This window comes from Hominimerdicola intestinalis (assembly GCF_054655215.1).
The window spans coordinates 173,014-230,684 of the sequence record NZ_BAAHNZ010000003.1; the positions used below are offsets into that span (position 1 = coordinate 173,014).

General features: G+C 43.8%; 53 protein-coding genes, 2 tRNA genes and 1 other annotated feature (2 of these 56 only partly in view). Of the genes, 27 read left to right on the forward strand and 28 right to left on the reverse strand.

Annotated elements, in window-relative coordinates:
- From ACYQ0H_RS05025 to polA, 11 genes are all read left to right on the forward strand, one after another.
- Positions 1-1,193: the 3' portion of an MBOAT family O-acyltransferase gene (locus ACYQ0H_RS05025; protein WP_459811748.1), read on the forward strand. 223 nt of this gene lie to the left of the window's left edge; the window shows 1,193 of its 1,416 coding nt (coding positions 224-1,416); its start codon lies off the left edge, out of view; its stop codon occupies positions 1,191-1,193.
- Between the two features lie 12 nt (positions 1,194-1,205).
- A complete protein-coding gene (locus ACYQ0H_RS05030; protein ID WP_459811749.1) occupies positions 1,206-2,408 on the forward strand; it encodes a DHHW family protein in 1,203 nt (400 codons plus the stop codon).
- 397 nt (positions 2,409-2,805) lie between these two features.
- The gene (recQ, locus tag ACYQ0H_RS05035; protein ID WP_459811750.1) at positions 2,806-5,085 is read left to right on the forward strand and encodes a DNA helicase RecQ; all 2,280 of its coding nucleotides are present in this window, start codon (positions 2,806-2,808) and stop codon (positions 5,083-5,085) included.
- Positions 5,086-5,096: 11 nt separating this feature from the next.
- On the forward strand, positions 5,097-6,074 hold the full coding sequence (dusB, locus tag ACYQ0H_RS05040; protein ID WP_459811751.1) for a tRNA dihydrouridine synthase DusB: 978 nt from the start codon (positions 5,097-5,099) through the stop codon (positions 6,072-6,074).
- A gap of 2 nt (positions 6,075-6,076) precedes the next feature.
- Positions 6,077-6,907, forward strand: a complete 831-nt coding sequence (rsmI, locus tag ACYQ0H_RS05045; protein ID WP_459811752.1) for a 16S rRNA (cytidine(1402)-2'-O)-methyltransferase — start codon at positions 6,077-6,079, stop codon at positions 6,905-6,907.
- An 83-nt stretch (positions 6,908-6,990) separates the two neighbouring features.
- Positions 6,991-7,338, forward strand: coding sequence for a TIGR04076 family protein (locus tag ACYQ0H_RS05050; RefSeq protein WP_459811753.1), 348 nt, complete (start codon positions 6,991-6,993; stop codon positions 7,336-7,338).
- 60 nt (positions 7,339-7,398) lie between these two features.
- On the forward strand, positions 7,399-7,845 hold the full coding sequence (gene rimI / locus ACYQ0H_RS05055) for a ribosomal protein S18-alanine N-acetyltransferase (protein ID WP_459811754.1): 447 nt from the start codon (positions 7,399-7,401) through the stop codon (positions 7,843-7,845).
- The gene (locus tag ACYQ0H_RS05060; RefSeq protein ID WP_459811755.1) at positions 7,842-8,546 is read left to right on the forward strand and encodes a tRNA1(Val) (adenine(37)-N6)-methyltransferase; all 705 of its coding nucleotides are present in this window, start codon (positions 7,842-7,844) and stop codon (positions 8,544-8,546) included. Before rimI ends, ACYQ0H_RS05060 begins: the two co-directional genes overlap by 4 nt.
- Before the next feature lie 15 nt (positions 8,547-8,561).
- On the forward strand, positions 8,562-9,029 hold the full coding sequence (locus ACYQ0H_RS05065) for a hypothetical protein (protein WP_459811756.1): 468 nt from the start codon (positions 8,562-8,564) through the stop codon (positions 9,027-9,029).
- A gap of 4 nt (positions 9,030-9,033) precedes the next feature.
- Positions 9,034-10,053: a tRNA (adenosine(37)-N6)-threonylcarbamoyltransferase complex transferase subunit TsaD gene (gene tsaD, locus ACYQ0H_RS05070; protein WP_459811757.1), complete on the forward strand. Its 1,020-nt coding sequence runs from the start codon at positions 9,034-9,036 to the stop codon at positions 10,051-10,053.
- 39 nt (positions 10,054-10,092) lie between these two features.
- On the forward strand, positions 10,093-12,645 hold the full coding sequence (gene polA, locus ACYQ0H_RS05075) for a DNA polymerase I (protein WP_459811758.1): 2,553 nt from the start codon (positions 10,093-10,095) through the stop codon (positions 12,643-12,645).
- Positions 12,646-12,676: 31 nt separating this feature from the next.
- Here polA and ACYQ0H_RS05080 read toward each other — a convergent pair whose 3' ends face one another.
- Positions 12,677-13,210, reverse strand: coding sequence for a hypothetical protein (locus ACYQ0H_RS05080; protein WP_459811759.1), 534 nt, complete (start codon positions 13,208-13,210; stop codon positions 12,677-12,679).
- Positions 13,194-13,592, reverse strand: coding sequence for a hypothetical protein (locus ACYQ0H_RS05085; RefSeq protein ID WP_459811760.1), 399 nt, complete (start codon positions 13,590-13,592; stop codon positions 13,194-13,196). The genes ACYQ0H_RS05080 and ACYQ0H_RS05085 overlap by 17 nt, the downstream gene beginning before the upstream one ends.
- Positions 13,593-13,797: 205 nt before the next feature.
- Between ACYQ0H_RS05085 and ACYQ0H_RS05090 the strand changes: the two genes are divergently transcribed.
- Both ACYQ0H_RS05090 and ACYQ0H_RS05095 read left to right on the forward strand, forming a co-directional pair.
- Entirely contained in the window at positions 13,798-14,427 is a 630-nt protein-coding gene (locus tag ACYQ0H_RS05090) for an orotate phosphoribosyltransferase (protein WP_459811761.1), read from the forward strand.
- 69 nt (positions 14,428-14,496) lie between these two features.
- Positions 14,497-15,276 (forward strand): DUF4261 domain-containing protein, encoded by a 780-nt coding sequence (locus ACYQ0H_RS05095; RefSeq protein ID WP_459811762.1) that lies wholly within the window; start codon positions 14,497-14,499, stop codon positions 15,274-15,276.
- A 41-nt stretch (positions 15,277-15,317) separates the two neighbouring features.
- On the opposite strand, the gene ACYQ0H_RS05100 is transcribed toward ACYQ0H_RS05095, so the two are convergent.
- The 7 genes from ACYQ0H_RS05100 to ACYQ0H_RS05130 form a co-directional block, all read right to left on the reverse strand.
- On the reverse strand, positions 15,318-17,087 hold the full coding sequence (locus ACYQ0H_RS05100) for a dynamin family protein (protein WP_459811763.1): 1,770 nt from the start codon (positions 17,085-17,087) through the stop codon (positions 15,318-15,320).
- A 1-nt stretch (position 17,088) separates the two neighbouring features.
- Positions 17,089-18,066, reverse strand: a complete 978-nt coding sequence (locus ACYQ0H_RS05105; RefSeq protein WP_459811764.1) for a M48 family metalloprotease — start codon at positions 18,064-18,066, stop codon at positions 17,089-17,091.
- Between the two features lie 56 nt (positions 18,067-18,122).
- Complete coding sequence (locus ACYQ0H_RS05110) at positions 18,123-20,174, reverse strand: dynamin family protein (RefSeq protein ID WP_459811765.1); 2,052 nt, start codon at positions 20,172-20,174, stop codon at positions 18,123-18,125.
- 392 nt (positions 20,175-20,566) lie between these two features.
- Positions 20,567-21,703 (reverse strand): GGDEF domain-containing protein, encoded by a 1,137-nt coding sequence (locus ACYQ0H_RS05115; protein WP_459811766.1) that lies wholly within the window; start codon positions 21,701-21,703, stop codon positions 20,567-20,569.
- A 276-nt stretch (positions 21,704-21,979) separates the two neighbouring features.
- Positions 21,980-22,624 carry a redox-sensing transcriptional repressor Rex gene (locus tag ACYQ0H_RS05120; RefSeq protein ID WP_459811767.1) on the reverse strand — a complete coding sequence of 215 codons (645 nt, stop codon included), beginning with the start codon at positions 22,622-22,624 and terminating at the stop codon, positions 21,980-21,982.
- A 92-nt stretch (positions 22,625-22,716) separates the two neighbouring features.
- Entirely contained in the window at positions 22,717-23,928 is a 1,212-nt protein-coding gene (locus tag ACYQ0H_RS05125) for an NADP-dependent isocitrate dehydrogenase (RefSeq protein WP_459811768.1), read from the reverse strand.
- A 732-nt stretch (positions 23,929-24,660) separates the two neighbouring features.
- Positions 24,661-26,598 carry an aconitate hydratase gene (locus tag ACYQ0H_RS05130; protein ID WP_459811769.1) on the reverse strand — a complete coding sequence of 646 codons (1,938 nt, stop codon included), beginning with the start codon at positions 26,596-26,598 and terminating at the stop codon, positions 24,661-24,663.
- Between the two features lie 345 nt (positions 26,599-26,943).
- On the opposite strand from ACYQ0H_RS05130, the gene ACYQ0H_RS05135 reads away from it, so the two are divergent.
- A complete protein-coding gene (locus ACYQ0H_RS05135; protein ID WP_459811770.1) occupies positions 26,944-27,600 on the forward strand; it encodes a DUF4352 domain-containing protein in 657 nt (218 codons plus the stop codon).
- Positions 27,601-27,805: 205 nt separating this feature from the next.
- Here ACYQ0H_RS05135 and ACYQ0H_RS05140 read toward each other — a convergent pair whose 3' ends face one another.
- The 13 genes from ACYQ0H_RS05140 to ACYQ0H_RS05200 form a co-directional block, all read right to left on the reverse strand.
- Positions 27,806-29,611, reverse strand: coding sequence for an ammonium transporter (locus ACYQ0H_RS05140; protein ID WP_459811771.1), 1,806 nt, complete (start codon positions 29,609-29,611; stop codon positions 27,806-27,808).
- A gap of 181 nt (positions 29,612-29,792) precedes the next feature.
- Positions 29,793-31,871: a glutamine synthetase III family protein gene (locus ACYQ0H_RS05145; protein WP_459811772.1), complete on the reverse strand. Its 2,079-nt coding sequence runs from the start codon at positions 31,869-31,871 to the stop codon at positions 29,793-29,795.
- 274 nt (positions 31,872-32,145) lie between these two features.
- Complete coding sequence (locus ACYQ0H_RS05150) at positions 32,146-32,739, reverse strand: HdeD family acid-resistance protein (RefSeq protein ID WP_459811773.1); 594 nt, start codon at positions 32,737-32,739, stop codon at positions 32,146-32,148.
- On the reverse strand, positions 32,736-33,386 hold the full coding sequence (locus ACYQ0H_RS05155; RefSeq protein WP_459811774.1) for a V-type ATP synthase subunit D: 651 nt from the start codon (positions 33,384-33,386) through the stop codon (positions 32,736-32,738). The genes ACYQ0H_RS05150 and ACYQ0H_RS05155 overlap by 4 nt, the downstream gene beginning before the upstream one ends.
- Before the next feature lie 32 nt (positions 33,387-33,418).
- Positions 33,419-33,610, reverse strand: a complete 192-nt coding sequence (locus tag ACYQ0H_RS05160; protein ID WP_459811775.1) for a hypothetical protein — start codon at positions 33,608-33,610, stop codon at positions 33,419-33,421.
- 25 nt (positions 33,611-33,635) lie between these two features.
- A complete protein-coding gene (locus ACYQ0H_RS05165; RefSeq protein WP_459811776.1) occupies positions 33,636-35,033 on the reverse strand; it encodes a V-type ATP synthase subunit B in 1,398 nt (465 codons plus the stop codon).
- On the reverse strand, positions 35,034-36,791 hold the full coding sequence (locus ACYQ0H_RS05170) for a V-type ATP synthase subunit A (protein WP_459811777.1): 1,758 nt from the start codon (positions 36,789-36,791) through the stop codon (positions 35,034-35,036). It abuts the gene before it with no gap.
- 15 nt (positions 36,792-36,806) lie between these two features.
- The gene (locus ACYQ0H_RS05175; protein ID WP_459811778.1) at positions 36,807-37,403 is read right to left on the reverse strand and encodes a V-type ATP synthase subunit E; all 597 of its coding nucleotides are present in this window, start codon (positions 37,401-37,403) and stop codon (positions 36,807-36,809) included.
- Positions 37,404-37,446: 43 nt separating this feature from the next.
- Positions 37,447-37,755: a V-type ATP synthase subunit F gene (locus ACYQ0H_RS05180; protein ID WP_459811779.1), complete on the reverse strand. Its 309-nt coding sequence runs from the start codon at positions 37,753-37,755 to the stop codon at positions 37,447-37,449.
- Between the two features lie 59 nt (positions 37,756-37,814).
- The gene (locus tag ACYQ0H_RS05185) at positions 37,815-38,267 is read right to left on the reverse strand and encodes an ATP synthase subunit C (RefSeq protein WP_459811780.1); all 453 of its coding nucleotides are present in this window, start codon (positions 38,265-38,267) and stop codon (positions 37,815-37,817) included.
- A 36-nt stretch (positions 38,268-38,303) separates the two neighbouring features.
- Positions 38,304-40,256 (reverse strand): V-type ATP synthase subunit I, encoded by a 1,953-nt coding sequence (locus tag ACYQ0H_RS05190; protein ID WP_459811781.1) that lies wholly within the window; start codon positions 40,254-40,256, stop codon positions 38,304-38,306.
- Positions 40,257-40,307: 51 nt separating this feature from the next.
- Positions 40,308-41,345 (reverse strand): V-type ATPase subunit, encoded by a 1,038-nt coding sequence (locus ACYQ0H_RS05195; RefSeq protein ID WP_459811782.1) that lies wholly within the window; start codon positions 41,343-41,345, stop codon positions 40,308-40,310.
- A 35-nt stretch (positions 41,346-41,380) separates the two neighbouring features.
- A complete protein-coding gene (locus tag ACYQ0H_RS05200; RefSeq protein ID WP_459811783.1) occupies positions 41,381-41,695 on the reverse strand; it encodes a hypothetical protein in 315 nt (104 codons plus the stop codon).
- 331 nt (positions 41,696-42,026) lie between these two features.
- Between ACYQ0H_RS05200 and ACYQ0H_RS05205 the strand changes: the two genes are divergently transcribed.
- The 9 genes from ACYQ0H_RS05205 to ACYQ0H_RS05245 all read left to right on the forward strand — a co-directional run bounded on the left by ACYQ0H_RS05205 (position 42,027) and on the right by ACYQ0H_RS05245 (position 50,521).
- Positions 42,027-42,473: an ACT domain-containing protein gene (locus ACYQ0H_RS05205; protein WP_459811784.1), complete on the forward strand. Its 447-nt coding sequence runs from the start codon at positions 42,027-42,029 to the stop codon at positions 42,471-42,473.
- A gap of 78 nt (positions 42,474-42,551) precedes the next feature.
- A complete protein-coding gene (locus ACYQ0H_RS05210) occupies positions 42,552-43,790 on the forward strand; it encodes a homoserine dehydrogenase (RefSeq protein WP_459811785.1) in 1,239 nt (412 codons plus the stop codon).
- A 29-nt stretch (positions 43,791-43,819) separates the two neighbouring features.
- Positions 43,820-44,947 carry a hypothetical protein gene (locus ACYQ0H_RS05215; RefSeq protein WP_459811786.1) on the forward strand — a complete coding sequence of 376 codons (1,128 nt, stop codon included), beginning with the start codon at positions 43,820-43,822 and terminating at the stop codon, positions 44,945-44,947.
- A gap of 105 nt (positions 44,948-45,052) precedes the next feature.
- Positions 45,053-45,952 carry a homoserine kinase gene (thrB, locus tag ACYQ0H_RS05220; protein ID WP_459811787.1) on the forward strand — a complete coding sequence of 300 codons (900 nt, stop codon included), beginning with the start codon at positions 45,053-45,055 and terminating at the stop codon, positions 45,950-45,952.
- Positions 45,953-46,447: 495 nt separating this feature from the next.
- Positions 46,448-47,968: an L-aspartate oxidase gene (locus ACYQ0H_RS05225; RefSeq protein WP_459811832.1), complete on the forward strand. Its 1,521-nt coding sequence runs from the start codon at positions 46,448-46,450 to the stop codon at positions 47,966-47,968.
- Between the two features lie 42 nt (positions 47,969-48,010).
- Positions 48,011-48,850, forward strand: a complete 840-nt coding sequence (gene nadC / locus ACYQ0H_RS05230; protein ID WP_459811788.1) for a carboxylating nicotinate-nucleotide diphosphorylase — start codon at positions 48,011-48,013, stop codon at positions 48,848-48,850.
- Positions 48,851-48,908: 58 nt separating this feature from the next.
- The gene (locus tag ACYQ0H_RS05235; RefSeq protein ID WP_459811789.1) at positions 48,909-49,166 is read left to right on the forward strand and encodes a hypothetical protein; all 258 of its coding nucleotides are present in this window, start codon (positions 48,909-48,911) and stop codon (positions 49,164-49,166) included.
- A gap of 18 nt (positions 49,167-49,184) precedes the next feature.
- A complete protein-coding gene (locus ACYQ0H_RS05240; protein ID WP_459811790.1) occupies positions 49,185-49,712 on the forward strand; it encodes a DUF3592 domain-containing protein in 528 nt (175 codons plus the stop codon).
- Between the two features lie 14 nt (positions 49,713-49,726).
- A complete protein-coding gene (locus tag ACYQ0H_RS05245; protein ID WP_459811791.1) occupies positions 49,727-50,521 on the forward strand; it encodes a nucleoside phosphorylase in 795 nt (264 codons plus the stop codon).
- Positions 50,522-50,597: 76 nt separating this feature from the next.
- Here the strand turns inward: ACYQ0H_RS05245 and tyrS are convergent, their stop codons facing one another.
- From tyrS to mscL, 5 genes are all read right to left on the reverse strand, one after another.
- Positions 50,598-51,815 (reverse strand): tyrosine--tRNA ligase, encoded by a 1,218-nt coding sequence (gene tyrS, locus ACYQ0H_RS05250; RefSeq protein ID WP_459811792.1) that lies wholly within the window; start codon positions 51,813-51,815, stop codon positions 50,598-50,600.
- A 23-nt stretch (positions 51,816-51,838) separates the two neighbouring features.
- Complete coding sequence (locus ACYQ0H_RS05255; RefSeq protein ID WP_459811793.1) at positions 51,839-52,717, reverse strand: carbon-nitrogen hydrolase family protein; 879 nt, start codon at positions 52,715-52,717, stop codon at positions 51,839-51,841.
- Between the two features lie 58 nt (positions 52,718-52,775).
- Complete coding sequence (locus tag ACYQ0H_RS05260; protein WP_459811794.1) at positions 52,776-53,264, reverse strand: GNAT family N-acetyltransferase; 489 nt, start codon at positions 53,262-53,264, stop codon at positions 52,776-52,778.
- Positions 53,265-53,374: 110 nt separating this feature from the next.
- Positions 53,375-54,259 carry an SPL family radical SAM protein gene (locus ACYQ0H_RS05265; protein WP_459811795.1) on the reverse strand — a complete coding sequence of 295 codons (885 nt, stop codon included), beginning with the start codon at positions 54,257-54,259 and terminating at the stop codon, positions 53,375-53,377.
- Between the two features lie 166 nt (positions 54,260-54,425).
- Positions 54,426-54,674 (reverse strand) — a binding site (T-box leader).
- Positions 54,675-54,738: 64 nt separating this feature from the next.
- Positions 54,739-55,188: a large conductance mechanosensitive channel protein MscL gene (gene mscL, locus ACYQ0H_RS05270; protein ID WP_459811796.1), complete on the reverse strand. Its 450-nt coding sequence runs from the start codon at positions 55,186-55,188 to the stop codon at positions 54,739-54,741.
- Between the two features lie 174 nt (positions 55,189-55,362).
- Between mscL and ACYQ0H_RS05275 the strand changes: the two genes are divergently transcribed.
- From ACYQ0H_RS05275 to ACYQ0H_RS05285, 3 genes are all read left to right on the forward strand, one after another.
- Complete coding sequence (locus tag ACYQ0H_RS05275) at positions 55,363-55,638, forward strand: hypothetical protein (RefSeq protein WP_459811797.1); 276 nt, start codon at positions 55,363-55,365, stop codon at positions 55,636-55,638.
- Between the two features lie 165 nt (positions 55,639-55,803).
- Positions 55,804-55,879, forward strand: a tRNA-Gln gene (locus ACYQ0H_RS05280).
- Between the two features lie 19 nt (positions 55,880-55,898).
- A tRNA-Gln gene (locus ACYQ0H_RS05285) sits at positions 55,899-55,974 on the forward strand.
- A gap of 244 nt (positions 55,975-56,218) precedes the next feature.
- Here ACYQ0H_RS05285 and ACYQ0H_RS05290 read toward each other — a convergent pair.
- Positions 56,219-57,076 (reverse strand): AraC family transcriptional regulator, encoded by an 858-nt coding sequence (locus ACYQ0H_RS05290; RefSeq protein ID WP_459811798.1) that lies wholly within the window; start codon positions 57,074-57,076, stop codon positions 56,219-56,221.
- 291 nt (positions 57,077-57,367) lie between these two features.
- Here ACYQ0H_RS05290 and ACYQ0H_RS05295 point away from each other — a divergent pair, with 291 nt between their 5' ends.
- Positions 57,368-57,671 carry the beginning of an ABC transporter substrate-binding protein gene (locus ACYQ0H_RS05295; protein WP_459811799.1) on the forward strand. It continues 1,109 nt past the right edge of the window, so the window shows 304 of its 1,413 coding nt (coding positions 1-304); the start codon lies at positions 57,368-57,370; its stop codon lies off the right edge, out of view.

Consider the following 57,671-nt stretch of genomic DNA (forward strand, 5'->3'; position numbering starts at 1 on the left):
AAACGGCTTTTATATCTATGCTGTTCGCAGTTATATGGAATATCGGACTTCTTTTGTTCTTCAAGTACACCGATTTCTTCATTGTAAATGCCAACAGCCTGTTTAATTCAAGCTTTAAGGTTCTGGGGCTTACTCTTCCGATAGGGATTTCATTCTACAGCTTTCAGACCCTCTCGTATGTTATCGACGTTTACAGGGGCGAGGTAAGGTCGCAGAAAAATTTTCTTAATCTTGCGACCTATGTTTCTCTTTTTCCGCAGCTTATCGCAGGTCCTATCGTGCGTTATCAGACTATCGAGGATCAGCTCAACTACCGTAAGGAATCGCTCTCCCAGTTTTCTCAGGGTATCAAGCGCTTCGCCGTAGGACTCGGAAAAAAGGTTATTCTCGCCAACAATATAGGCGCGCTTTTTGCTGAGATCTCAGCAGCGCCGCAGTCAGAGCTGAGCGTAGCCGCAAGCTGGCTGGGAATACTTGCCTATACCTTCCAGATATACTTTGATTTCAGCGGCTATTCCGATATGGCTATAGGTCTCGGGAAGATGTTCGGCTTTGATTTTCTTGAAAACTTCAATTACCCCTATATTTCAAAATCAATAACCGAATTCTGGAGAAGATGGCATATCTCCCTTTCCACATGGTTCAGAGATTACGTTTATATACCTCTCGGCGGAAACCGCAAGGGAAAGCTGAGGCAGTGCGTAAATATAATGATCGTATGGTTTCTTACCGGCTTCTGGCACGGAGCTGACTGGAACTTTATCTGCTGGGGAATTTACTTCGGAATAATTCTTCTCTGCGAAAAGCTGTTTCTCGGCAAAGCGCTCCGAAAAACTCCTTCAATTGTCCAGCATATCTACGCTCTTTTGTTTATCATTATCGGCTGGGGAATTTTCGCCTTTGAGGATACCTCCAAGCTTATTCAGAATTTCAAAAATCTATTCGGTTTCGGAGGACTTGAGCTTTTCAACACCAAGACCTTCTTCTGGCTGGCAAATTACGCCATGACTTTTATTATTCTTATTATCGCGTCTACTCCTCTGTTCAGGAAGCTCGGGCAGAAGCTTACCGAAAAAGCCCCTGTTATTTACTGCTGCGTACTTGAACCTGCGGCGGTAGTAATACTCCTGACTGTTTCGACCGCATATCTTGCAAGCAACTCGTTTAATCCGTTTTTATATTTCAGATTTTAGGAGGCTGCTGAAATGAATGAAAAATCAAATAAGATCAATGAAATAGGATCTGATGGCAGGACAAGCGCTTCCTCTCAAAGCCGGAGGACTGCAAAGGCTTCAGATATCGTTATGTTCTCGGTTTTTATCGTGTTTATATTCGGCTTTTCAATAGCCGCCCTTATTACAAAGGACAGGGATTTTTCCGAGATGGAGAACAGAAACCTTGCGCAGAAGCCTGAATTTTCCTTTAAGAACCTCAAAGAAGGCAAATTTACCAGCGATCTTGAAAGCTATATCTCCGACCAGATGTTTTTAAAGGACGCTCTTGTATCTTTAAAGACCGACTGCGACAGGGCGGCTCTTAAAACCAGTCTTAACGGAATTTATTTTGCAGAAGACGGCTATCTTATCCAGCAGTACACTCAGAATATGGATCGGATCAAAGAAAATATCGGCTATATAAACGACTGGGCTGAAAATATAGACTGCCCTGTTGATTTTCTTCTGATCCCAAACGCAGTTTCCGTACTGAATGAAAAGCTTCCGGCAAGCGCCGTAAATGATGACCAGCTGGGCAGTATGGCGGCGGCAGCTCAGCTTCTGAGTCCTAAGATAAACCTATACACTCCGTTTCAGGAGCTTAAAGCTTTGTCAGACAGCGGCATTCAGGCGTTCTACAGAACCGACCATCACTGGACAAGCGAGGGTGCAAAGGCTGTTTACGACTGGTATATGCAGACCTCCGGACAAGCTGTTCCGATAGTTGATTACGATATTGAAACCATAGAAGATTTTTACGGCACTCTGTACTCAAAAGCGCCCAGTGCATTTGTAAAGCCGGATAAAATGCATCTTTACAGCAATCCAAACGGAAAATACACCATCGAGCGCACAACTGAAGCAGCTGTGACTGACAGTCTCTACGACCGTTCATTTCTCGGCAAAAAGGATAAGTACTCTGCTTTTATGGGCGGAAACTTCGCAGAGGTAAAGATAAGCACCAACGCTCAGAACAAGGAAAAGGTACTGGTGCTGAAAGATTCCTATGCAAACGCATTTATGCCGTTTCTGGCCGACAGCTATTCGGAGATAACAATGATAGACCTGCGCTACTATCACTTTGCCGAAAATACGGTATCCGAGCTTATTGAGAAAAACGGCATTGACCGTGTAATACTACTCTACAACATGGATTTCATTAACTCTGACCAAAACTTCATCTGGCTGTCTTAGGTCCCGGCGCAGACGGCGCAGTTAGCGCAGTCGCTCCTGCGGACGGTAGCTTTTATGCCGCAGTTATGGTTTGCAAAAAAATATCGAAAAAAGTTATTTTGATTACGGTTAAATCAGTGCCTGCAATAAATTATAAACGTTCTTCTGACCATATCTGATGTTCAAGTATTATTGGCATAATGCATATAATTTGCATGATAATTTTGTGCATTAATATGAATTTAAATTTGATTTAGACATATCTCGTTAATAGTTGCACATTTGCATGCAACTTTACCCCCTTTTTCGCCTATTAGTGAGGGGGTATAATTTATTTGTACGTCAGGCTTCCTCCCTGCCGGACTGTATTGCAAGTTTGATTTAACCTCCGACGATAACTTTCAGAAAGGAAATAAGCATGGACAAGTACAGGATCCTAAAAGAATATTTCGGCCACGATTCCTTCCGCGAGGGTCAGGAAGCTCTTATTGATTCTGTGCTTTCAGGACGTGATGTTCTCGGAATAATGCCTACCGGAGCAGGAAAGTCAATGTGCTATCAGATACCCGGTCTGATGATGGAGGGCGTAACGGTAGTAATATCCCCGCTTATTTCCCTGATGAAAGATCAGGTAAATTCTCTTATTCAGTCTGGAGTTAAAGCCGCCTATCTCAACAGCTCTCTTACCTCCGCTCAGTATGAAACCGCTTTGAGAAACGCAGTAAAGGGTATGTACAAGATAATCTATGTCGCTCCTGAAAGGCTCTGCACCCAAGGCTTTCTGTATTTTGCCCAGCGTGTTAAGATCGCGGTTCTGGCAGTTGACGAGGCTCACTGCGTTTCACAGTGGGGGCAGGATTTTCGGCCGTCCTACATAAAAATACCGGAATTTATATCTCAGCTTTCCTACCGCCCCGTTATCGCCGCCTTTACCGCTACCGCAACTCAGGACGTAAAAGAAGATATTGAAAAGCTTCTGACCCTTAAAGAGCCTTTTACGTTGACCACAGGCTTTGACCGTGAAAACCTGTATTTTGAAGTACGAAGGCCGCAGGACAAATTTGCTGAGGTGCTTGAGATACTACGCCGCAATAAGGACAAAAGCGGAATAATCTACTGCTCTACACGTAAAAATGTCGAAGATGTCTGTCGGCGCTTAAATGACGAGGGATTCCCCTGCACCCGCTATCATGCAGGACTTTCCGACGAGGAACGCAGAACCAATCAGGACGATTTTACCTGCGACCGAGTACAGCTCATAACCGCAACCAACGCTTTCGGAATGGGAATAGATAAATCAAACGTTTCGTTCGTTATACACTATAATATGCCGAAGAATATAGAAAGCTATTATCAGGAAGCAGGCAGGGCGGGCCGCGACGGAGAACCGGCAGAATGCATTCTGCTGTATAACGGTCAGGACGTCCGTACAAACAGATTTCTTATCGAAAACTCCGACGACAATCCCGAACTTGACGAGGAAACTGCTGCCGATATACGCTCCCGGGATCTTGAACGGCTTAAACAGATGACATTTTACTGTACGACCTCCGGCTGTCTGCGGGAATTTATGCTGCGCTATTTCGGTGAAACCTCCAAAGGCTTCTGTTCAAACTGCTCCAACTGCAATACCAATTTTGAAGATGTCGATATAACCGTTGAAAGCCAGAAGATACTGTCCTGTATTTACAGGCTTTCACAGCGGCATCTGGCATTCGGAGCGGCAGTTATCTCAGCTGTTCTGAAAGGCTCAAAAAACGCCAAGATAACTCAGTTCGGACTTCAGGACCTTTCGACCTACGGAATAATGAGCGGCGCTTCAACCGTCAGAATAAGACGAATCACAGATTTTCTTGAAGAAAACGGATATATCCGCCGAATCGGAGATTATTCCGTGCTTGCGCTTACCTCAAAGGCAAGAGAGATACTTTTTGAAAAAAAGACTGTTACAATGAAAATGCCAAAAGAAGCTCCGAAAAGCCACTCCCAGCAGACCGCAGGCGGAGTTTACGCACTGGATCCCGAGCTGTTTAGCCGTCTTAAAAAGCTTCGCCAAAAACTTGCCGCCGAAGCCAAAATGCCTGCATACATTATTTTTACAGATACCGCTCTGAGAGATATGTGCGTTAAGCTTCCCACAACTGCGCAGAAGCTGCTCGAATGCTCGGGAATAGGAAAAACCAAGCAGGAGCGTTACGGCAGTCAGGTTATTGAGGTAATAAAAGGCTATCTTGCCGAAAACCCCTCCGCCGCCTCAAGCAGCCCGAATGCATATCTTGAACGGCTTAAGGCAGGTAATACCGATGGGAATTTAATGTTCGGAATGATCTGCGATAACTGCTCAAAGCTTAAAGGCAAAGCTGAGGAAATGAGCCTCAGTCGTCTGTGCGACTGTATTTTTGAACAGCTTGGTATAAATGCAGATAAGGCTGTGCTGAAAACAGCTATTGAAAGCTGGCTAATAAATAACGGCTATCTTGCAAGAAAAAGCCCGAAGGCGGCAAATCTCTCACTTACTATACTGTCTGAGGAAGCGGGAATAATTGAAGCTCAGACAGTTTCAAAACTGGGAACTGCATATACTGCCGTCAAATTTCCGAAAGCGGCTCAGGAATTTATATATGAAAATCTGCCTGAAATATGCAGAAGCAAGCAAAGCAGACCTGCTGCAGCTGTCGGCTCGGGAATAGATCGCTGATAAGGAGTACTATGAAAACTATACATATCGGAAACGTTGAAATAGAACAAACCGCCGCACTGGCGCCTATGGCGTCGGTAGCCGACAAATCGTACCGCCTTATGTGCAAGGAATTCGGAGCGGCGTATCTTGTAAGCGAAATGATCTCCTCCAAGGGACTTTGTTTCGGAGATAAAAAGACCGCGCGGCTTTGCGAAATAGAGGACTGTGAACGTCCTATGGCTTTGCAGCTTTTCGGAGAAGATCCTGTCTATATGGGAAAGGCAGCGTATCTGCTTAACAGCTTCAAGCCTGATATAATTGATATTAATATGGGCTGTCCCGTTCCGAAAATTGCAGGAAACGGCAGCGGCTCAGCGCTTATGAAAACGCCTGAAACCGCATTCAAGATTGCAAAAGCCGCAGTTGAAAACGCCTGCTGTCCGGTAACGGTAAAAATAAGGGCAGGCTGGGACGAAAACAGCGTCAACGCACCTGAGTTTGCAAAACGCCTTGAGCAGGCGGGAATTTCCGCAATAGCCGTTCACGGCAGGACCAGAAATCAGTTTTACAGCGGAAAAGCCGACTGGAATATTATCGCTCAGGTAAAAAAATCGGTGAATATACCCGTTATCGGAAACGGCGACGTGACCTCTCCTTCGGACTGCAAAGCAATGTATGAGCAAACCGGCTGCGATCTTGTTATGGTCGGCAGAGGCTCTTACGGCAGACCGTGGATATTTGACGAGATCCGAACCTATATCGAAACAGGAATTCTTTCGGAGGAAATATCCTTAGAAGAAAAAATGAAGCTGATGCTGCGTCATGCCAAGCTGCTTTGCAAATACAAGGGCGAAACTCAGGGCATGAAAGAAATGCGAAAGAACGTAGCGTGGTATGTAAAGGGACTGCCCGGCTCGGCGAAAATACGGGGCGAATGTGGAAATCTTTCCGCCTATGCTGATCTGGAAAGAACTGCCGAAGCGATCCTGTCAGGAAAGGGTGAGTAAAAATGGGGATACTTTACGTTGTCGGAACTCCTATCGGAAATCTGGGAGATATGACCTACAGAGCGGTTGAAACACTGAAAAGCGTGGATTTTATCTGCGCCGAAGACACAAGAGTGACCGCAAAGCTGCTGAATTATTTTGAAATAAAAAAGCCGTCGGTAAGCTATCACCGTCACAGCGGAGAAGAAGCCGCAATGCGGATAGTTTCAAGAATAGCGGCAGGAGAAAACTGCGCCGTTGTTACCGACGCAGGAATGCCCTGTATATCAGACCCCGGAGAGGATCTTGTAAGACTCTGCGCCGAAAACGGGATCAGAACGGAGGTCGTTCCCGGTCCTACCGCAGTCTGCTCTGCCCTTGCTGTAAGCGGACTTTCAACCTCACGCTTCTGCTTCGAGGGCTTCCTTTCAACGACCAAACGTCTGCGCTGTGAACATCTTGCCGCAGTTAAAGACGAGGAACGCACTCTTGTATTCTATGAAGCGCCGCACAAGCTTATCTATACCCTCAAAGATATGCTGGAATATTTCGGCGACAGAAAAATTTCACTCTGCCGCGAGCTTACCAAACTGCATGAGGAAATAATGCGGACTACGCTTTCTCAGGCTTTGGAATACTATTCATCGGTTACGCCGAAGGGCGAATTTGTTCTGGTTATTGAGGGAGCCAAAGAATCGGAAAACGATACCGCCGAAACCATAGAGGACGCGCTTTTGCAGGTAAAGAGCCTTATAGCAAAGGGCATGAGAGGCGCTGACGCCTGCAAACAGATCGCCAAAGCGACAGGCTTTTCCAAGGGCGAGCTGTATTCAATGCTGGTTTCGGAAGAATAAAATTTTGCCTGCCGTTTTTGAAAGGAAATATATATGCCTTCGGAAAGCTCAGAGCACAAAACAATATATACGGAGGAGTACATATGAAAAAGGTAAAAATCACAGTGCTAAAAACCACATTGGACAAAGAACTTGCCGCTGAGTACGGCGCTGAAAATCTGGGGCCCTGCCCGATGATGACCGAGGGGCAGGTATTCTACGCAGATTACGCCAAGCCGGAAGGACTGTGCGACGAGGCATGGAAAGCTATCTACCAGTACGTTTTCGCCCTTGCCCACGGAGCAGAAACAGGTCTTTTCTACTACGGCGACTGGATAAGAAAGCCCGGCGTAGCGATCTGCTCCTGCAACGACGGACTCCGCCCGGTTATCTTCAAGCTTGAAACAACAGATACTGAGGCTGAAATCAGCTATATACCTGTCAAAAGATAAAATACTTTTTAAAGTATATAAATTATATCTGAAATACATCATACGGTATTTGGAGGGAATATGAATATACTTATCAGAAAGGCGCTTGAAAACGACTGCCCTGAGATACTTAATATAGAAAACGCCTGTTTTTCAGATCCGTGGAGTGAAGATTACTTTTTGAGAGAGCTTAGAAATCCGCTTTGCACAATACTTGCGGCTTTTGACGGAGATACAGCCGCAGCCTTTATAAACGTCTGGTATGTTGCCGGCGAGCTGACAATAAACAATATTGCGGTTATTGAAAGCTACAGACGTCGGGGGATCGCCGAAAGGCTGATAAATGCGGCATTCACGCTGTATCCGCAGGCAGAGCTTGCTTTGCTTGAGGTCCGTACTTCAAATACCGCAGCACAAAAGCTGTACAAGAAACTGGACTTTATTCAAACGGGCATAAGAAAAAGCTATTACTCAGACCCGACAGAGGATGCTTTGCTTATGACTAAAACGCTGGGAGGAAAGCAATGAACGGCTTTACATTTGAACGGCTTAGTGATACAATAGAAATATGCATATCCGCCGAGCATCGCTTCGGCACCGACGCTTTTCTGCTTGCCGACTTCGCAGCCCCCAGACATAAGGATCTGGTATGCGATTTCTGTACCGGAAGCGGAATAATTGCCCTGCTTATGTACAGAAACTTTCAGCCTGCTCATATCGACGCAGTTGAGATACAGGATATAGCTCACCGGCAGCTTAAGCTTACGCTTGAACGCTCTGAAATAAGCTGTATAACTACGATACTGGGCGATCTGAAGAACTACCGCTCTGAAAAGGAGCTTGACCTTATTACCTGCAACCCTCCCTACAAGCTTGACGGAACAGGTGCAAAAAACGACAGCAGGGCGGTTTCGATAGCTCGTCACGAAATGCTCTGTACCATAGACGATGTATGCTCGGCGGCTAAAAGAAACCTTAAATACGGCGGCAGGCTCTGCATATGCAACCGACCCGAAAGGCTGTGCGATATAATGGTTTCAATGCGCCAAAACGGAATAGAGCCTAAGCGGGTAAGGTTTGTATCCAAAAATCCGTACACTGCCCCATGGCTTGTAATGGCTGAGGGAAGAAAGGGCGGAAACCCGTTCCTGAAGGTCGAGCCTCAGCTTTACACCACCGATGAAAACGGCGGATATACAGATGAAATGAAAAGGATATACAGACTGTGATAAGTAGGTGGAAAAATGAGCCTTGGCTTTTCCTATACAGGGTTGATATTTATAATTATGCTTTTTGTTCCCAATATACTATGGACTAAAAACAAGCCTAAGGATCACGATAAGTATTTACTTAAAGAAAATAAGCTTCTTCTGACGCTTGAAAGAACAGGTGAAGTTGCCGTAACCGCTTTAAGCGTGATCTGTTCCGACTTTAATCTGCGGAAGCTCTCTTCTTGGTCATTATGGCTTGCCGCCGCAGCAATATTTATGATAATGTATGAGGTATGGTGGATAAAATATTTCAGAAGCGATAAAGAAATGAAAGATTTTTACAGCTCTTTCTTAGGAATACCCGTTGCAGGCGCAAGTCTGCCAGTAACCGCATTTTTATTGCTGGGGATCTACGGAAAAAATATTCTGCTTATAATCTCAACGGTAATTTTAGGTATCGGACATATCGGAATCCATCTCAGCCACAAAAAGGAGTGTTAATAAAATGAAGATCTTAGCCATAGAAAGCTCCTGCGACGAAACTGCCTGCGCAGTTGTGGAGGACGGAGTAAATGTGCTTTCAAATATAGTTGCAACGCAGATCGCCGAGCATAGATTATACGGAGGCGTCGTGCCGGAAATAGCCTCCCGCCGCCATGCAGAAAATATCTGGGGGGTAGTCAGTGCGGCGCTTGAGGAAGCAGACTGCTCCGTTTCGGAAATTGACGCAATTGCTGTAACCTACGCTCCCGGACTTATCGGCGCTCTGCTGGTAGGTATAAGCTTTGCCAAAGGACTTGCAATGTCGGCAGGAAAACCTCTTGTTCCTGTTCATCATATTGCGGGTCACATTGCGGCAAACTATATTTCTCACCCGGATCTTAAACCTCCTTATCTGTGCCTTGTGGTTTCGGGAGGACATTCCCATATCGTAGAGGTGCTTGACTACACAAAATACCGCGTAATAGGCAGAACTCACGACGACGCCGCAGGTGAATGCTTTGACAAAGCGGCTCGTACTCTCGGCTACGAATATCCGGGAGGAAAATTTATAGACGAAGCCGCAAAGCTCGGCGATCCCGAAGCCTATAAGCTTCCTCACCCTAAGGTAGCAGGGTGCGAATATGATTTTTCATTTTCTGGACTGAAAACTGCGGTAATAAATCTCGTACATAACGCCGAGCAGAAAGGCGTGAAAATAAACCGTGAAGATATGGCGGCTTCTTTCCAGAAAACAATGTCAGAAATACTTGTGGGAAAAACAATGAAAGCGGCTGAAGCTCTTGGGTATACTACTATCGGACTTGCCGGAGGAGTTTCGGCAAATTCAGGAGTCCGCAGAGCATTGCAGGAAGCCTGCGATAAAAGTGGCTGTAAGCTTTATATGCCGGAATTTAAATACTGCGGCGATAATGCGGCAATGATAGGCTGTCAGGGATATTTTGATTATCTTGCAGGAAAAAGAGCCGACGAAAGCCTTAACGGCATAGCAACGCTCTCGCTGGACAAGTTATGTGAAGAGTGACTTAAACCAAAAATAAGAAAACTGATCTGAGGTACAAAAATGAAATTACTTGCAATCGACGGAAACAGCATAATGAACAGGGCGTTCTACGGAATAAGGATACTGTCAAATTCAAAGGGACAGTTTACAAACGCAATTACAGGATTTATGAATATATATTTGAAGGAGCTGGGGGAGGTAAATCCCGACTGCGCTGCGGTAGCCTTCGACCTTAAAGCCCCTACTTTCAGGCATAAGGCAAATGCGTCTTATAAAGCCAACCGCAAGGGAATGCCCGACGAGCTTGCCCAGCAGATGCCGGTAATAAAAAAGCTGCTGACCTCAATGGGAATAAAAATAGTAGAATGCGAAGGTTATGAAGCAGACGATATTTTAGGAACTCTGTCCCGTATTTTCGCCGAATCAGGGAACGAATGTTATATTCTTACAGGCGACAGGGACAGCTTTCAGCTTATAAACGATAAGGTAACAGTCCGCCTTGCTACAACAAAGGAAACTAAAATATATACTCCACAGCGTATTATGGACGAATACGGCGTTTCTCCGAAGCAGATGATCGAAGTAAAGGCGCTTATGGGGGATTCCTCTGACAATATTTCAGGCGTTAAGGGGATCGGCGAAAAAACCGCTCTTTCTCTTATCCAGCAGTGCGGAAGCGTAGATGAACTGTACAAAAATTTGGATAGTCTGACCTTGACCAGATCAGTAAGGGCAAAGCTTGAAGACGGTCGTCAGGACGCATTAGACAGCCGGTTTCTCGCCGAGATCTGCCTTGACGCTCCAATAGACGGAGTTCCCGAAAGCTATAAGCCGGCTGAGGGAAATCCGCAGGAAACCAAAGAACTGCTGACCGAGCTTGAAATGCTCAAGCTTATGGAAAGACTGAAGCTTACGGGAGAAGCTGCGGCTGCAAACCCTGTATCCTCCGAAGAAGAAAAGCTGAAATTAAAGGATCTTCCTAGGTTTGATATATCCGAATTAACTTCGGAAAGCCTTGACGAAATTTCCGTCGCTGCCTCATGCTTTGTATACGACGGAAAAAAGCTTGAAATACAATGCAAAAGCAATATTTTCTATACAGAAGACCTGAAGCTTTCTCTCGATTATTTTGAAAGCAAAGGAGAAAAAACCTGCTTTGAGGGTAAAACCGCCTACAGAACGGCGTTTGAAAACGGCAGGACGCTTAAAAACCTGGTTTTCGCCTGCGATCTTGCCGGTTATCTGCTCAATTCCCAGACAAGCGAATACACAATTGAAAATCTTTGCTCCGCATATAAGGTAATGTACCGTTCGGATATAGAAAATTACAGCTCAATAGCCAGCCTTGAGGCTTTAAGTGCCTGTCTGAAAAATCAGCTGGAGCTTACTGAAACTGACAGGCTTTATTATGACATAGAACTGCCGCTGTGCGAAGTCCTCGGCTCTATGGAGGCGGTTGGCGTAAAAGCGGATACCGAAGGAATAAAGGCTTTCGGCATACAGCTTTCCGCCGATATAGCTCAGCTTACCGCTCAGATATACGATTACGCAGGGCAGGAATTTAACATCGGCTCTCCGAAACAGCTTGGGAAGGTGCTGTTTGAGGATCTCGGACTTCCTGCAAAGAAAAAGACCAAAAGCGGCTATTCCACCAATGCGGAAGTTCTGGAAGGTCTTGCGGACAAGCACCCTATAATTCCTCTTATTCTCGAATACCGAACACTTACAAAGCTCAATTCAACCTATGTCGACGGACTTCTCAAAGAGGTAAAGCCTGACGGAAGAGTCCATTCTGTTTTCAAGCAGACCGAAACCCGTACAGGAAGAATATCCTCCACTGAACCGAATATGCAGAATATTCCCGTAAGAAAAGAGATCGGCAGAAATATGCGGAAATTTTTTGTAGCCGAGAATGGAAACACCCTCCTTGACGCCGACTACAGCCAGATAGAACTGAGAGTTCTGGCTTCGGTATGCGGCGATAAAAATATGCAGGAAGCCTTCAAAGAGGGAAAGGATATCCATACCAGCACTGCCGCTCAGGTTTTCGGACTTCCCGAGGACTTTGTAACGCCTGAAATGCGTTCCGCCGCAAAGGCAGTAAATTTCGGTATTATCTACGGTATCGGGGCATTTTCGCTTTCAAAGGATATAGGCGTTTCGGTAGCCGAAGCCAAAAAGTATATTCAGAATTACCTTGACAACTTTCCTAAAGTGTCCGAATTTATGGACAAAACAGTCGAGGACGGTATAAAGAACGGCTATGTTACAACTATTTTCGGCAGACGGCGCTATATTCCCGAACTTTCAGCCTCCAATAAGGTCATGCAGGCATTCGGTAAACGCGCGGCAATGAATGCTCCTATTCAGGGAGCAGCAGCAGATATAATAAAAATAGCAATGGTAAGAGTATACCGCAGGCTTCAAAAAGAAAAGCTGAACGCACGGCTGATTTTACAGGTTCATGACGAGCTTATTATAGAAGTTTCCCTTACAGACAAGGAAAAGGCGGCACAGATACTCAAGGAGGAAATGGAAAACGCCGTTTCCCTTGCTGTACCGATGTCCGTAGACGTAGGAGAGGGAGAAAGCTGGTATCTGGCGAAGGGATAAAGAAAACCGGCTTTATCAGCCGGCTCTCTTATTATTCTATATATTTAAAATCCCCTTCAATTCCCCATTTTCCCAATGTATTTTCATCTATCAGGCAAGGCCCGCTTGTAAGACCGGTAAGTTCGCCGCTTTCATCGTATTCCCATTCAACGGCAAGCACGGTTGTTCCGGTTTCCTGAAAAGTTATTACTTTGAATTCTCTTGGTTCACTCCAGTCCTTTACGTCACTTTCGATTGCTGATTCGTTCCCTGGATTCCACTTTTCAAACAATTCGTGAAGATCTGCGCCTTTAAGCTGAATTTTGTTTCCTTCTAGTATTTCAAAATAATAGCTGTTCTTATCTCCATTCAGGTAATATTTCCCAACCTTTGCAGCAGGTTCGACAAAATCCGGATCCCTGCTGAAAGTATCCGGCTTATTTCGTTCTTCATCAAGCTTCGACTGCTGAACTTTATCAACTATTTTAATTCCGACAAGAATCAAAATCACTGCCAGAAGTACTATCAGCAGAATTTTGATCATCATATTGTCTTTCAAAGCTTTTAATCTACCGCTCCCGCTCATATATTATCCCTCCTACAATTACATCAATATAGTCATCCTCCAGATCGACTGTGCCGCTGAAATACGTTTCCTGATTTACGACCCTTACTGTTGATCCATTGGACTTTTTTATTATGTATGAACTAAACTCGGCATAAAATCTTTTGTTATTAATATATCCTGCGCCTCTCGTTGCTGTAAGAAACTGTTTTTCTAATGGTGAATATACAATACTTACATTACAATAGCCGGAGTTATTTATATCAATATATGATAACTGATTGGAAAGATTGTCATATATCCCTAAATAATATTTATTAGGAATATCAAAGGAAGCATAACTAGTAATCGGGCATATATACCCAATACATACCACAATTATAAGTGAAAAGAATTTTTTCATATTAATCCGCCTTACTTTAAATTTTGTATTATATTAGCATTATACCATCTTATATTATAATTGTCAATAGATTTCCTGATGAACTAACAAAACTTGTAACAATTTCACAAAAACTATTGTGAAATTTTATCAAAGAAATGCTTGAAATTAAGGCGAAAATATGTTATAATTACTAATATCAAATGAATTTAAGGAGGCTATCAAATTGGAAGGACGCATTCAGACAATATATGCAGCAAAGAATAACAAAATTAAGATCGGAATTATTCCGGGTCATTTTGCTACAAACCATTCTCATGTAAATTACTATGTAGATATGACCGCTATCAAAACCAGCCACAAAATGGCTAAGGAAGCTGCCAACGAGCTTGCTACAACGTATACGGGAACTAATATAGATACTATAATCTGTCTTGAGGGAACTGAAATGCTCGGCGCTTTTCTCGCACAGAGCCTTTCGGAAAGCGGAATAAACAGCGGTTCGGATATTGCCGTCGTTACTCCTGAGCTTAACGCTAATAATCAGATGATCTTCCGTGATAATACTCAGAAAAAGATCTGGGGAAAACAGGTGCTTCTTCTTATATCCTCAGCCTCGACAGGTAAAAGCATAAACCGAGCTATCGACTGCTTACAGTATTATAACGGTCATCTTGCAGCTATCGGCGCGATCTTTTCGGCTATAAAGGAATCAAACGGCATTTCGGTCCACGCCATCTTTACAGCCTCCGATCTGCCCAGCTACGAAACCTACAGTCCTTCATCATGCCCGCTGTGCAGCGGAGGTCAAAAGGTAGACGCTCTGGTAAACAGCTTCGGATATTCAAAGATCTGATAAAAATTACTGTTAAGGCGGATCATTCCGCCTTATTTCTTGCATATTTAAAATAACGGAGGAAAAATAATGAGCAATTCAAATGAAAATTCCAAAGGAAATGTACTTGCAGGCTTCGTTCTGCTTACTGACGCCAATATGGACTGGCCGCGTTTCCGTCACTATCTGAAGGAGGACTGGGGAATAGTTTTTCAGGACGAAGTAAAGGATAACGCTATAGTTTTCAAATCAGACGATATGATGGTCGCCTGTTCGCTTATGCCTAATTCGGTTCCTGATAACGAAGCGGAGGAAAACGCCAAAAACAATTTTCTCTGGAAGGACGCTTCTGCACAAACCGCAAAGCACAAGGCTCACGTTATGTTGGCGGTAATGAACAAAACCGATGCACTTAAACAGTCGCTGCTGTTTGCAAAGGTCGCCTGTTCTCTGCTGAAGCTGAAAAACGCTATTGGTATTTACAAGAACCCTACTGTTTATGAAAAGAATTTCTACATACAGTTTGCTGAAACGATTAAGCAGGGCGAGCTTCCTATGCCTATACTTATATATACCGGAATGTATATAACCAAGGATACGCTTCTCTGCGGCTTTACCTCAGGACTCAGATATTTCGGCTATGAGGAAATAGAGGTAATTGATTCAATTGCGCAGCCGCCTGAGCTTTACAGCTTTATTCTCAGCATTTCGGAGTATGTAGTATCCTCAGGAGCAGAGCTTAAAGACGGCGAAACTATAGGCTTTTCAGAGGAACAGAAGCTTCCGATATCCGTTTCCGACGGAGTAAGCGTTCCGGGACAGACTGTAAAGATAGGCTATATGACTGCTGAACTAAATGATCAGGTATAAATCAAGGCTGCCGCACTTTTTTGTACGGCAGCCTTACTGTTTTATTCAAGACTGTATTTCGCAAGCACTGCGGCAGACTGCTCCAGAAGCTTATCCGCTTTGCTGAGAGTATCTCCGATAGTTCTGACGTCAAGACTTCCGAGCATTTCCTTAGCCTGATTCAGAGCCTCTTTTCCTACCTCAGCCTGATACTGATAAATACCGTCAAGACGCTGACAAGCCTTGACCTCCAGATCCTGATACACATTTTTTATATCCTTAACGATATTTATTCTTATATCGTCGTAATTCTCAAGCGCAATATCTATTATATCGGTCTGTCTTTTCTTCTTGAGGATTATACTGAATACGGAAAGAGCCGCCGGCGGAAAGGTTTCGCTTGTTCCGAACAGCTTTACGTTCATAACAGAACGGGTAACGTTTTTATTCAGCGACATCATAAGCCTGTCGGCAGAGGTAGACTGAGTGACCGACGAAAGCTCCTGCAATCCAAGCTTTTTCGCAAGATCACGGCTCATCTTCTCAACTATACCGTTTATCCTCGCTCTGTGACATTCTATACAGGCCCTATAGGCTTCTCCGACCTTTTCCATAAGGAAAGAGTAAAAATACTTTTCTATATCCTCAGGCGAATAAATATCCTCGCCGTTTTCGTCTTTCTTCCTGCACTCCAGCATACTGAGCCTGAGCCTTGCGAAAAACTCGTACATCCACTGCTCAGCCTCCTGCTGCATTTCAATAACGCTTAAATGAAGCGCAGGCTTACATTCCTCAAGCGCCGACGCAAGCTGAGAGCACTGCTCGTCAAAGCTTCTGGTCTTTTCCTCCAGCTTTTTCTGATCCATTTCCGCCATTTCAGAAAACATATGGATCTTAGCCTTTGTTTCGTTTACCAGATGATCCAGCATTGTAAGGACGCGCTTAGTTCTTATAACGTCCTTCTGCATTATAATATCCCGCTTTAAGGAAAGCTCAAACTTAAAGAACTGAGTTTCATAGTACTCTCTTGTACCCTTATCAGGAAGTCTTTCGGCTCCCAGCTTTCTTTTCAGCTCATCTGCTCCGCTTATACCGTAAACAAACGCATTAGGCACTATCTGCTCTGCAAGCCTTGAAAAGCGGTTCATTATTTTATCTACATCCTGCCGACAGTTAAGAGCGTCTATCATATTGACAAGAACATACAGCATTCCGAAGCGCTGCGGCTGAACGTGTCCTGCAAGAAACATCTGCTCAGTTTCCGAGAAAGGCAGAAGGCTTGAAGCCGCATACATAATTGCATCGGCGTTTACCAGATACTCCGTTACCTGCTTATCCAGATCGTCAAGATCGGAAAGCCCGGGAGTATCAACTATTCTCAGTTCCTTTAGTATCGGAGCGCTGTCCCGTATATCTAGGTAGGCTATTTTTGCCGGGAACAGCTTCATTTTGACCTCAAGCCTATCCCTTGTAATATCCGCAAATTCAAGCGGAATTCTCTGCCCGTTTTCAAGAACCGCTTCAACCACAGGCGTTTCGCCGTAGGAGATCTCATTTATCGTATAGGTTTCGGGGGAAACATTCGAGGGCGCAAGCTCTTTTCCGAGGAGGGCGTTTATTATCGTGCTTTTTCCTCTTTTAAATTCACCCAGAATAACCAGCGTAAAAGGCTCTCCGCACCTTTTAGCCACTATTTCGTCCCATTCCTTCAGCTCGCCTGTAAAATCCTGACCCAGGATCTTTTCAAGCTCTTTGTCGGCTATAAGGCTCTCAATATTTCCGCGAACGGCTTCGATATCCTTTCCGGCAGCCTTGTAATCGTAAATTTCCATACTACTGCCCTCCCGTTCCGAGAATTAATGAAGTTCGGACATCGCATATCTGACCGGTAATGGTATGAATATCCTTCTTGTCTATATCGCTTCTCCACGCAAACAGAGAATCGCAGGAAAGAAACTCCGCAGACGCCAGCATACGTCTTTCAAGCTCGGACAGTCCGCCGTCAGTTTTAAGGCTTCTTGCCGCCGTAGTATGATTAACGTTCTGAAGCTCATTAAGCTTGATAAAATCAATACCCTGCTGAGTTCTGCCGTAGAAATCTATATATCCCTTTTTATAAAGACCGCAGGATATATCGAGAAATCTTCCCGGCTCGTCAATACAGATGATCCCCGCTCTGTCGGCGGTTATATCGGCATACTTTACCCATTCGATAAGCGCACATACAAGCTGATTGCTTACGCTTTGCTTATACGAACGCTCAATTGGCTTATAGACGTTTCTGTTATAATTAAGATAGGTAAAAGCCCAGTTATATACAGCATGATTATTCTGGATCCTTCCCGCTTCGCAGCCGATAAGCAGCTGAAGCTCCTCCGCCGTACAAAGCTCCAGCAGCTTCTGGGTCATTACTATACAAGGTTCTATTATATCGCTTGCCACCGAATAGATCAGCGGCTTATCTACATCTTCCCTTACAAATACTATAGGCAGATTAAGTTCGAGTCTTTCGGCGCATATCTTAACAATATCGTAAAGCTCGGGATATTTCAGCGCACCTGCCTGATTGCACTTCATGAAAAGGTGCTTTGCCTCAGCTGAAATATCGCTCGAATTGACCGCCTTGGCAAGCTTTCCCCATCCTGCCAGTCCAGCTATCTTCTGTCTTACCGCAAAATCCGAATCAAAAGCATAGTCAAGCTGTCCATCGACTACATGATTCTGAAATGAACGGGTATACGCGTTAAGATATGAACGAAACCCCGTATCTATCTGCAAAAGCGGATTGACGGATTCCATTGAATCGCTCATTCAAGTACCTCCTTAATAATTTTTCCGTGCCGAAATGCCGATAACAGCACAAAAAACTAATTTTCCATTGCCTCAGAAAGCACTCTTCTGACTGCGTAAGCGTCCGAAACGATAGCGCTTGCTGATTCGGCGATCGCGTGCAGACGCTCCATTTCCCTTTCGGAGATACTGCTCTTTTCCGTTTTAAGATCGTTTAGGTTATCAAGGGTCTCCTGAGTGTCACGGAGAATTATCTCTGTTTCATTTTCAATTTTGGTTTTAAGACCCTCGAAAGCCGAAAATACCTGACGGCGAACCGTTTCGGTAAAGTCGTTGTTAAGCTTCATTTCATGGAACTGCTTTTTTACCTGAGTTTTAAAGTTCGACTTATACTTGTCGATCCTCTCCTTTACCAGAATTTTATCGACTGCAAAGTTAGCCGAAAAAGTTCCTGCAAGTCCCGCAATAGCCATAAGACAGAGCGTTGCAGGAAGCGCGGCGGTTATTCCCAGAACTCCCGTAAAGAACATTGCGGTATAAAAGGTTGCATAAAAGCCTGCAAAGCCTGTAACTCCTCCGAGAAGCGCACCTTTGAAGCCAGCCTCACGGAAGCCTATGAACAGACCGCCTACTCCGAATGAACCCAGCGCAGCGCCTATTCCCTTATCTATTCCGCTGCCGTTTCTTGATACTCTTTCGGAAACAGTAAACATTTCCTGAATACGGGCTACAGACTCAAAGAACTCGTCTTCAAAGCCCTGTAAACGCTCGGCTTCAACGCTGATAGCGATATTTATCGAATTCTGTATCTGCTCGCAGATAAGCTGCGCTCTTGCTTCAATGCTTTCCTTTATCTTATCCGTAAGCTTCGCAGTAACCATTTTAAGCTGATCCTTTTTAAAATCGTCGGAGGACATCTGGAAGCTGTCTATAACGTCCATAGCCGCTTGCTCGATATTTGTCCAGTAGCTGTCAAGCACAGGCTGGAGATCCGAAAAGACCTTATTTGCGGCGTCGTTTATCTTAACAAATTCCTGACGCTTTTTATTCCTTATATCGTCTATTTCGCTTATAGCATTTTCATACTGCTCCATAAACTCGTCGTTCGCCATCATCAGCGCATTTTCCTGCATAACTACCGAGCGGAGTATTTCCGTTCCCGAATTTGTTATCTTATTCGCCAGTATCTGAAGGGCTATAACTCCCCTCTCCTTGGTAAGCATAGTTTCAAGAGCCTTTTCAAACTCAGGGAAATTGCTTTCCTCAAGAAGCTTCGGATCCTCTATTTTTTTAGCCGTAAGCGCCCTTTTAGCGTACAGTCCGATAACTCTCGGAGTTCCGATCTTTCTCTTGTAAACGGCAAACTCACGGCTGTCCTCGCCCATTACCTTTTTCGCCTTATCCATTACATATTTTGTAATGCGGCTTCTTACGGTTTCAACTATCTTATTTTCGTCCTCCTGTGAAAATGTTCCGAAACAGTTCACTACGAAAATAATTCTTCCCACGTCGGACGTAAGCATTTTCTTTTCCAAAAAATCCTTTTCAAACTGAGAGAACGGCGAATTTGCACTGATCACAAATACTGCCGCGTCGATCTTAGGCAGGATAGACAGGGTAACGTTAGTCATCTGCTCGTCGTCGTTAAGACCCGGGGTATCAATTATATCAACATTATTGCGGCAGAAATCCGTATCATAGTAAACTGTCGCTTCCTTAACGGTTTCCGCTCTTTCCTCCGCCTCGCAGGTAAGCTTTGTAACATAGTTTTCAAGCTGATCGATATCGACCCTTTCGCTTGTGCCGTTTTTATATTCTACCTGAACGTAAGGCTCTTCGCTGTATGTAACCCTGTTAAGAGTAGCGGTTGCCGGCAGAACGTCGGCAGGAAGCACCTCCTGCCCCAGAAGTGCGTTAATAAGCGTGGATTTACCCCGCTTAAATTCTCCGACTATTGCAACCTCAAAATGATCGTCGTCAGATTTATCAATAGTTTCCCTTATAGACTGCGCTGTATTAACAAGAGAAATATCCTCGCTCAGCCGCAGCAGCTCCTTTAAATTTCCTGTAAGAGTCCGTACGGTTTCACGGTAGCCGGCGTAACTTCCGTAATCAATCTGCTTATCCATTTCAGACCTCCAAATCCCGAGCGTTAAGAACGGGTTATTTCATTTTGCTGACTAAGTTTTTTTGTTTTTTCAAGCTTTAACCGCTTGTTTACAAGTCGGGTAAAGCTCTCGAAGAGCCTTCGCATAAGCCCTTGCTTAAAGCAACAGAAAACCGAACCTTGCTTTTAAGTTTTAATAGCTTTCCGTACTGCAAACGCTGTTACAGCAGCAGAAAGGTAATATTTTAATACTTATTATTATATCATAATTGTTATTAAATAGTCAACAATTTATACAAAACAATCCGAAAAATTACCCTTTTGCACAAAATGAACCAGTATTATCAATGCACAATGCACAATTCCTGATAAGCTTCGGCTAAAAAAAACTGCCGGACTTTATATCCGACAGTTTTACGAATTATCTCCGAAAGCTCCGCAGATCGGAATAACAATTTCCTCCCCGCAGTTATTTTTATTTATTACGCAGTTTCTTCCATGCTTCTTTCCGTAATAAAGATACTGGTCAGCAATTTTCAGTCCTTCTTCATAAGAAAGATCCTTACCACATTCACAGACGCCTATAGTTATCGTAACCCCGAAGGTATCAGCTCCGCAGCTGAAGCTCATTGCTTCAAGTTCGGAACGGATCTGAGCCGCGACCCTTGTACCGGCCTCTATACCGGTATTGGGGATCACGAAAAGCAGTTCTTCTCCGCCCCATCTGCAAACATATCCCTCAGACGGAACAAGTATACTCATAGCTTCCGAAATTTGTTTTAAAACCATATCGCCGTATGCATGACCGTATGTATCGTTAACTTGTTTAAAATTGTCTATATCTCCCATTGCAATTATATATCTGCTGTCAGCTGCCGCAGCATTTCTCTGTATCTGTTTGAAAAAGTCCATCATCGCACGTCTGTTGAAGAGCCTTGTAAGCGGGTCTATAGTCGCAAGCCTGCTTAAAGTTTCATTTTTCGCTTTCAGCTGATGCTGAGATATCTGTTTTGATATTTTATATATCGCGGCTATGCAGATTATCATAAGAAATGCAAAAAAACTGTTAAATGTATACAGCATTAGCTGCGATGTCTTATCAAAGTCAGGGTAAATAACGTGTGCGTCATCTACCGTATAAAATTTCAGAAGCATAAAAACGGTTACTATTACCGGAGTTATTATATATGGAGTCATTACCCTTTTAAACTCCACGAAAAACGGAACAGGAGCTATACACACAAGAAACATTGCAAAGCCGTAGCCCCAGCCCACATACACCGTTGCCGCAACAGCATGAACCACTATCTCGAACAAAGCTATGCACAGCATAGGCGTTACGTTCTCTACATTGAAAATCAGAAAAGAAAAACCCAGATAAAGCGCCGAACTGAAAAAATTGAAATACATCATTTCGGTAACGCCAATGTATCTAAAATAGAAAATAAAAACTATATGAACTATCAAGCAGCATATATCAGCAAATAAATACACATACTTGGGCGAGATATTGGCAAAACGCGTCGCATCAAATTTTACCGCTGATCTCATAGATCCATCCCCTTCTTAACTGTATTACCATGCTATTGGTTTTACCTGCGCTAATATATGTAATCTTACTAATATATTATACTATAATGCCTATATAGTTACAATAGTAATTGTAGACAAAAATCAAGAAATATTTTGTTAATAATTGCTCAGAACATTTTTACTGTGAAAAATATTTTATTATTATAAAAGGCGGTATTTCTCCGCATTAATAATATAAATATAATTAAATAAACTAAACATTATCTCAGTAAACCAATTAATATAAAATATATATTAATCTGCATTATCAATAATATTAGCTCCATAAGTAAGCGTCAGAAGACTGTCGCCGAGGTGAACGTTTTCAACTACTATATTTTCATATTCGATACTCAGGTCGTAATGCGAAAAGTTCCAGAAGGCTTTAAGTCCAAGACTGACAAGCTTATCTGCTATAGCCTGAGTAGTTGACTTAGGGATACAAAGCACTGCGACCGCAGGAGAATTTTCTTTGCAGAAGCTTTCGATCTCGTCTACATGACGTATTGTAAGGCTTCCCACACTTTTACCTACTATCTCAGGATTAATATCAAAAATACCGATAAGCTTACAGCCTCTTGTTTCAAAATTTATATGCGTCGCAATAGCGCGTCCAAGGTTTCCCGCGCCGATAAGTATTGTTTTAAAGTTTTTATCAACTCCCAGTATCTTGCCTATTTCGCTGTGAAGCTCGTCAACGTGATAGCCGTAGCCCTGCTGTCCGAAGCCGCCGAAGCAGTTAAGATCCTGCCTTATCTGCGAAGCGGTAAGCTTCATAAGCGCAGAAAGCTCTCTTGAAGATATCCTGTCAACACCTTGCTTTTTCAGCTCACCCAGAAACCTGTAATATCTGGGAAGTCTTTTTATAACCGAAGAAGAAATAGAACCGTTTTTTGCCATATCAAAACCACTCCGTAAAAACGCCATAAAAGGACGGATAAAAATCCGCCCCTATATGAATCAGATATTTATGCTTCTCAATAATTATCCTATCAGCCAAGCATAGGCTTTAATCTTTCGTCCACCGCCTTGAGGAAATCCTCAGTATTGACCTTTTTCTTGTTTTCAAGAGTTGAAAGCAGATAAAGATCGCCTGTCATAACGCCGTCCTCGATCGTCCTGACAGTTGCCTTTTCAAGACAATCAGCGAAATTAAAAAGCTCCTCCAAACCGTCCAGCTCGCCCCTCTTTCTCAGAGCGCCTGTCCATGCGAACAATGTTGCTACAGAGTTTGTGGAGGTCTCCTCACCCTTGAGGTGCTTATAGTAATGACGCTGAACAGTTCCGTGAGCCGCCTCATACTCGTAAACGCCGTCAGGTGAAACCAAGACCGAAGTCATCATTGCAAGCGAACCGTAAGCCGTAGCTACCATATCGCTCATTACGTCGCCGTCGTAGTTCTTGCATGCCCAGATATAGCCGCCGTTTGAACGTATAACTCTTGCTACTGCGTCGTCAATAAGCGTATAGAAATACTCTATACCCGCAGCCTCAAACCTTTCCCTGTATTCATTATCGTATATCTCCTGGAAAATATCCTTGAAGGTATGATCGTATTTCTTGGAAATAGTGTCCTTAGTAGCAAACCATACGTCCTGATTTGTATCAAGTGCAAAGTTAAAGCAGGCTCTTGCAAAGGAAGCTATTGAAGAAGACTTGTTGTGCTGACCCTGAATAATTCCGTCGCACTCAAAGCTGTAGATCGTTTCTCTCGTTTCGTTTCCGTTCTTGTCAGTGCATACAAGCTCAGCCTTAGAGCCTTCGGGGCACTTCATTTCAACGTTCTTATAAACGTCACCGTAAGCGTGACGTGCAATAGTAATAGGCTTTGTCCATGTAGGAATATACGGAGTTATCCCCTTAACGAGAATAGGAGTTCTGAAAACAGTGCCGTCCAGCATTGCTCTTATTGTACCGTTAGGAGACTTCCACATTTCCTTGAGGTTATATTCAGGCATTCTTGCGGCATTAGGAGTGATCGTAGCGCACTTTACCGCAACTCCGTATTTTTTCGTAGCATTAGCAGAATCAACCGTTACCTGATCGTTTGTTTCATTTCTGTGAACAAGACCCAAATCATAATATTCGGACTTCAGATCCACATAGGGCAGAATAAGAATATCCTTTATTTCCTGCCAGATAATTCTGGTCATTTCGTCGCCGTCCATTTCGACAAGGGGTGTTTTCATTTGGATTTTTGACATTTTACATTCCTCCTGTTTATTTTAAAATAACTGCTGATGGAGATAAGATCAATAAAAATAAAATGATCCAAGCGCAAAATCCGATAACCTCCACACTTTTGCTTTTACAGACAACCGTTCCCTTTTTAATTCTATAAAGCCTGACAGCCAGCAGTTCCAATTTAGTAAAGCACAGACATATTATTAAAGCCCACAAGCCTAAAAATCCTATCATCATCGCAAACGCTTCATATTTCCAAAAAAGATATATAAAGTATAATATAAAGATAAGAAGATTAATGCCTATTATATTCTTTTCATATTTTCGTCTGCCCGAATCCTTTTTAAAATCGCTTTCTTCAGTAGACCGATGAAGCTTCCGCAACGATCTTTTAACGCAGATATAAAGTATAACAGGAATAGCAAATAAACAAATATTTCCCAAAATAAAGTAAGTAACCATTATACTCTCCATAGCTGCCTGTCAGCTTATATAAATAAACGGAAATGCGATCAGGATAACCACTAAAAATATTATCAGTATAACTGCCGTTACAGCAACAGCAATTATCACAGCCTTACAGCTTACGGAAAACAAAACAGACATTTTACGCCAAAACCTGCTTCCGTTTTCTCCCCGCTTTACCATTACTCCATACAGCAGGCTCGCTGAAATTGAGACAATTAATAATAATGCACAAGAAACAATGAGCTGGTTTTCCATAATTCCTGACAGCAGCTCAAAAAGCATAATCATTTTAGGCTTTCTCTTGTGTAGTCAAGCAGTCCTCCTGCAAGGATAATATCCTTTGTACGTCCTGTAAGCTCGCAGAGTACGGGAATTTCAGCGCCTGTGGTCTTATTTACAACGGTAAGCTCTGTCTTATCAGCTTCTACAGCTGCTCTTACGTCTGAAAGCACAATTTCATCGCCCTGTGAGATCTTATCGTAATCAGCCTCGTTTACAAAAGTAAGCGGCAGAATACCGGCGTTTATAAGGTTTGCTCTGTGGATTCTTGCAAAACTCTTGACCAGAACCGCCTTGATCCCGAGATAAAGCGGAGCCAGCGCTGCATGCTCTCTTGAAGAGCCCTGTCCGTAGTTAGAGCCGCCTACGATAATCGACTTGCCCATATTTTTAGCACGTCTTGGGAATTCCTCATCGCATACCGTGAAGCAATGCTGAGAAATTGCAGGAATATTTGAACGCAGCGGAAGAATTTTAGCTCCCGCAGGCATTATATGGTCTGTAGTAATATTGTCGCCGACCTTAAGCGATACCCTGCATTCGATAGATTCGTCGAGCGGAGCGGTTTCAGGGAAAGGCTTGATATTCGGACCTCTTAGAATTTCGACCTTGTCCATATCCTCAACTGAAGCAGGAGCTTCAACCATATTATCATTAATTACAAAATGCTCAGGCAGCCTGAATTCAGGCATTTCTCCCAGAGTTCTGGGATCGGTAAGATAGCCTGTAAGAGCGGATGCGGCAGCAAGCTCAGGAGATACCAGATATATCTGACCGTCCTTAGTTCCCGAACGTCCCTCGAAGTTTCTGTTGAAGGTTCTGAGCGATACGCCCTTTGAGTTAGGCGACTGACCCATACCGATACATGGACCGCAGGCAGATTCAAGGATCCTTGCTCCTGCGTCAATCATAATTGAAAGTGCGCCGTTCTGAGCCAGCATATTCAGCACCTGCTTAGATCCGGGAGCTATAGACAGCGAAACGTCGGGGTGAACGGTCTTTCCTTTGAGTATATGAGCTACCTTCATCATATCCATAAATGAAGAGTTTGTACATGAACCGATACAAACCTGATCAATTTTCAGCCTGCCGATCTCCTCACAGGTCTTTACATTGTCAGGTGAATGAGGACAAGCCGCCATAGGAACTATCTCTGAAAGGTCTATATCAACGATCTCGTCGTAAACAGCATCGTCGTCGGCTTTAAGCTCACACCATACGTCCTCTCTGCCCTGAGCCTTAAGAAATTCAAGTGTTATCTCGTCTGAAGGGAAAATAGAGGTTGTAGCGCCAAGCTCTGCTCCCATATTGGTTATAGTTGCTCTTTCGGGTACTGAAAGGGTCTTAACGCCCTCGCCGGTATACTCGATCACCTTTCCTACTCCGCCCTTTACGGAAAGCCTGCGGAGAACTTCTAAAATAACGTCCTTAGCCGCGACCCACGGTGAAAGCCTGCCTGTAAGGTTAACCTTTACTACCTTAGGATAAGTGATATAATACGCTCCGCCTCCCATTGCGACCGCAACGTCAAGTCCGCCTGCTCCGATAGCGATCATTCCGATACCGCCGCCTGTCGGGGTATGGCTGTCCGAACCGATCAGCGTCTTGCCGGGAACGCCGAAACGCTCCAAGTGTACCTGATGACAGATACCGTTGCCGGGGCGTGAAAAATAAATTCCGTGCTTTTTGGCTACAGAGCCTATAAAACGGTGGTCGTCGGCATTTTCAAAGCCTGACTGCAGCGTATTATGGTCGATATAAGCAACAGAACGCTCCGTCTTTACGCGGGGTACTCCCATAGCCTCAAATTCGAGGTATGCCATTGTTCCCGTAGCGTCCTGAGTAAGCGTCTGATCAATTTTTATTCCTATTTCCTGTCCCTTGACAAATTCACCGTCGACTAAGTGAGCCTTCAAGATTTTTTCAGTAAGTGTCAAACCCATTCAAAACATTCCCTTCACAATAAATATATGATATTATTATACCTTATTTCACAGGCTTTGTCAAGTTTTTCACAAATAGCGTTTACTATAATATGCGCCGCTTTTATAATAAAATCCGCTGTAATGAACACTTTGATTTATAATTTTTTAAGCGTTTTGAATATCAATATCATTTACAGTTCCTTACCCCTCTGAAGATCCTCCCATATTTAAGCTGTTTTTTTCTTATTGCGCCATAGAATTCAATTTTTTCTATTATTAATTTTCCACAGTCTTGACAAATTTAATCGGAAAGTGTATAATTATGTAGTAAAATGCTGAAAGGCAAATATAGGAGGAATCAATATGGATAATGAAGAAAAGAAAAGCAAAAAGGGGTTAATAATCGGAATTATCGCAGCTATAGTAGTTATTGCAGCTATAGGGGGAGCCGTAGGAAGCGGCGGAGATAAAGACGACAGCTCATCAGGAAACGAAACAGGAAAAATATCGTCATCACAGACTGAAAGCAAAAAGGAAACAGAATCAAAGGAAGAAAGCAAAGCCGCCGAGGAGTCGTCCGAAGCCGAGCCGGAAGCTCTGCCTACCGTAGGCGAATACGTTCAGTCGGATTCATGGAAAATTTCATTCCTTGACGCTAAGCAGTACGACAGCCTTTCTGACGAAAACAGCCTTCTTACAGATACGCCGTCTGACGGAAAGGTCTACCTTATCCTTTACTTTGAAGCAGAGAATGTTTCCGGAAAGGACGATCATCTCAATATGTTCTACTGGGAAGCATATGAGGACGGATATTCGACAGATATGAAAATTGTCATCAACAAGCCTGACGGATACGATCAGTTTGCAGGTGATGTAGGAAACGGCAAGAAGATAAAGGGCTATCTTGCTTACGAGGTCTCACCCGACTGGAAAGAATTTGAGATCTCCTATAAAGACGGGATCTCGGTAGAAAATAAAAATAAGATCACATTTGCTGTTACTCCCGATAAGCTCAGCTGACGAAAATAAGTTCAGATATAAATAAAGACCAGACGCCTGCGATTTCAATTTCGTAAGCGTCTGTTTTTATTGAACCATACTCCAAAGTAAAAACGCCGAAGTCCGCAGACGGATAATTCCTGTACTGCGGACTTCAAGCTATAATTTATAAGTGGGATGGGGGCAAATTAATTAAGAATATGCGTTTTGCAGCACCGAATCAGTATCAGTCGTCCTGAAGAGCGTCATAGCCTTCCTCTCCTGTACGGATCTTGACTACGTTTTCAACATCGCAGACAAAAATCTTTCCGTCACCGATGTGACCTGTATAAAGGGCGGATTTTGCTGCATTTATCACCGTTCTGACAGGGACTCTGCATACTACTATTTCAGCCTTTACCTTAGGAAGAAGATTTGTTTCAACAACTGCTCCTCTGTAGTATTCCTGCTGTCCCTTCTGCATACCGCAGCCGAGTACGTTTGTAACAGTAATACCTGTTACGCCGATAGATTCCATTGCTGCAATGAAATCCTGAAGCTTTGTCTGCTTAAAGACAACAACGACCTTTGTGATCCTTGAAGAATCGTCAGGGGCAGGGGTCGTGTAATTCTCAACAGTAACAGCCTTTTCAACAGAAACTACAGGTTCCGCTGATGAGTCAACCCTGATCACGCTTTTTGCGTCGTCCTTAGTATAGCCCAGCATATCACTGCCCATTGCGGGAGCAAAGTCGGCGTAGGAAGAAACAAGACCGTGCTCGGTAACGTCCAAGCCGATGATCTCTTCCTGTTCGGAGGCTCTCAGACCGATCGTCTTTTTGATCGCAAAAAATACTATTGACATTGTAACAGCAGTCCATGCGCCTACTGCAAGAACTCCTAAGCTCTGTTTTCCGAGCAGTTCAAGACCGCCGCCGTAAAATAAACCGCTGCCGCTTATTCCGCTTGCGCCGCCGTTCTGAGCAATCGCAAATCCGGGAGCAGTATCAGTTGCGAAAAGACCTACCGCTATCGTTCCCCAGATACCGTTCATCATATGAACCGCAACCGCTCCTACCGGGTCGTCGATATGAAGCTTATAATCAAGGAACCATACGCCAAAGCAGACCAGCAGTCCCGAAACAATGCCGACTGCAAGAGCGCCGAAGGCGTCCATTACGTCGCAGCCTGCCGTAATTCCTACAAGTCCTGCAAGCGAAGCATTCAGGCACATTGAAACATCAGGCTTACCGTATTTCAGCCATGTAAATATCATACATACTACCGTTGCAACAGCCGGAGCTATAGTTGTAGTAAGGAATATAGAGCCGAGCATTTCAACTGATTTTGAAGCTGCCGGGTTAAAACCGTACCAGCCGAACCAGAGAATAAATACTCCCAGAGCGCCGATCGTAAGGTTATGACCGGGTATAGCGTGTACTTTGATTTCACCGTCAGAGGTCTTGCTGAACTTGCCGATTCTCGGGCCAAGGATCTTGGCTCCAACAAGTGCGGAAATACCTCCAACCATATGGATCGCACAGGAGCCGGAGAGATCATGGAATCCTATCTGATAAAGCCATCCGTCTGCGTTCCAGATCCAGTGTGCTTCGATAGGATAGATCAGAGCGCTGATAACTCCCGAATAGATACAGTAAGAAATGAATTTGGTTCTTTCCGCCATAGCTCCAGATACAATAGTAGCTGCCGTTGCGCAGAACACAAGGTTAAATACGAAATTAGAAAAATCGAAATTTTCATATGCGGTGAAAATATCAAATCCGGGCTTTCCGATAAGTCCAATCACGTCTTCCCCGCAGAGAAAACTAAAACCGATCAGAATGAACATTACCGTACCGATACAGAAGTCCATCAGGTTTTTCATTATGATGTTTCCGGCATTTTTCGCTCTGGTAAAGCCTGTTTCAACCATTGCAAAGCCTGCCTGCATAAAGAATACAAGCGCAACGGCTATAAGAAACCAGATACCGAAGCCGACATCTTTTGCGGCGTCAATCGCTTGTTGAATTACGTTATCCGTTAATACTGTCATATTATTTTCCTCCCAACAATAACAAAAGAGGTGCATAAGATCCTCGGAACAATTGTCCCCGGGACTTATACACCTCATCGTGTATCTAAATATAATGCAGCGATATTACTGAATCAAAATAAAATATATAGAAGTTTATAAGAAGAGCATATATTAAAATATAATACTAAAGCTGTCTGAATTATTTAACGTAGAACAGCAGCTGACCATAAGTAGGATAAGGCCAGTACTTTTCGCCTACCAACGTTTCGATCTCGTCGGCATAGGCTCTCAGTTCTCCCATAGCCGTGAATACAACATCATGGTAGTAATTTGCAAGCTCTTGAATATCCTCTATCTCATGGCACTTGACCATACAGTCCTCAAGCTCGCCCAGCTTCTTGTACATCTGGGTCGTAAGCGCAGACAGTCTTTTAACCATATCGGTTTCAAAGCCGTCGTCCGCTCCGCAGTTCTTAACCAGCTCCGCAGTTTTTGCCAGTTCCTTAATATAAGTAAGAGCAGCGGGAAGGATATCCTTTTTAGCCATATCGATCATCGTAAGCGCCTCGATATTCAAGGTCTTGCAGTACTCGTCAAAAAGTATCTCAACTCTCGAATGGAGTTCCGGCTCAGTATATACGCCGTATTTTGTAAACAGATCAATATTCTTCTGAGCAACGAACGTTGGGATAGCTTCAGGCGCAGATTTCAAGTTCAGCAAGCCTCTTTTTTCAGCTTCAACAGGCCACTCCTCAGAATATCCGTTGCCATTGAAAATAATATTTTGATTTTCCTTTATAGTTTTCTTGATAAGGTCATCGAGAGCGTCCTGAAAATCGTCAGCATTTTCAAGAACATCGGCAAAGTCGTCGAGAACTTTTGCGGCGATCGTATTTAGCACGGTATTAGGACCGGCAGCCGAAAGCTTTGATCCGGGCATTCTGAACTCAAATTTGTTTCCTGTAAATGCAAAAGGAGATGTTCTGTTTCGGTCGGTAGTATCCTTGGGGAAGTGGGGCAGAACGTCTACTCCTATCTCCATCTCAACCCTCTTGCCCTCATATTTAACGCCGTTTACGATAGCGTCAAGAACTCCTGTCAGCTCATCACCGAGGAAAATAGATATAATAGCGGGAGGAGCCTCGTTAGCACCGAGTCTGTGGTCGTTTCCGGCAGAAGCAACTGAAGCCCTCAGAATATCCTGATAATCGTTGACAGCCTTGATAACTGCGGTCAGGAACAGAAGGAACTGTGCGTTTTCAGCCGGAGTTTTTCCGGGATCAAGAAGATTAACTCCCGTATTTGTCGAGATAGACCAGTTATTGTGCTTTCCCGAGCCGTTGATCCCTGCAAACGGCTTTTCATGCAGCAGGCATTTGAAGCCGTGCTTTCTTGCCGTCCGCTTCATAATTTCCATAGTAAGCTGGTTATGATCGGTAGCAATATTTGTAGTTCCGTAGATCGGAGCAAGCTCATGCTGTGCCGGAGCGACCTCGTTATGCTTAGTCTTAGCGTAGATACCAAGCCTCCACAGCTGCTCGTCGAGATCCTTCATATATGCCTGAACTCTTGTTTTTATCGTTCCGAAGTAATGATCCTCCAACTCCTGCCCCTTGGGAGCGGGAGCGCCATAAAGGGTTCTTCCGGCAAAGATCAGATCCTTTCTCTTTGAATACATTTCTCTGTCAACAAGAAAGTATTCCTGTTCAGGGCCTACGTTTGCAATTACCCTTGTCGCGTCTGAGCCGAATAGCTTTAATATCCTCAGAGCCGCCTTATTTATAACCTCCATAGATTTCAGAAGAGGCGTTTTTTTATCCAGAGCCTCACCGCTGTAAGAACAGAATGCAGTAGGGATACAAAGAGTATTGCATTTTATAAACGCATAAGACGTGGGATCCCATGCGGTATAACCCCTTGCTTCAAATGTTGCCCTCAGACCTCCCGACGGGAAGGAAGAAGCGTCAGGCTCACCCTTTACAAGCTCCTTGCCCGAAAACTCCATAATTACATGACCGTCCTCTGTAGGCGAAATAAAGCTGTCAAGCTTTTCTGCGGTAAGACCTGTCATCGGCTGAAACCAGTGAGTATAATGAGTACAGCCTTTCTCTACAGCCCAATCCTTCATTGCGTTGGCTACTACGTTCGCAACGTGAATATCAAGCGGATCGCCGTTGGCAATAGTCTTTTTAAGAGCCTTGAAGGTATCCTTGGGAAGTCTTTCTTTCATAACAGCTTCATTAAAAACATCGCTGCCGAAAATCTCCGGTACATTCATAAAAATTTCCTCCTGTATATTATATCTTCGCACTGTCCGTTCCGAATAAACGCGCCGGCATTTTTATGCCGGTACAGGCTTTAAAAAAAGCGCTGTGGACTTAAACCGTCCACAGCGCCTTTGCTGTTTACATTTCATAGTATATACCCGAATCGCCGATTTGTCAATAGCTTTTGCTTATTTTTTTCACTTTCAGCGAATCAGCCAATAATAAAAAATATATTCTGGATCTTTTTAGTTAAATATGCCGATAAGACTATCTGCATAAAATACACTATATATCAATAAATTCGTCCTTACCCGATTTATCTGACCTTTTAACCTGCTTTTCAATATATCTGAGCTGATGCCTGCCAGAAAGACAGCTTATCAGATTAGCGACTCCCGCCGCAGCAAGCGCAATTCCCAGAACAGTAACCGCAATATTTACAGGAGCAAGAGGATTTATAATTATTACAAAGCCGAGAACTGCCGTTACCGAAGCAAGGATCATCGGCAAAACCCAGTCCTGTCCTGCACGTTTTATATAAAAGGCATTGGCAAGACTTACTATTCCGCTGAACAGCATATAAAAGCCGCAACCGAAAGCTATTACTTTAAATATAAAATCAGGCTTTACAATAAGGAACAGGCCTATTGCCGCAAGAACGATACCGCGGAATATAAGCGAAGAATATTCGTCCTTTTCCTCTCCCTTTGCAAAGAACTGTATAAGGCTTACTGCTCCGACGGCAAGAGCTATACCTCCTATAGTATAGCTTATCGCCTTGGTAAAAAAGCCAGGATCGGCAATAAGCGCCGCTCCAAGCACAATACATACGACTGACAGCAGGAGATAGTTTTTAAACAGCTTTTTCAGCATTCTCATAGGTTTTCCTCCAATTTTGCGGCTTCCCTAGCCTTTTTCAGCTTTGAAGCCTTAATTACCTTCAACCGCGAAAATTCCTCTCGCTCTTTTTCGTCCAGAGAGTCGGATATAAATTTAACTATAGCCTGGTTTCTAGGTATAATTATATTCTGAAGCGCGTTTGCACGCCGCTGAGTTTTCCTTATCGCCGCTGAAAGCCGGTATATGCTGTTTTCTACCTCGGCAAGCAGTACAGTTTTCTTTTTTACCTTGTCAAATGCGATAAATGCTCTGTCTAGCTGAGATGTGGTCTGAGAGAAGCCGTAGGTTACCTTCAGCGGCTTTTCTTCAAGACTTATCTGCGGCAGCTCCACTCCCATAACGCTTCTTGAGGTTATTGCCAGACCTTTTTCAACAGGAACACATTCGGCATAGGGGGTTACAAGTCCAAGCGAGATATTGGCAAGCTGAAGCGCCGCATACGCCTCTATATAGGTTTCCTCTATAGAAGTCCTCAGCTCTCCCGCCTTATCTACAAGACCCATAAGCTCCCGTATCAGTATATTGCGCTTTCTGTCAAGCAGCTCATATCCGAGAGCCGCAAGCTGAAGCGCTTTCTTTGACGCAATAAGGTTTCCCTTGGTAGGAAAGACCTGCTGCTCAGCCATTTATCTCACCGCCGATCTATTGTTTAAAAATATTACAAAATAAAGAAAATCACCGTCAGCAGAATACCAAGTATCATAATAACCAACCCATTACGCTTCATCTTAGCAATCTCCTCTGGTTTATCGCGGTCTTCAGCCTTAACGCTTTTCTCAGGCATTAAAAACAGAATTAATCCGATCAGCGCTACTCCGCAGGTTAGTACAAATTTTATTATATCGTACATAGGCTTCCTCCATTAATAATTTAAATCAGCTGATTAATGCTATTGCTTTTTCTGCGCTGTAATATTTCTCAAGATGCTCCTCGTCTACCCTGTCAAGCTCAGACTTAGGCAGCGACGAAAGCAAAGCCCAGCCCAGATCAAGGGTTTCTTCTATCGTTCTGTTTACGTCGAAGCCCTGGTTAATAAAATGCTCCTCAAACAAAACGCCGAACTTTATATAAGCCTTGTCGGTTTCTGAAAGCTCCTCCTCGCCGATTACGGAAGCAAGCGCTCTTGCGTCTGAAACCTTTGCGTACGCCGCAAACAGCTGGTTTGCCACCATCTGATGATCTTCTCTTGTATAGCCTTCTCCGATACCGTCCTTCATAAGCCTTGAAAGGCTGGGCAAAACCGAAACCGCAGGATAAACTCCCGTCTGGTCAAGGTTTCTGGCCATAACTATCTGCCCTTCGGTAATATATCCGGTAAGGTCGGGAACCGGATGAGTAATATCGTCGTTAGGCATTGTAAGGATGGGTATCTGAGTAACCGAGCCGCCTGAGCCTTTTACAATCCCCGCCCTTTCATATATAGAAGCAAGATCGGAATATAAATATCCGGGATAGCCCTTTCTTCCCGGTATCTCTCCCTTCGATGAGGAAAATTCTCTGAGAGCCTCGGCATAGGAAGTCATATCCGTAAGTATGACCAGAATATGCATATTATGCTCAAAGGCAAGGTACTCGGCGCAGGTCAGCGCACATCTCGGCGTAAGTATCCTCTCTATTATGGGATCATTTGACATATTCAAAAACATGGCAACTCTCTGAAGCGAGCCTGTTTCCTCAAAGCAGCGCTTAAAATAATCGGCAACATCGTTCTTAACGCCCATAGCTCCGAAAACAATAGCAAAATCCTGACCGTTTTCATCGGCTATCTTAGCCTGCCTTACGATCTGAACCGCAAGCTTGTTATGCGAAAGTCCCGAACCCGAAAAGATAGGCAGTTTCTGACCTCTTATAAGCGTCATAAGCGCGTCAATTGATGAAATTCCGGTATTGATATAGTTTCTTGGATAGCTTCTTGAAACAGGATTCAGCGGCTTTCCGTTTATATCGGCGTACTTTTCGGGGTAAATATCCCCCAGTCCGTCTATCGGCTTCCCTGCTCCGCTGAAAATTCTTCCCAGCATTTCCGTTGAAAGCGCAAGCTCCATAGGCTTGCCCTCAAATTTTGTCGTGGTATTTTTGAGGGAAAGACCCTTTGTTCCCTCAAATACCTGAAGTACTGCTCTGTTCTCCGACGCCTCGACAACTCTGGCAAGCCTTTTCGTTCCGTCGTCAAGGCGTATTTCCGCCATTTCGTCATAGCTTATGCCGCTTACCTTGTCAAGAACTACCAGAGGCCCGTTTATTTCGCTCAGTCCTATATACTTTAGATTCAATTACCGCACCTCCGTAAGTGACTTAAAGTCCTTTTCCATTCGGCTCTCATAATCGGCAAACATCTCCGGCTTGGAATTGGGTATATCGTACTTTATTTTTATAAGCTTTTCTACCCAGCCGCACTGAATGATCTTATCAACGTCGGCTCCTTCCGAAAGCGCTTTTTTTGCAAGAGAATAGAATTTAAGAATAGCTTTCATCATAAGGTACTGCTTTTCAAGCGGAACGAAGGTATCTTCCTTATGATAGGCGTTCTGCTGAAGAAATCCTACTCTGACGATCCTTGCAGACTCGATAAGAAGCTTCTGATCGTCTGGCAAAACATCTGTACCCATAAGCTTTACGATCTCCATAAGAGTATTTTCTTCGATAAGTATATTGGATATTTCCTGTCTTACCTGCATAAAATCAGGAGCTACGCTGCCGTTATAATAGTCCTTAAGATCCTCCAGATACTCGGAATAGCTTGTATTCCAGTTGATAGCGGGATAATGCCTTGCATAAGCCAGTGATTTGTCAAGCGCCCAGAAGCAGCGGACAAACCGCTTGGTATTTTGAGTTACCGGCTCAGAAAAGTCTGAACCCTGAGGAGAAACCGCTCCGATAATTGTAACTGAGCCTTCGCCCCCTCCAAGCGGTCTTACATAGCCTGCACGTTCGTAAAACTCAGAAATTCTTGACGGAAGATACGCCGGAAAGCCTTCCTCCGCCGGCATTTCCTCAAGACGGCCGGAAATTTCACGCAGAGCCTCCGCCCATCTTGATGTAGAATCCGCCATGATCGCAATATGATAACCCATATCACGATAATATTCGGCAAGAGTTATTCCCGTATAGATAGACGCTTCTCTTGCCGCAACAGGCATATTAGAAGTATTGGCGATAAGCACCGTTCTGTCCGTAAGCGGACGGTTCGTTTTTGGATCAATAAGCTCAGAAAATTCCTCAAGCACCTGAGTCATCTCATTGCCGCGCTCTCCGCAGCCTATATATACGATTATATCAGCGTCGCACCATTTCGCCAGCTGATGCTGAGTCATTGTCTTTCCCGTTCCGAAGCCGCCGGGTATCGCCGCCGTTCCACCCTTCGCTATAGGAAGGATCGTATCGACTATTCTCTGGCCAGTAATCAGCGGACGGTTTATCGGCAGTCTTTCCGCGCAGGGACGGGGGGTTCTTATAGGCCATTTCTGACAGAGCGTCAGATCCTCCGTCCCGCCGTAAATATTCTTTATTTTAACAACAGTATCGTTTACAGTATATTCGCCGCTGCCGGCACACCAGATAACCTCGCCGCCCTTTGAAAGAGGAGAAAGCATACACCTATGCTCTATTACAGGAGTTTCCTGACAGGTACAGTATATCTGTCCCGGTTCAAGCCTGTCTCCTGCTCTTACCTTAACGGTACAGGAATACTTCTTTTCAGTATCCAGCGAAGATACCTCAGCTCCGTCGTCGATAAACGCACCCGTAAGCTGCTCCAGTCTGCGGAGCGGTCTTTCTATTCCGTCAAAAATATTGCTTATTATCCCGGGGCCGAGAACCGCCGACATAGGCGCTCCCGAACCTGTTACCGGCTCTCCCGGCACAAGTCCCGTCGTACCCTCGTAGACCTGAATAGTGGTAAAATCCTCGGCAACTCCGATAACCTCGGAAATAAGCCTTTTATTCCCTACATACACCATTTCCAGCATAGAAAATGATTTGGTATTCTTGACCTTTACAACAGGCCCGTTTATAGAATAAATTTTATCCATACCGAAATCTCCCCGTTATTCCTGTCCGACCGCCAGACCGGCAGTTCGACAGAAGCTCTCTCTTTCCTCCTCGACCGCCGAATCAAAGGTACAGTCGAGAACGACGTTTATCTCGTCAAAGCGTATGCTTACCCCGCCCAGCAGGATAGACGGACTAAGGCGTACCTCAAAACCGGAAGCCTTCTTCAGCGCTCCGGCATACTTTTCATCGCAAAGCGCCAGATCTATTTCCGCAGACTCGCCGGGATAACGCCGTTTTGCCGCATTTACCGCACTTTCCAGCCACTCAGCGTAACCGCCGCCGCTACGGAAATCAGCCAGCTTTCTCTTTACGCTCTCAAACACCTTGTCCGAAAGCCCGCTTCTGTGCAGAAGAACCCTGCGCTGAGCTTCAAGCCTTGCCGCAGACGACTCTTTTGTAAGCCTCTGGCTCTCCTCCTTATCAATACGCTGTATTTCAGCCGCAGTTCGGCTGCGGACGTCGGCTTCAGCCATTTTAAGCCTTGCGCTTTTATCCTGACGGGCGTCGGAAATAATTTTATTTACCTTACCCTCCGCCTCTGTATAAACTGCGTCCTTGAACCGCCGCAGCTTCTGTGCTTCGTCTATCATTGTAAATCGTTCCTTTCAGGAGATAAATGCTATGAACGCCGGCTTACAGCTTTATACCGACCGCCTCTTTAAGATACCTTGAGATAGTATCAGATATTTTGGAGGTCGCATGCCTGTCCGGAATCTCCACTATCAGCGGAAGCTTTCTGCTTAGCTTATACCCGTAAACCTTATCCCTGCACTGCTTAACGGCAAGCTCGGTCATAAGGATCACTCCGATATCCTCCATATCCATTGCCTTATCGAGAGCCGAGCCAACCTCGTCGGAGGTATGAACTACTACTCCCTCTACGCCTGCAAGACGCATTCCTATCTGCGTATCTATATTATCGCTTATAAGATAAAACTTCATAATAAAGGCCCATGCTTTTCACGCAGGGACACGCCTCCCTTCAGCTGCGTTATATGCCTTTAAATTCCAAGCGCAGTTCCCACATTGGAAATAATAAGTATTGCAATAAGCAGACCGTAAAGCGCGATACCTTCTCCGAGAACTACGAATATGAGCGCCTTAACAAAAGCCTTAGGATCCTCTGAAACTGCGCCAATTGCCGCCGGAGCGCCGGCTGCAACGGCAATACCCGAACCGATACAGGCAAGTCCTACGGCAAGAGCAGCTGCAAGATAGCCCAGACCTGCGCCTGTAGAAAGCGCCGCCATGATACTGCCCTCGTCAGCAGCTGCCGATACAAAACCGCCGAACGGAATAATGATACCGAGTCCCATAACTCCGGCAAACGTACAAAGATTGCCTATAAACGCACCCTTAGGTGATCTGCCGCTTCTGATCCTCTTGGCCATAATAATAAAAGGTACGCAAAGAAGCGCTACTACTGCAAGGGGCAAAAGAAATAATTTCAGCATAATAAATTCCTCCAAAAAATCATAATCATTTCAATATCAATCGACCTGCGAGGAAAACTTTATTCCAACAGGCTCGAAGGTTTTTCCGTTACCGTCATAAAAGCGTGAGAATATCTCATAAAATTCAAGCCTTATGATCTGGATCGCAACGATCATTCCCTCCATTACCATTACAAATGCGTTGCCGAATACCGCAACTACAGGCTGTGCAGCGGCTGCCGCACCGTCCATAAGCGTCATTACTACCAGCATCATTCCTGCGTGAGAGAGAACAAAGCCGCCGACTCTGAGAAAAGACATCGTATTGGAAACATAGCTCAGGACGTATTCAAACATTTCAAAGAAGTTTTCAACGATAAAGTTTCCGACAGTCATTTTCTCCTCGTCCTCAGAAAGCCTGAATTCCTTATATTTAACCGCCGCCGCAAATGGAACACGGCAGAAAACGCACAGTGCCGGAATAACTATAAGAAAAATAACGAATGGCTTTGACATAACGTGAATATCGAACAGCATAGTTCCGGCAACTCCTACTACTACCGAGCTGTAGAAAACCAGTCCCGCTATTCCGTTGCAGCCGAAAACCGCTCTCTCATAATCCTTTTGCTTAAAGCCTGCATAAATATTGATCATGATCGAAATAACGATCAGAGCGATTCCGATAGCTACCGCGGTCAGCAGTATAAAATCTGTCTGCTTAAAGATCCTGAGTGGAAGAAAGTCTATTCCAATGCTATCAAATACAGGATCCAGCAGCTCCTCAAAGCCGAACACCGAACCGTAAAGCGTTCCGAATATCATACTTGAAATTCCGACCCGCGACATCATTCCGCCCATCTGGGGTGACATTTTCCGCCCTATAAAAAGGCCCAGCAGAAAAACAAGCAGTCCCTGTCCCAGATCGCCGAACATTATACCGAAAAGAAGTGAATAGGTAACAGCCACAAAGCCTGTCGGATCGAAGCCGCCGTAATCGGGAAGCCCGTACATTTCAACAAGCATACCGAAAGGCCTTGCGAACCATGAGTTTTTAAGCACCGTAGGCGGAATACAGGAAGCGTCGGCGTCGGGCGGCATAAATACCACTGAAACAGATCTGCTGTCCGATAACAGTTTTTCAAACCTCCGCTTTTCCTTTTCGGGTATAAAGCCCTTGATGTATATCTTATCGTTAAGCGCTCCCACATTTTTCCGAAGCTCAAAGGTATCGTGCCTGAACTTCAGCTTGGTAAATGCCTGCTGTATCTCGTTTTCATGCTCAGAAGCAAAATCCGAAAGCCGCTTGTCGAGCTCCTCCGCTATCCTTACATTCTCGTCTATTTCTGTGTTCAGATGCTCAAACGCTTCTGCTGCGTTTCCTGTAACAAAGTCAGGTATCATTATTCTTTCAAAATACATAGACCTGAATATATCGTCTACTATATCCTTAATATCATTAGGACAGAAATACATTCCCCAGCAAAAGCTTCTGTCCGAATCAAAAGGCACGAAGAAAAACTCCTGATCATAAAACTCAAGCTTTTCACGGCTTTCAAGGGGAAGCTTTCCTACTCTTACCGCAACGTGCTTGCAGCTGAATATCCTGTCGAATTCCTCGTTAAGACCTTTAAGATGATTAAGCTGAATGACTGCTCCCCTGCGCTCTGAGATTATCTGCATAGCATTCTGCTTTTTTGCGGCTATCTCCGCCAAAGGTTTTTCAAGTCTGTCACAGAAAGCCGAAAAATCGGCTCCGCTTTCAAGACCGCAGTCCGAAAAGTCTGTTTCCTCCAAAGCTATCCCCAGCGACGTCGCAATAGACGCCAGTCCCTTAAGAGGCACGTCGTACGGATTTTTATCGCTAAGAAGCTTGAGTCCGCGGCTTTCAGACGCAGACGCAAAGGCAGGCTCCATATGAAAGCAGCCGCTTTCACAGCATTTGAGCAAAACCGTATCCAGCTCGCTCATAAGCCCGACAATAGTAACAAGCTCCATCTTTTCTATTGCCATTTCTTTTCTCCTCCCGGTGGAAATTATATATAAACGCATACGCATAAAAAATCAACAGATTATCAGCTTTCCCTCCAGCATAGCCGGATCTACGTCGTATCTTACTCCCTCTATTATATGAACGATATTTCCTACCTCTATATCGCACAGCTTCATAAACGCATAAATCGTTACCGGAGCCGATGTCGACGCGGCTACAGTATGCTGCATCAGCTGATAGGCATAGGAATTTATCTTGGTTTCGATATGCTCGTACTCCCCCTGAAAGCTTCTGCCGTAGGTCATTTTCTCAAGACGAGATATCATTTCTTCCGGGGTATCGCTTTCATAAAGCCTGTTCATTCTGTTCTTTCCCGCTCCGGTAAAAGGAAGCTGACTGCTTTTTATCTGATCGGGAGTATATCCGAAGAACGCTTTAAGCCTGTATGCGTTTATAATGTTTATAATATCTATTTCACTGAATATAAGCTTGCGCAGCTTTTTTTCGTCCGATGAATAAAAATCCTTTTCAACATATCCTAAAAGACGCTTGTAATAGAATGTACGCAGCTTCAGTTCGCAGTCGGTATAGTCGGCTTTTCCGTCCTCATTCAGCTTTACTGAAGCCATTACCTTATAATAAGGCGTTCCTTTAAGCCTGCTCATCAGCTCTTTAAAATCCGCCACATTTGAAAGCGAAAGCATATCAAGCTCGGAATGACGTATAACGTAACCGGGCAGCTCCTCCAAAAATTTCCTGTCAAGTCCTGAATTCAGAGCGTTTACAAGATTCAGCAGCTGCTCGCATTCTTTCTTCTGTATTATAAAATTGTAAAAAGGCAGCTTATCTAGTCCCTGAAACCTGCAAAGCCTTGCATAGGTATCAAAGTTCGCCTTGCTCAGAAGGCTTTCTAGAAAGCCCCTGTGAACCGTATTCGGATCTATATCGCCCAGAACCTCCCTGAATCTCGGAGATTTCCTGAGATATTCGGCAACCTCGGGAACGCTTCTCATGCTGACCATTTCATGATAATTTTCACGTTTCAGCATCGTGCCGTGGATCGCCCTTATCTTAGTTACCGTAGCATTGGTCGAATAACTCTCCAGCACCCGAAAGCTCCCTCCTTACATCGTCTGTGACTGTATTATTCTGCAATATTTATAATACTTTCAAATATTTTGTTTTCCCATATGACATGATTCTTTTCGTATAAGCAGTCGAGGGCGCTTATCTGTCCGCTGCATTGAGCGTTTATCTCTTCTGTCAGCCTGTTAATTTCGGCGTCTGTCTCAGCGCGCTTCTTATCACGGTGTCTGCTTATCTCATTCCCGGCTTCTTCGGCAAACCGCTTTTCCTCCTGCGACGCTTCTTCAATAATACGGCTTTTTTCCTCCTCGGCAGCTTTAAGTCTGTCCTCGGCAAGTTTGTCCGTATTGAGTATTTCAGCAATAATATCCATAAAATTCACCCTCTTGCGCCAAATATATATAACTATTGTACAACAATTACAAGTTTTTTTCAAGGATAGAAAGCAAAAACTTTAACTGCGGCAGACTTTTCGGCTAAATTGACTAATATTTCAATTAATAATCTCCTTTTCTGTACATAAGCAACTAATAGTTTTTATATTTAATTATATAGCGGATAATTTGTGTATACTGCACATACAAACGGGCTGCCGTTTATTAAATTTGGCAGTTAATTATATCCTTTTCCCTTGACAAACTGCTGAAAACATGATATATTTGTATGTATCGCAAATACACTTGTTTGTTGGAGGTGGACTTATTTTGCCGAACAGTGAAAGCAGGCTGGTTGTGGTAAGCTCCGGAGTTTTGCCGGAGATAATCTCAAAGGTACTGGAAGCCAAGCGCCTGAGGGCCTCGGGTATCGCGGCTACATCTGCCGAAGCATGCAGAGCCGCAGGTATCTCCCGCAGCGCCTATTATAAATACAAGGATTCTGTCTTTAATTATGAGGAGCAGTTTACAAATAAAATAGTATCGGTCTACTGTCTGCTAAGAGATGAAAAAGGTGTGCTATCTTCGATAATTTCCAGACTTTACGAACTTAATACGAATATTCTGACGATAAACCAGAATATTCCTATAGACTCTGTAGCTACCGTTACGATCTCAGTAAGGTTTGAATATGAAGCCATGAACGCCGCTATTCTCAGAAGTGAGCTTGCAAAGATCGAAGGAGTAGTCGACGTAAAGATTATCTCAGGAGAATAAGAATATTATTAATGAATACAGGGTTTGTGCTGTTACACGAACTGCGTCTGTTTTTTCGTGAAAGGAATGGTATAATTTATGAGTAAGGTCGGAGTAATAGGATACGGTGTCGTAGGCTCGGGAACTGTCGAGCTTTTTGAAAAGAACCGTGAATCTATATCAAAAAAGGTCGGAAGAAACTGTGAGATCAAATATATCTGCGATCTGAGGGATTTTCCGGGAGATCCGTTTGAGGATAAACTTGTTAAGGACTTCAATGTTCTTCTCAACGACGAAGAAATAGAAGTAGTAGCCGAGGTCGTAGGCGGAGCAACGTTTGCCTACGAATACACCAAGAAGCTTCTTGAGCGCGGAAAAAGCGTTGTTACCTCAAATAAGGAGCTTGTAGCGACTCACGGAGCAGAACTGCTCGCTATTGCAAGAGCGCATAACTGTAACTATCTTTTCGAGGCAAGCGTAGGCGGAGGAATACCTATTATAAGACCGCTGAACAAGTGTCTTGCGGGAAATGAGATCGAACAGATCTCGGGTATCCTCAACGGGACCACCAACTTTATTCTTACAAAAATGATAAGGGAGCAGATGGATTTTGAATCTGCTCTGAAAATGGCTCAGGAGCTGGGTTATGCAGAAAAAGACCCTACTGCCGACGTAGAGGGCCACGACGCCTGCCGCAAGATCTGTATACTAGGCTCTCTTGCCTACGGAAAGCAGATATATCCCGAAATGGTGCATTGCTCCGGTATTTCCCATATAACTCTCGACGACGTTGAGTACGCCGAAAACGCCGGATATGCGATCAAGCTTATTGGCTCGGTTAAACCTGCCGGAAAAGATCACGTCAGCGCTATCGTATGTCCCAGACTTGTTTCAAAAAGCAATCTGCTTGCTTCTGTAGACGACGTTTACAATGCAATTTCCGTAACCGGCGACGGAGTAGGGGACGTTCTCTTCTACGGACAGGGCGCAGGAAAGCTTCCTACCGCTTCCGCTGTTGTCGGAGATATAATCGACTGCCTCAAGCACCACAACAGAGTTCTGGCAATGAGCTGGGAGGACAGCAGAAGCAGGGATTACGTCGTTGACTACAAGACTCAGGAAACCTCAATGTACGTTCGTATAAAAGCCGAGGACGCAGACGCTCTCAAACCTTCGATCTCCGAAATGTTCGGAAAGCTCATGTATATCGAACGAGCAGGCAGACCTGATAACGAGCTTGCGTTTATAACGCCTAACATGGTAGAGGCGGATATAGATACAAATCTCACCATACTTTCTCATTCCTGTGAGATAGCAAGCAAAATAAGAATGCTGTAATGATCAATTTAAAGAGGGAGCAATCCGAAATGACTGATAATTTATATCCTCTATTCACAGTAAGCTCTAAGCGCAAAATAATCTTCGACAGAATGATTTCCGGACAATCCGGTCTTATTCACTCGATCATTATAGTCTGCCTGATATCACTGCTTATACAGACCTCCATCTATATCGACAGCGTTGCAATAATCTTTCTGCTGATAGCTGCGGTGATTTTTGTACCTTATATCATACATGCGGTACTGATCGTTAAAACTAAGCTGGGATATGCCGTATTTCACGAAAACAGTGCCGAAATAATCGCAGGCTCTCAAACTCACAATCTGATTTACGGCAGTGAAATTGAACTGAAGCTGACTGCGCATGTAATAATCGGAGGGGCTGTTATTTATTACACAGCAGAGATAATTTATAATCAGAACGGCGTTAATAAAAGAATATCTATGCTTACCGATCAGCCCGGTTACTTCAATTCTTTAAGCAGACTTTTCAGAATTAAAAACAACGGCGTTAAAAGCACCGATGTTAAAAGCAGCGGCGTTAAAAGCACCGGCGTTGATAATTTGCACAAGACGACTGTCGAAGCTGTCAGAGAAGAGGACAGGCGAGTTGTTATTTCGCCCCCGTTCAAGACGTTAACAAAAGGTGCAAGAAGACTTTCCGTTTTTTTCAATATTATCTCAGGAATTTTATTTTTATTAATCATTTCGGTATACGGTTCTTTGTTTGCCAAAGGCTCGGTAAGCCTTCAAAGTGCCAAGGATCTTTTAGTTATTGTTATTGTGATCCTTATAATTTTTGCAGCGGCTTTTCTTATCAGACTTCCCGCCGGTATTCACTACAGCAGAAGAAAAAAGAAAACCGCCCGTGAAATCATTATCGCAGACGATCTGCCGCTCAGCGGAATAAGCGTAAACGGAAAGGTTTTTCCAAAAGAAAGCATAAGCGAAATATCCGTAATAAGAGCCGCTTCATCCGGCAGGCTTTATTTGGAGATCAAAACCGACAGTGTTCAGCAACAATGGCTTTTAGGAAAAGAAAACCCTGTAGATCCACAGCTGTTGAATGTTTTATCCGTTCTTTGCGGAGATAAGAACAGCCACGGTGCAGTAAAGAATCTGCTAGGGATAGACGTTCAGCTAAAACAGATCTAACATACCAAACGGGTGAACTGAGTTCGCCCGCTTTTCAGCTATAGCGGTGATTTTTCGATCAGCATAGCAAAATACTTATAAACAAAACCTCAAAGGAGAATTTTTATGATCAAAGTCCAAATTCCCGCCACCTCCGCAAACCTCGGCGCAGGCTTCGACGCTCTCGGCCTTGCGCTTACATTTTATAATTACGTTGAAATGGAGGAGTCGGACAGGATAGATATTTCATCCGCCGACGGACTTGAGATCCCGACGGACGAAAAAAATCTCATATATATTTCCGCAAGGGATCTGTTTGAAGTATGCGGAAAGAAGCTAGAGGGGCTGAGGCTCGTTCAGACCAACAATATTCCGATGGCGAGGGGGCTTGGTTCATCGTCCGCCTGTATAGTCGCAGGACTCGCAGGCGCTAATCAAATTCTGGGGAATCCTCTTTCAACTGACGATCTGGTAGACCTTGCCGCTCAGATCGAGGGACACCCGGACAATACCGCTCCGGCACTGCTCGGCGGAATAGTTACCGCTGTTTTTGACGGAAGAAAGGTTCACTGGGTCAAGCAGGAGGTTTATACAAAACTGAAATTCGTCGCGATCATTCCCGACTTTGAGCTTAAAACCGAAAAGGCAAGAGCCTGTCTCCCAAAAGAGGTATCACACAAAGACGCAGTATATAACCTTTCCAGAGCGGCGCTGTTTTCCGCTTCGCTTCTGACCGGAAAATTTGAAAACCTCAGGACTGCCGTTCATGACAAGCTTCACCAGCCTTACAGAATGGAGCTTATCCCGCACTGCCGTGAGGTTTTTGATATTGCCTATACTCACGGAGCGTACGGAGCTTATATAAGCGGCGCAGGACCGACAATTATTGCTATAGCGGACGAGAAAAACACCTACTTTGCCGGCAAGATGAAATTTTCTCTTGAAAACGCAGGGCTTTCCGGCTGGGATGTCCGTGAATTCCGTATAGATAACAAAGGAACTGCTGTAACCGCCTCAGACAGCTGATAAGAAGCGCTGAATTGCCGCCGGGAAATCATCTGCGTGTTCAGTGCAGCGGAGAACATAGTATAAAATTCGGCTTTTCCCTATTCATTAACTTGATGATCTCTTAAATCTGAGCACGGGATATCTATATGATACTTGCGATCGTGATTCTCCGTGGTCTGAGGTATACAAAAAAACATACGAAAATAAAATGTTCTCTATAAAAAACGTTCATTTTGTTCAGCAGCATCTCTCAGCTGAAAAAAAATACTGGCGCGTCCGCAAAAAACGGACGCGCATTTTCTGACATATAATCTTACAGTGCGTGCGGTTTTACAATTTATTATTGAAATTCGGCGCAATATATGCTATAATTAAATAAGTATAATCAGACGACCGTGTAAAAACGATCCTATATTCAAGTAAAGAACATGAAAATACCGAATGTTCAAACGAAAGAGGGTGCAGGTCTGCGGCGGACGGAATATTTCCGCAGAATACGCCGCAGACGCAGATATGAATAATTTTGACGTGATCATCGCAGGGTGCGGAGTTGCCGGACTTTACGGCGCTTACAATCTATCACGCAGCCTGAGGGTGCTTATTCTTTCAAAAAAAGAGCTGACCTTATGTAATTCTTCTCTTGCTCAGGGAGGTATCGCCGGAGTTTACAACAGCCCCGATGATTCGCCCGAAAAACATAAGCACGATACCTTTGTAGCGGGAGGCTTTGAAAACGATCCGATTTCGACAGACGTGCTCGTTAACGAAGCTAAGATAGATATAGCAAAACTTATCGAACTGGGAGTGGATTTCGACAAGCTTCCAAACGGCGACTATCACCGTACCCTTGAGGGCGGACATGGAATGCACAGGATCTTTCACCACAAGGACGCTACAGGCTTTGAGATCGAAACTACTCTGCTCAGAAACGTTCAGCAGCTTGAAAATGTAACGATATGGGAAAATGCCGTTATGTGCGACTGCAAAAAAACTGCTGCGGGATTTTCCTTTCTTGTCTTAAAGGACGGCGAATATACTGTATGCAATTCACACTGTGCCGTTTTCGCAACTGGCGGTATTGGAAGAGTTTACGAATATACTACAAATTCCGCAATAGCTACCGGCGACGGAATAACCCTCGCTTACAATATGGGCGCTGAGATAAAAAATCTAAGCTATATTCAGTTTCACCCTACAGCCTTCAACAACCGCCATACAAGAGAATGCTTTCTGATCTCCGAGGCCGTAAGAGGAGAGGGCGCATATCTTAAAAATTGCAGCGGCGAAAGGTTTATGCACAACTATGACAAAAGACTGGAGCTTGCTCCGCGCGACGTAGTTTCTCATTCAATTATTTTTGAAGCAAAGAAAACCGGCTCGGATAATTTCTACCTTGATATTACCCACAAAGATCCTGATTTTATCAAAAACCGTTTTCCAATGATATACTCCAACCTTTTGAAAGCCGGATATGATATGACCGAGGATATGATACCGATTTTCCCATGCCAGCATTATCTAATGGGCGGAATTAAGGTAGATACCTATGCAAGAACTACAGTTGACGGTCTTTACGCCTGCGGCGAATGCTCCTGTACCGGAGTTCACGGAAACAACCGCCTTGCAAGCAATTCGCTGCTTGAAGCTCTTGTATTTTCAAGAAGAGCGGCGTCGGATATTAATGAAAAAATAAAAGAATGTCCCAAGGCGTTTATACCTTACGACTTTGAAGTCTATGAAAATGCTCCCCACATACCTTCCGGACTCAGGACGGAAATTAGGAAAATCATGCAGACCGCTTATTTTGTAATGCCGGATATTCCCGCGCTGTTTTCAGGCTACGAGCGGATAATACAGATAAAGGAAATACTTGATACAGGCCGCTTTAAAACAGACAAGGATTATGTAGAAGCCAGGTCGCTTGCCACCGTTGCATACATTATTCTCGGCGAAGCTTTTAAGATCGCTTCTGAAAGCGCAGAGCTTACGCCTCAGCCGGTCTTTGATAAGCCTGACGAAAGCAGCGGCAGCTGACGCCTGAGGAAATATCTATAAATTAATGAGAGGATCTTTATTATGACTTTAATGCAGTTTCAGATAGACGATATTATAAAAAATGCGCTGCTGGAGGATATTAATTACATAGACGTAACTACGGATTATCTGGTTGACGAAAATTCGGTTTCAGCCGCTAAATATGTTGCAAAGGACAGCGGTATCCTATGTGGAATAGATATTGCGCTGAGAGTTTTTACCCTGCTTGACCCCGAAACCGAGTTTGAAGTTTATATTCACGACGGTGAATCTGTAAAAAAGGGCGATATTATAGCAAGGATAAAAGGCAGGACCAGAGCCCTTCTGAAAGGCGAAAGAACCGCCCTTAACCTTTTGCAGCATATGTCGGGTGTAGCTACTGCTGCAAATAAATGCGTAAAGCTTGTGGAGGGAACGAAGGCATCGATCGCCGATACAAGAAAAACCCTCCCGGGACTGAGAGTTTTACAGAAATACGCCGTTACCGTAGGCGGAGGAAAAAATCACCGCTATAACCTTTCAGACTGCGCTATGCTCAAGGACACTCACCTCGACGCTTACGGAAGTATGTCCGGAGCAGTAAATGCGCTGAGAGAAAAAATGGGGCATACAGTAAAGATCGAAGTAGAAGTCGGTGATCTGGAACAGCTTCGTGAGGCTCTAGATCTGGGCGTTGAAATAATAATGCTTGACAATATGAGCTGTGAAGATATGGCAAAGGCCGTTGAAATAACAAACGGCAGAGCGAAGCTTGAAGCCTCCGGCAACGTAACTGCCGAAACGATAAGAAAGATCGCCGAAACGGGAGTAGACATAATCTCCCTCGGAGCGCTTACGCATTCCGTTAAGGCATTCGACATATCTATGAAAATAGATAAATAGCGCTTCAGCGTATCACAAATTCACTTCCGAGATATGGATCAAAAAAAAGGGAGAGTTTATGCGCAGAAAAAAGACAATACTTAACGAGCATAAATACAACAGTGAGCCTGTTAAACCTCAAAACTTCACGGAAGCAGACCCTATAACCGGATTTATGATGGAAAGCGCAGACGAAAGCTTTGAAAACGATATTGTCAAGCCAAACGAACCTGAGCCTGACAATTCGCAGAGCAGTATAAACAAACCGGCTGTTGCAGCTGTTGCCCTTATTGCAGCGGCTGTGATCGGATTTGCTGTACTGGTATATATTAAATAAAAATAAGGGGGAGTTATTATGTTAACAAGAAAAAACAAACGGAGCAGTATTTCATCTCTAATTTTATTGCCTGCAATATTTTTGGTCGTTGGAGTTGTTTTCCTTACGATAGGAATAGGACTGCGGATTTCTGATCAGAATAAAAAAGAAAGATGCACAGCAAAAACTCAGGCAGAAGTAGTAGATATTGTAAGCAGCACCGACAGCGACGGAACGACCTATGCGCCCGTATTCAGCTATACGGTCAGCGGACAGGAATACGTTAAGCAGAGAAATTCTTATTCCAATCCGTGCAATTATTATAAGGGACAGAAAGTCGCTCTTTATTATAATCCGAATAGACCTGATGAATTCTATGCGGACGGAGATAACGTATATAAGATACTTTTTTATGTATTCGGAGGTATAGGAGCAGTCTTTACAATTGTTTCCATAGCTATAATTACAACGTCAGTCAAGGCAAAGAAAAATACCGACAGCTTTGCACAGTCCATGCTGGAGGACGAAGCAGCAGACACAGAATACTTTGACAGCTCACAGCAGTGAAAGGAGCTTCTAAAATGGCAAGCATAATGGACGGAGAAAGACAATTTCATATTCAAACTCTCCCTGAGGAAGTAGGAAGATACGTTATTCTTCCGGGAGATCCGGGAAGAGTTCCGAAAATAGCGGCTTTGCTAGAAAATGCCGTGCAGGTAGCCCAGAACCGGGAATACAATGTATATACAGGATGCCTTGACGGAGAAAAGGTTACTGTATGCTCTACCGGTATAGGAGGTCCGTCAGCCGCTATTGCAGTTGAGGAGCTTATCAAATGCGGAGCCGATACCTTTATAAGAATAGGAACCAGCGGAGGAATGGATCTGAAAGTAAGCGGAGGAGATCTGTGTATTGCTTCCGCAGCGGTCAGGGGCGAAGGTACGACTGCGGAATATCTTCCGCCCGACTACCCTGCTGCGGCAGATTTTAAAGTCATAACTGCTCTGGCGCAGGCTGCCCAAGAGCTTTCCTCCAATGAAACCGGAAATATGTTTCATGTCGGAGTAGTTCATTCTAAGGACAGCTTTTACGGTGAAGTAGAGCCTGACAGTTCTCCTATGGCCGCAGATATAAAGCAGCGATGGGAAAGCTATCTCAAATGCGGCTGTCTTACCTCTGAAATGGAATGTGCGGCAGTCTTTGCAGTATGCACTGCCAGAAGAGTACGCTGCGGAGGAATCCTTACAGTTCTCTGGAACGTTGAACGTTCAAAGGCAGGACTTCCCGATAATATAACCTATGATTCCTCACGGGCGATCAAATGCGTTGTAAGCGCTTTAAGAAAGCTTATTGCCGCTGACGCAAAAGAAAAATAAGTTTATTAATATAAAGCGGACTTCAGCTATTTACTGAATGTCCGCTTTTATATTGACGATCTTAAAATTTTGACCGTCAGATTTTAGAAACCTTATGGAATATTTTCTTGCCTTTTTTGATAATTACAGGCTCTGACAGATCCACAGTTCCCTTAGGGTCGGTAAATTTAACGTCGTTTACCGCGATTCCGTTCTGAGTAACAAGCCGCCTTGCCTCGCTGTTAGACGGAGCAAGACCGGTTTTCACCAGAAGGCTTAAAATTCCTATTTTTCCGTCCTCAAGCTCCGAATTCGGGATCTCTGTTGACGGCATATCAGCGCTTTCGCCTCCTGCTCCGAACAGAGCCTTAGCCGCTGCCTTTGCTTTTTCAGCCTCCTCCTCGCCGTGAACAAGCTTTGTAAGCTCATAGGCAAGCAGTTCCTTAGCCTTGTTATACTCTGCGCCCTCCATAGTCTTTTCCATTTCCTCTATTTCCTCAATAGGTACAAAGGTAAGCATTTTAAGGCACTTTATAACGTCGGCGTCGGCAACGTTTCTCCAGTACTGGAAGAACTCATAGGGCGAGGTCTTTTCAGGATCCAGCCATACCGCTCCCTTTTCGGTCTTGCCCATCTTCTTTCCCTCAGAGTTAAGCAGAAGCGTTATAGTCATAGCGTAAGCGTCCTTGCCCAGCTTCTTTCTGATAAGCTCCGTACCTCCCAACATATTTGCCCACTGATCGTCGCCGCCGAACTGCATATTGCAGCCGTAATCCTGAAACAGCTTATAGAAATCGTAGGACTGCATTATCATATAATTGAACTCAAGGAAAGTCAGACCTCTCTCCATTCTCTGCTTGTAGCATTCAAAGGTAAGCATTTTATTTACCGAGAAGCAGGCTCCTACCTCTCTGAGAACGTCAACGTATTTCAGATCAAGCAGCCAGTCGGCGTTGTTAACTACCATAGCCTTGCCCTCTGAAAAATCAATAAAGCGGCTCATCTGCTTTTTAAAACATTCAACATTATGAGCGATGTCCTCCGGCGTCAGCATTTTTCTCATATCGCTTTTTCCGGAAGGGTCGCCTATCATTCCCGTTCCGCCGCCTAGCAGAGCAATAGGCTTATTACCTGCCATCTGCAATCTCTTCATCAGGCAGAGCGCCATAAAGTGACCAACATGCAGACTGTCCGCAGTCGGGTCAAAGCCGATATAGAATGTCGCCTTTCCTGCATTGATAAGCTCCTTGATCTCCTCCTCGTCAGTAAGCTGAGCGAGAAGTCCTCTTCTTTTCAGTTCTTCAAAAAGTGTCATTTTTTATTCCTCCAAGTATTTTATTATTTATTAAAATCGTTTCTTATAAAAGGTTCGTATTTTTCCTCAGATAAAAGAAGTCCGTATTTTTCAGGACGTCGGTAAGCGTTGCCATGAACCTCCCGCTTTCTGTATTCTCTTATATCCTCCAACGGAAAGTGCGCAAGGTAAATTCCCTCTTCCTCTCCCGCTTCAACAATAAGAGTATCTCTTGAGCCGTTTCCGTCCGAACGGTAGGCTATTCCGTCAAAGGCGGTGGAATGTCCGTTGCAGTCAGGCTGACCATACGGATAATTGCAGGTCGCTATCCCGATCATATTTTCATAGGCTCTTGCACGAAGCTGAGAGAGTCTGTTTATCTCCATCGGACAGGCGTTCGGAACAAGAACTATCTCTGCGCCTTTAAGCATAAGAAGCCTTGCGCTTTCAGGAAATTCCCTGTCGTAGCATATCATTGCTCCGATCCTTACCTTTCCGCTTTTCGTATCAAGGTCTGCGGTATAAAAATCATCTCCGTGACAAAGGGAGCTTTCATATCCGAAGTCACAGGTGTGTACTTTTGAGTACCTGAGAACCGAGTTTCCGGATCGGTCGAAAACCTCTGCTGTATTTCTGGGCTTAGGCTCGTGCTTTTCCAGATAAGTTACCGCTATTGCCATATCAAGCTTCTTCGCCGCCTCGGAAAATGAACGAACAAAGCCGCTGTCAGGCTCGATCGCAAATTTATTTGAAAACTTTCTAAAATCATAGCCTATGCTCCACATTTCAGGAAATAAAGCCAGATCTGCGCCTGCATTCTTAGCAATACGGCAGGCTTCAACGCCCTTTCTTATGCTGTCCTCAATACTTTCCTCCGAAAGCAGCTGAAGCAGAGCGACTGTGAAATAATTTTTACTGCTCATAAGTTTTCCCTCCTGACTTTAACGTCCTCTTCTTTTCAGTTCTTCAAAAAGTGTCATTTTATATTCCTCCAATTTTATTATTTACTAATTTGATTTCCATTTTATACATTCGGGGAGTAAATCCCATTGCACCGTAAAAGTCCACAGCGTTGTAATTTTCATACCACACGCCCAACTCTACGCTGTGACAAAAATGTTCATTTGCATAGCTTTTTATATACTCCACAAGCTTTCCGCCCACACCGTTTCGCTGACAATCTGTATCAACTGCCAGCTGTTGGATAAAACAGCGTCTGTAAACTTTTCGGTTTTCGTTTTCCTGAATTTCATGAACGAAAACCTCGGCGTAGCCTTGTATCTTATCGTCCTGCTCATAAACTATTAAAGACGTTTCACCTTGTGACAGAGTTTCCGAAATACGGCTTTCAAAAAAACTAAGCTCAGGCATATTAAAGTAATCGGGACATATTTCCGCATGCTTTTTGTGCAGCTGACTGTAGATCCTTGCAATGCTTTTAATATCGGCATTTTCAGCTTTTCTTATCATTTTTATAACCTCGCTTTCAAATTTTATTCTGAAAACGAAACATAAACGATGAGATCAGGCTTTGATCTCACGGATACCACCGCCTCTCACATAATATCCAAAAATATATCTTAATCAAAAAAGCTCAGCTGCATATTCTCATATCCGCATTTATAAAAGCGAATAATATCTTTCATATTATAAAGTATCCCATGTCGGTCGCACTCTGCAGCAAAAGCATTCCAAAGCCTTTTGGCGTTTGGCGACACACATTCGTAGCTGTCGCCGTAGTATTGCCGGTATTTATCGGACATTCCGGGGAAAAGTGCGTCAAGCTTTTGATAGTAATAATCCCTTTGATTCTGCCGCAAAGTCATTCCAAAAGCGGGATATATTATTTTAACTCCGCAGTTATGAGCGGTTCTTACTATTCCCAGAATATTTTCTTCGGTATCGTCGATAAACGGCAGAACCGGCATAAGAGTTATTCCTGTTTTCAAGCCTGCTTCGGACATTTTCGCAAGCGCATTAAAACGTTCGCTCGAGGTGCTGACATTGGGCTCGATCAGCCTTGAAAGCTTGTCGTCGCAGGTTGTGACGGTCATTTTACAAAGCACAGGCGAATGTGTCGCTATGCTCTTGTATAAATCTATATCTCTTACAATCAAATCGGATTTTGTAATTACCGTTACCCCGAAATTATAGGCGTCGATAAGCATTAATGCTTTCTCTGTAAGCCGTTCTGTTTTTTCAAACGGATTATACGGATCGCTCATTGCTCCCGTTCCGATAACGCCTGTGCGAACCTTTCGCCGAAGCTCGTCACGCAGAATTTCAATGCAGTTTTCCTTTGCCCTTACCGTATCGAAATCGTCTATACGGTAGCAGTCGCTGCGGCTGTCGCAGTAAATACACCCGTGGCAGCAGCCCTTATAAAGGTTCATATTATAATCGTTTCCGAACCAGCCGGAGGATTTGTTTTTCTGCAAAATAGTCTTTGCGGGTATCGTCAGCATAAAGCACCTCGGATATATCAGTATTTAATTATTTTAGGCTTTTCAGCATACTCGATCTTCTTAAGTTGGTCGAGATTCTTATCCAAAAAAGCTTATTTTTAAATTTCATCAGACATTTCAATGTAATACTCTAAAATTAAAAAGCCCTCCGACAAGCCTGAGCTTATCAGAGGGCGAATCTATCGCGGTACCACCTCGTTTTATCGGGATATTCCCGACCTTAACGGCTATGCACAGCTGCAAAGCCACACGCTTTAACGGACGCTCCCGTACCTCCCTTTGCGAAGTCCTGCTACGCTTTCTGAGGAAGTCTGCTCAAAGACGTATTCGCAGATCAAGCTTTTGTATCCTCGCACCGCCCGGATACTCTCTGAAACCGCATTGAAAAGCTACTTGTTCTTATCACCGCATTTTCTTATTAAAGCTAATATATCACAGTTGAGCCGTTTTGTCAACAGTCTGATACATTAAAAATGTTATTATTTTTCTCCGGCATTTTTCTGTTGGATAAGCAGATCCCTTATCTCGGTAAGAAGCTTTATATCATCAGGAACCTCGGCAGGCTTCTCTTCCTTAGGCTGCTCCGGCTTTTTATGAAAATTCCTAAGTGCGTTTACAGCCTTTACAAAGATAAATACGCAAAGCGCTGTCAGAAGAAATGTTATAACTGCTGTAATAAATCCGCCTAAATTTATGTATGGTTCGTTTCCCCAAGGGATATGGAAACCCAATGCTTTGAAGTTTACTCCCAAAAGGACAGTTCCGATAACAGGCATCAGAATATCGTCGACCAGAGAATTTATTATCGAGGTAAAAGCGCCGCCAACGATAACTCCGACCGCCATATCCAGAACATTGCCCTTTGATATGAATTCTTTGAATTCCCCGATAAATCTTGACATAAATCCGGATCTTTTTTCTTTTCCCATAATTAACATTCCCTTCAGTTATATATTTATGTATATTATAACACCGATTTCGTTTGAATGCAACAAATTCCTATGAAAATATTGCTTTTGCACAGCCGGAATATTTTTTTTATCATAGGGAAATATAATTTTACCGATGTTTTTCGGCAAATTAAATTTTAAGGAGTGTTTTATATGTCAAATCAGAATCCTAGCCAGGCAAACGAAAAGAGCAGACAGAACAAGCAGGACCCTAACTTCAAGCCTTTCCAGAATCAGAACAACAACAACCAGTTCAGCAATTCTCTGAACAACAATCAGAATAACCAGAACAATAACAACAACCAGAACAATAACCAGTTCAGCAACAGCCAGAATCAGAACAATCAGAATAAGCAGAACAACAACCAGTTCAGCAACTGCCAGAACCAGAATAACCAGAACAATCAGAACAACCAGAACAATCGCTAATTGTTTTGCTGAATATCCGCAGGGAAACCTGCGGTACATAACAGATATTTTTATTAATAAATTGTAAAATTACAAGCTGCGGTCTTGCAATTTGCAGATATATCTGATATAATATAAAAGCTGTATAAAACAGCGGTAATAAATTGAATTGTTTGGGACAGATTATGGGATATAGCCAAGAGGTAAGGCAACGGACTTTGACTCCGTCATTCCGATGGTTCGAATCCATCTATCCCAACCAGTAAAATTTGTCTCAACATTGGGGTATCGCCAAGCGGTAAGGCACCGGATTCTGATTCCGGCATTCCAAAGGTTCGAATCCTTTTACCCCAGCCATATTAATAACTCTAACGCAGTTTGAACCCTAAAGTCCGAACTGCGTTGCTTTTTATGCTGAAAAGTCCGTAAATGCAGCTTTTAAGCATTTTATATTATTATACTATATTTGCCGTATATAATAAAAAGTTAAATTTAAAAGCAAAAAAACTGAAATCTAAACCCTTTAGTCCATTTTTATCATTCATCTATTTTTTGTCAGCGCTTGACAGCTGCATTCCGTCATCACCCGATGCTTGTTTATTTATATTAATACTATAGCCGAAAGCGTAGGATCAAAGCCATCGCTGCCGGCTGTTTTTGTGCCGATAAATATATTGTCCTTCGGAAGAGATTTCGGATTATAGCCTGTGATCTCCTTAAATACCCTGTTAAAATTACGTATCGTACCGAAGCCGGTCTTCATAGATATTTCAGTTATTGTAAGCTCTCCTTGAGAAATTAGCCTAAGCGCTTCGTTTATCCTTACAGAATTTACATAATCGGTAAAGGTCATTCCCGAAAGCTTTCTGAAGTACTTTGAAAAATATGGCCTGCTCAGACACATAAATTCTGCGGCTTCGTCAAAGGTAACAGAGGAGTATCTTTCAGAGATCATTTCAAGCAGCTGCTTATATCTTGCATACGGCTGAGAATTGCCGGCGGTATCCGGAATTTCTGACTCTTCATTCTGATAAATACCCGCAAGCGTCTTTACAATTATACAGTCGCACACAATATTTGAATACAGCCGTTTGCCGCACATCTCCTCATATATTCCGTAGAAAACCTTATCAATTCCGTAGTTTCCCTTTATCAGCGGACTTTTAAGCACACGCTTTCCGAAAAACTCCGAAAGAAAATCAGGATCAAGCTTTATAACAAGGATCTCACTTTCTCCGCTGCCGGCAATATAATGCACATCTCCGCTGCTTACCCATACGCACTGACCAGCGCATAAGCTGTAAACACTGTTACTGGCAAGAACCTCTGCCGTACCGCTTTCAATATAGATCAGCTCATGCTCGTCGTGCCAGTGCAGCAGATTATGAAGATTTTTGTATTTGTGCAGACTTAAATGCTGGCTGCCGAAAAGAACCTTATGCTCATACTTGGCAAGCATTCCCGCCACCTCCCGTAATCAAACCGATCGTTTTTCCGTTTAATATCAGTATATATAATTATCCTATCCTATAAAAGTATTTTAATGTAACTATTTATGAACTTTAAATTACCTTGGGTATTTTCAGCTGTAAAACACCGTTTAATAATTTTGAACAAATAATGCAGTTAATAAATTTCCACAACTAAATATAAAATGTCTTGCATATATTTATATGTTTTTATATACTGAATATATGCAATACATATAAATCCGTAGTCGATTGTTATAAAAAAGTGTGGAGGTTTTACAATGAAAAAAATAAAACGCGCAGCCGCAGGTCTAGCCGCATTGATCTTGTCAGTCTCAATGGCTTCCTGCGGATCGTCAGACAAAGACAGCTCATACGTTGATAAGGTCAAGGTTGAGGATACCAACGATATTAAAGCTATTCCGGACGGAGCAGAAAAGGAGCTTGAATGGCTGTCGTATTTCGATATCAATCCGACTAAAGCGGTGCCTGAAAAGAGAAGCGATCTGACCTTGTTTGAAAACAAAGGAGGCTCGATAAAATACTCCCAGACTACCTCGCTGGAGGTATATGAAAAGCTCGCTT

Excerpts from the sequence above, each read along its gene's own strand:
- tyrS (WP_459811792.1), bottom strand. The coding sequence starts at position 51,815 with ATGACACTTTTTGAAGAACTGAAAAGAAGAGGACTTCTCGCTCAGCTT.
- ACYQ0H_RS05255 (WP_459811793.1), bottom strand. The coding sequence starts at position 52,717 with ATGAGCAGTAAAAATTATTTCACAGTCGCTCTGCTTCAGCTGCTTTCG.
- rsmI (WP_459811752.1), top strand. The coding sequence starts at position 6,077 with ATGGGGATACTTTACGTTGTCGGAACTCCTATCGGAAATCTGGGAGAT.
- polA (WP_459811758.1), top strand. The coding sequence starts at position 10,093 with ATGAAATTACTTGCAATCGACGGAAACAGCATAATGAACAGGGCGTTC.
- ACYQ0H_RS05180 (WP_459811779.1), bottom strand. The coding sequence starts at position 37,755 with ATGAAGTTTTATCTTATAAGCGATAATATAGATACGCAGATAGGAATG.
- rimI (WP_459811754.1), top strand. The coding sequence starts at position 7,399 with ATGAATATACTTATCAGAAAGGCGCTTGAAAACGACTGCCCTGAGATA.
- ACYQ0H_RS05125 (WP_459811768.1), bottom strand. The coding sequence starts at position 23,928 with ATGTCAAAAATCCAAATGAAAACACCCCTTGTCGAAATGGACGGCGAC.
- ACYQ0H_RS05140 (WP_459811771.1), bottom strand. The coding sequence starts at position 29,611 with ATGACAGTATTAACGGATAACGTAATTCAACAAGCGATTGACGCCGCA.
- ACYQ0H_RS05265 (WP_459811795.1), bottom strand. The coding sequence starts at position 54,259 with ATGCTGACGATACCCGCAAAGACTATTTTGCAGAAAAACAAATCCTCC.
- dusB (WP_459811751.1), top strand. The coding sequence starts at position 5,097 with ATGAAAACTATACATATCGGAAACGTTGAAATAGAACAAACCGCCGCA.
- ACYQ0H_RS05110 (WP_459811765.1), bottom strand. The coding sequence starts at position 20,174 with ATGGATAAGCAGATTGATTACGGAAGTTACGCCGGCTACCGTGAAACC.
- ACYQ0H_RS05235 (WP_459811789.1), top strand. The coding sequence starts at position 48,909 with ATGCGCAGAAAAAAGACAATACTTAACGAGCATAAATACAACAGTGAG.
- ACYQ0H_RS05150 (WP_459811773.1), bottom strand. The coding sequence starts at position 32,739 with ATGAGAATGCTGAAAAAGCTGTTTAAAAACTATCTCCTGCTGTCAGTC.
- ACYQ0H_RS05170 (WP_459811777.1), bottom strand. The coding sequence starts at position 36,791 with ATGGATAAAATTTATTCTATAAACGGGCCTGTTGTAAAGGTCAAGAAT.
- ACYQ0H_RS05095 (WP_459811762.1), top strand. The coding sequence starts at position 14,497 with ATGAGCAATTCAAATGAAAATTCCAAAGGAAATGTACTTGCAGGCTTC.
- ACYQ0H_RS05275 (WP_459811797.1), top strand. The coding sequence starts at position 55,363 with ATGTCAAATCAGAATCCTAGCCAGGCAAACGAAAAGAGCAGACAGAAC.
- ACYQ0H_RS05185 (WP_459811780.1), bottom strand. The coding sequence starts at position 38,267 with ATGCTGAAATTATTTCTTTTGCCCCTTGCAGTAGTAGCGCTTCTTTGC.
- ACYQ0H_RS05200 (WP_459811783.1), bottom strand. The coding sequence starts at position 41,695 with ATGGATATTATTGCTGAAATACTCAATACGGACAAACTTGCCGAGGAC.
- ACYQ0H_RS05155 (WP_459811774.1), bottom strand. The coding sequence starts at position 33,386 with ATGGCTGAGCAGCAGGTCTTTCCTACCAAGGGAAACCTTATTGCGTCA.
- ACYQ0H_RS05105 (WP_459811764.1), bottom strand. The coding sequence starts at position 18,066 with ATGAGCGATTCAATGGAATCCGTCAATCCGCTTTTGCAGATAGATACG.
- ACYQ0H_RS05030 (WP_459811749.1), top strand. The coding sequence starts at position 1,206 with ATGAATGAAAAATCAAATAAGATCAATGAAATAGGATCTGATGGCAGG.
- ACYQ0H_RS05210 (WP_459811785.1), top strand. The coding sequence starts at position 42,552 with ATGAGTAAGGTCGGAGTAATAGGATACGGTGTCGTAGGCTCGGGAACT.
- ACYQ0H_RS05065 (WP_459811756.1), top strand. The coding sequence starts at position 8,562 with ATGAGCCTTGGCTTTTCCTATACAGGGTTGATATTTATAATTATGCTT.
- thrB (WP_459811787.1), top strand. The coding sequence starts at position 45,053 with ATGATCAAAGTCCAAATTCCCGCCACCTCCGCAAACCTCGGCGCAGGC.
- ACYQ0H_RS05120 (WP_459811767.1), bottom strand. The coding sequence starts at position 22,624 with ATGGCAAAAAACGGTTCTATTTCTTCTTCGGTTATAAAAAGACTTCCC.
- ACYQ0H_RS05190 (WP_459811781.1), bottom strand. The coding sequence starts at position 40,256 with ATGGCAATAGAAAAGATGGAGCTTGTTACTATTGTCGGGCTTATGAGC.
- ACYQ0H_RS05100 (WP_459811763.1), bottom strand. The coding sequence starts at position 17,087 with ATGGAAATTTACGATTACAAGGCTGCCGGAAAGGATATCGAAGCCGTT.
- ACYQ0H_RS05130 (WP_459811769.1), bottom strand. The coding sequence starts at position 26,598 with ATGGGTTTGACACTTACTGAAAAAATCTTGAAGGCTCACTTAGTCGAC.
- tsaD (WP_459811757.1), top strand. The coding sequence starts at position 9,034 with ATGAAGATCTTAGCCATAGAAAGCTCCTGCGACGAAACTGCCTGCGCA.
- ACYQ0H_RS05215 (WP_459811786.1), top strand. The coding sequence starts at position 43,820 with ATGACTGATAATTTATATCCTCTATTCACAGTAAGCTCTAAGCGCAAA.
- nadC (WP_459811788.1), top strand. The coding sequence starts at position 48,011 with ATGACTTTAATGCAGTTTCAGATAGACGATATTATAAAAAATGCGCTG.
- ACYQ0H_RS05085 (WP_459811760.1), bottom strand. The coding sequence starts at position 13,592 with ATGAAAAAATTCTTTTCACTTATAATTGTGGTATGTATTGGGTATATA.
- ACYQ0H_RS05080 (WP_459811759.1), bottom strand. The coding sequence starts at position 13,210 with ATGAGCGGGAGCGGTAGATTAAAAGCTTTGAAAGACAATATGATGATC.
- ACYQ0H_RS05060 (WP_459811755.1), top strand. The coding sequence starts at position 7,842 with ATGAACGGCTTTACATTTGAACGGCTTAGTGATACAATAGAAATATGC.
- ACYQ0H_RS05175 (WP_459811778.1), bottom strand. The coding sequence starts at position 37,403 with ATGATAGACGAAGCACAGAAGCTGCGGCGGTTCAAGGACGCAGTTTAT.
- ACYQ0H_RS05115 (WP_459811766.1), bottom strand. The coding sequence starts at position 21,703 with ATGAGATCAGCGGTAAAATTTGATGCGACGCGTTTTGCCAATATCTCG.
- ACYQ0H_RS05050 (WP_459811753.1), top strand. The coding sequence starts at position 6,991 with ATGAAAAAGGTAAAAATCACAGTGCTAAAAACCACATTGGACAAAGAA.
- ACYQ0H_RS05260 (WP_459811794.1), bottom strand. The coding sequence starts at position 53,264 with ATGATAAGAAAAGCTGAAAATGCCGATATTAAAAGCATTGCAAGGATC.
- recQ (WP_459811750.1), top strand. The coding sequence starts at position 2,806 with ATGGACAAGTACAGGATCCTAAAAGAATATTTCGGCCACGATTCCTTC.
- ACYQ0H_RS05160 (WP_459811775.1), bottom strand. The coding sequence starts at position 33,610 with ATGTACGATATAATAAAATTTGTACTAACCTGCGGAGTAGCGCTGATC.
- ACYQ0H_RS05240 (WP_459811790.1), top strand. The coding sequence starts at position 49,185 with ATGTTAACAAGAAAAAACAAACGGAGCAGTATTTCATCTCTAATTTTA.
- ACYQ0H_RS05245 (WP_459811791.1), top strand. The coding sequence starts at position 49,727 with ATGGCAAGCATAATGGACGGAGAAAGACAATTTCATATTCAAACTCTC.
- ACYQ0H_RS05225 (WP_459811832.1), top strand. The coding sequence starts at position 46,448 with ATGAATAATTTTGACGTGATCATCGCAGGGTGCGGAGTTGCCGGACTT.
- ACYQ0H_RS05290 (WP_459811798.1), bottom strand. The coding sequence starts at position 57,076 with ATGCTTGCCAAGTATGAGCATAAGGTTCTTTTCGGCAGCCAGCATTTA.
- ACYQ0H_RS05135 (WP_459811770.1), top strand. The coding sequence starts at position 26,944 with ATGGATAATGAAGAAAAGAAAAGCAAAAAGGGGTTAATAATCGGAATT.
- ACYQ0H_RS05145 (WP_459811772.1), bottom strand. The coding sequence starts at position 31,871 with ATGAATGTACCGGAGATTTTCGGCAGCGATGTTTTTAATGAAGCTGTT.
- mscL (WP_459811796.1), bottom strand. The coding sequence starts at position 55,188 with ATGGGAAAAGAAAAAAGATCCGGATTTATGTCAAGATTTATCGGGGAA.